43 protein-coding genes are annotated in these 41,670 nt (G+C 42.6%); 12 read left to right on the plus strand and 31 right to left on the minus strand.

What is annotated here, in order from left to right:
- Positions 1-95: 95 nt before the first annotated feature.
- The 6 genes from msrQ to DFP77_RS16900 all read right to left on the minus strand — a co-directional run bounded on the left by msrQ (position 96) and on the right by DFP77_RS16900 (position 6,184).
- A complete protein-coding gene (gene msrQ / locus DFP77_RS16875) occupies positions 96-701 on the minus strand; it encodes a protein-methionine-sulfoxide reductase heme-binding subunit MsrQ (RefSeq protein WP_258861202.1) in 606 nt (201 codons plus the stop codon).
- A gap of 1 nt (position 702) precedes the next feature.
- On the minus strand, positions 703-1,695 hold the full coding sequence (gene msrP / locus DFP77_RS16880; protein ID WP_114413396.1) for a protein-methionine-sulfoxide reductase catalytic subunit MsrP: 993 nt from the start codon (positions 1,693-1,695) through the stop codon (positions 703-705).
- Positions 1,696-1,791: 96 nt separating this feature from the next.
- Positions 1,792-2,562 carry a CDP-diacylglycerol--serine O-phosphatidyltransferase gene (gene pssA / locus DFP77_RS16885; protein WP_114413397.1) on the minus strand — a complete coding sequence of 257 codons (771 nt, stop codon included), beginning with the start codon at positions 2,560-2,562 and terminating at the stop codon, positions 1,792-1,794.
- 29 nt (positions 2,563-2,591) lie between these two features.
- Positions 2,592-3,875 (minus strand): glutamate-1-semialdehyde 2,1-aminomutase, encoded by a 1,284-nt coding sequence (gene hemL / locus DFP77_RS16890; RefSeq protein ID WP_114413398.1) that lies wholly within the window; start codon positions 3,873-3,875, stop codon positions 2,592-2,594.
- A gap of 93 nt (positions 3,876-3,968) precedes the next feature.
- A complete protein-coding gene (locus DFP77_RS16895) occupies positions 3,969-5,585 on the minus strand; it encodes a chloride channel protein (protein WP_239544318.1) in 1,617 nt (538 codons plus the stop codon).
- A gap of 170 nt (positions 5,586-5,755) precedes the next feature.
- The gene (locus DFP77_RS16900) at positions 5,756-6,184 is read right to left on the minus strand and encodes an Lrp/AsnC family transcriptional regulator (protein WP_114413400.1); all 429 of its coding nucleotides are present in this window, start codon (positions 6,182-6,184) and stop codon (positions 5,756-5,758) included.
- Between the two features lie 159 nt (positions 6,185-6,343).
- Here DFP77_RS16900 and yjeH point away from each other — a divergent pair, with 159 nt between their 5' ends.
- Positions 6,344-7,621, plus strand: a complete 1,278-nt coding sequence (gene yjeH, locus DFP77_RS16905) for an L-methionine/branched-chain amino acid transporter (protein ID WP_114413401.1) — start codon at positions 6,344-6,346, stop codon at positions 7,619-7,621.
- 65 nt (positions 7,622-7,686) lie between these two features.
- Entirely contained in the window at positions 7,687-8,199 is a 513-nt protein-coding gene (luxS, locus tag DFP77_RS16910) for an S-ribosylhomocysteine lyase (protein ID WP_114413402.1), read from the plus strand.
- A 69-nt stretch (positions 8,200-8,268) separates the two neighbouring features.
- On the opposite strand, the gene DFP77_RS16915 is transcribed toward luxS, so the two are convergent.
- Entirely contained in the window at positions 8,269-8,904 is a 636-nt protein-coding gene (locus DFP77_RS16915; protein WP_114413403.1) for a LysE family translocator, read from the minus strand.
- 299 nt (positions 8,905-9,203) lie between these two features.
- Here DFP77_RS16915 and DFP77_RS16920 point away from each other — a divergent pair, with 299 nt between their 5' ends.
- Positions 9,204-10,079: a DMT family transporter gene (locus DFP77_RS16920; protein WP_114413404.1), complete on the plus strand. Its 876-nt coding sequence runs from the start codon at positions 9,204-9,206 to the stop codon at positions 10,077-10,079.
- Here DFP77_RS16920 and DFP77_RS16925 read toward each other — a convergent pair.
- The 3 genes from DFP77_RS16925 to DFP77_RS16935 all read right to left on the minus strand — a co-directional run bounded on the left by DFP77_RS16925 (position 10,076) and on the right by DFP77_RS16935 (position 12,810).
- Positions 10,076-10,522 carry an Lrp/AsnC family transcriptional regulator gene (locus DFP77_RS16925; RefSeq protein WP_114413405.1) on the minus strand — a complete coding sequence of 149 codons (447 nt, stop codon included), beginning with the start codon at positions 10,520-10,522 and terminating at the stop codon, positions 10,076-10,078. The genes DFP77_RS16920 and DFP77_RS16925 overlap by 4 nt on opposite strands.
- Before the next feature lie 82 nt (positions 10,523-10,604).
- Positions 10,605-11,096: an acetolactate synthase small subunit gene (gene ilvN, locus DFP77_RS16930; protein ID WP_110577225.1), complete on the minus strand. Its 492-nt coding sequence runs from the start codon at positions 11,094-11,096 to the stop codon at positions 10,605-10,607.
- A gap of 1 nt (position 11,097) precedes the next feature.
- Complete coding sequence (locus tag DFP77_RS16935) at positions 11,098-12,810, minus strand: acetolactate synthase 3 large subunit (protein ID WP_114413406.1); 1,713 nt, start codon at positions 12,808-12,810, stop codon at positions 11,098-11,100.
- A 437-nt stretch (positions 12,811-13,247) separates the two neighbouring features.
- Here DFP77_RS16935 and DFP77_RS16940 point away from each other — a divergent pair, with 437 nt between their 5' ends.
- Both DFP77_RS16940 and queG read left to right on the plus strand, forming a co-directional pair.
- Entirely contained in the window at positions 13,248-13,508 is a 261-nt protein-coding gene (locus DFP77_RS16940) for a hypothetical protein (protein WP_114413407.1), read from the plus strand.
- 60 nt (positions 13,509-13,568) lie between these two features.
- The gene (queG, locus tag DFP77_RS16945; protein ID WP_114413408.1) at positions 13,569-14,642 is read left to right on the plus strand and encodes a tRNA epoxyqueuosine(34) reductase QueG; all 1,074 of its coding nucleotides are present in this window, start codon (positions 13,569-13,571) and stop codon (positions 14,640-14,642) included.
- 3 nt (positions 14,643-14,645) lie between these two features.
- On the opposite strand, the gene DFP77_RS16950 is transcribed toward queG, so the two are convergent.
- Positions 14,646-15,503 (minus strand): acyl-CoA thioesterase, encoded by an 858-nt coding sequence (locus DFP77_RS16950; protein WP_114413409.1) that lies wholly within the window; start codon positions 15,501-15,503, stop codon positions 14,646-14,648.
- A gap of 183 nt (positions 15,504-15,686) precedes the next feature.
- Between DFP77_RS16950 and moaA the strand changes: the two genes are divergently transcribed.
- The 4 genes from moaA to DFP77_RS16970 all read left to right on the plus strand — a co-directional run bounded on the left by moaA (position 15,687) and on the right by DFP77_RS16970 (position 18,979).
- Complete coding sequence (gene moaA / locus DFP77_RS16955; protein WP_114413410.1) at positions 15,687-16,712, plus strand: GTP 3',8-cyclase MoaA; 1,026 nt, start codon at positions 15,687-15,689, stop codon at positions 16,710-16,712.
- 12 nt (positions 16,713-16,724) lie between these two features.
- The gene (moaB, locus tag DFP77_RS16960; RefSeq protein ID WP_114413411.1) at positions 16,725-17,264 is read left to right on the plus strand and encodes a molybdenum cofactor biosynthesis protein B; all 540 of its coding nucleotides are present in this window, start codon (positions 16,725-16,727) and stop codon (positions 17,262-17,264) included.
- Between the two features lie 5 nt (positions 17,265-17,269).
- Positions 17,270-18,463 carry a molybdopterin molybdotransferase MoeA gene (locus DFP77_RS16965; protein WP_114413412.1) on the plus strand — a complete coding sequence of 398 codons (1,194 nt, stop codon included), beginning with the start codon at positions 17,270-17,272 and terminating at the stop codon, positions 18,461-18,463.
- A gap of 90 nt (positions 18,464-18,553) precedes the next feature.
- Positions 18,554-18,979, plus strand: a complete 426-nt coding sequence (locus DFP77_RS16970) for a HepT-like ribonuclease domain-containing protein (RefSeq protein WP_114413413.1) — start codon at positions 18,554-18,556, stop codon at positions 18,977-18,979.
- Positions 18,980-18,998: 19 nt separating this feature from the next.
- Here the strand turns inward: DFP77_RS16970 and DFP77_RS16975 are convergent, their stop codons facing one another.
- Together DFP77_RS16975 and serB are read right to left on the minus strand one after the other, a co-directional pair.
- Positions 18,999-19,964, minus strand: a complete 966-nt coding sequence (locus DFP77_RS16975; protein ID WP_114413414.1) for a LysR family transcriptional regulator — start codon at positions 19,962-19,964, stop codon at positions 18,999-19,001.
- Positions 19,965-20,053: 89 nt separating this feature from the next.
- On the minus strand, positions 20,054-20,965 hold the full coding sequence (gene serB / locus DFP77_RS16980; RefSeq protein ID WP_114413415.1) for a phosphoserine phosphatase SerB: 912 nt from the start codon (positions 20,963-20,965) through the stop codon (positions 20,054-20,056).
- Positions 20,966-21,109: 144 nt separating this feature from the next.
- Between serB and DFP77_RS16985 the strand changes: the two genes are divergently transcribed.
- Complete coding sequence (locus tag DFP77_RS16985; RefSeq protein WP_114413416.1) at positions 21,110-22,546, plus strand: AhpA/YtjB family protein; 1,437 nt, start codon at positions 21,110-21,112, stop codon at positions 22,544-22,546.
- A 95-nt stretch (positions 22,547-22,641) separates the two neighbouring features.
- Here the strand turns inward: DFP77_RS16985 and rpoS are convergent, their stop codons facing one another.
- From rpoS to DFP77_RS17050, 13 genes are all read right to left on the minus strand, one after another.
- A complete protein-coding gene (gene rpoS, locus DFP77_RS16990) occupies positions 22,642-23,643 on the minus strand; it encodes an RNA polymerase sigma factor RpoS (RefSeq protein WP_114413417.1) in 1,002 nt (333 codons plus the stop codon).
- Between the two features lie 31 nt (positions 23,644-23,674).
- Positions 23,675-24,418: a peptidoglycan DD-metalloendopeptidase family protein gene (locus DFP77_RS16995; RefSeq protein ID WP_239544320.1), complete on the minus strand. Its 744-nt coding sequence runs from the start codon at positions 24,416-24,418 to the stop codon at positions 23,675-23,677.
- Between the two features lie 124 nt (positions 24,419-24,542).
- Positions 24,543-25,478, minus strand: coding sequence for a DUF368 domain-containing protein (locus DFP77_RS17000; RefSeq protein WP_114413419.1), 936 nt, complete (start codon positions 25,476-25,478; stop codon positions 24,543-24,545).
- Positions 25,471-26,136, minus strand: coding sequence for a protein-L-isoaspartate(D-aspartate) O-methyltransferase (locus tag DFP77_RS17005; protein ID WP_114413420.1), 666 nt, complete (start codon positions 26,134-26,136; stop codon positions 25,471-25,473). Before DFP77_RS17005 ends, DFP77_RS17000 begins: the two co-directional genes overlap by 8 nt.
- Positions 26,133-26,879: a 5'/3'-nucleotidase SurE gene (surE, locus tag DFP77_RS17010; RefSeq protein ID WP_114413421.1), complete on the minus strand. Its 747-nt coding sequence runs from the start codon at positions 26,877-26,879 to the stop codon at positions 26,133-26,135. The genes DFP77_RS17005 and surE overlap by 4 nt, the downstream gene beginning before the upstream one ends.
- Complete coding sequence (gene truD, locus DFP77_RS17015) at positions 26,857-27,951, minus strand: tRNA pseudouridine(13) synthase TruD (protein ID WP_114413422.1); 1,095 nt, start codon at positions 27,949-27,951, stop codon at positions 26,857-26,859. The genes surE and truD overlap by 23 nt, the downstream gene beginning before the upstream one ends.
- Positions 27,948-28,439: a 2-C-methyl-D-erythritol 2,4-cyclodiphosphate synthase gene (ispF, locus tag DFP77_RS17020; protein ID WP_114413423.1), complete on the minus strand. Its 492-nt coding sequence runs from the start codon at positions 28,437-28,439 to the stop codon at positions 27,948-27,950. Before ispF ends, truD begins: the two co-directional genes overlap by 4 nt.
- A gap of 31 nt (positions 28,440-28,470) precedes the next feature.
- Complete coding sequence (gene ispD / locus DFP77_RS17025) at positions 28,471-29,178, minus strand: 2-C-methyl-D-erythritol 4-phosphate cytidylyltransferase (RefSeq protein ID WP_114413424.1); 708 nt, start codon at positions 29,176-29,178, stop codon at positions 28,471-28,473.
- Positions 29,175-29,453, minus strand: a complete 279-nt coding sequence (locus tag DFP77_RS17030; RefSeq protein WP_012069014.1) for a septum formation initiator family protein — start codon at positions 29,451-29,453, stop codon at positions 29,175-29,177. Before DFP77_RS17030 ends, ispD begins: the two co-directional genes overlap by 4 nt.
- A gap of 107 nt (positions 29,454-29,560) precedes the next feature.
- Entirely contained in the window at positions 29,561-30,862 is a 1,302-nt protein-coding gene (gene eno, locus DFP77_RS17035) for a phosphopyruvate hydratase (protein ID WP_114413425.1), read from the minus strand.
- A gap of 51 nt (positions 30,863-30,913) precedes the next feature.
- Positions 30,914-32,548 (minus strand): CTP synthase, encoded by a 1,635-nt coding sequence (gene pyrG, locus DFP77_RS17040; protein WP_114413426.1) that lies wholly within the window; start codon positions 32,546-32,548, stop codon positions 30,914-30,916.
- A gap of 177 nt (positions 32,549-32,725) precedes the next feature.
- Positions 32,726-33,682, minus strand: a complete 957-nt coding sequence (locus DFP77_RS17045; RefSeq protein ID WP_114413427.1) for a PDR/VanB family oxidoreductase — start codon at positions 33,680-33,682, stop codon at positions 32,726-32,728.
- 73 nt (positions 33,683-33,755) lie between these two features.
- Positions 33,756-34,862 (minus strand): aromatic ring-hydroxylating dioxygenase subunit alpha, encoded by a 1,107-nt coding sequence (locus DFP77_RS17050; RefSeq protein ID WP_114413428.1) that lies wholly within the window; start codon positions 34,860-34,862, stop codon positions 33,756-33,758.
- A gap of 223 nt (positions 34,863-35,085) precedes the next feature.
- Between DFP77_RS17050 and DFP77_RS17055 the strand changes: the two genes are divergently transcribed.
- Entirely contained in the window at positions 35,086-35,811 is a 726-nt protein-coding gene (locus DFP77_RS17055; RefSeq protein ID WP_114413429.1) for a GntR family transcriptional regulator, read from the plus strand.
- Between the two features lie 30 nt (positions 35,812-35,841).
- On the opposite strand, the gene DFP77_RS17060 is transcribed toward DFP77_RS17055, so the two are convergent.
- Entirely contained in the window at positions 35,842-36,138 is a 297-nt protein-coding gene (locus tag DFP77_RS17060; protein ID WP_114413430.1) for a DUF6482 family protein, read from the minus strand.
- Positions 36,139-36,264: 126 nt separating this feature from the next.
- Between DFP77_RS17060 and DFP77_RS17065 the strand changes: the two genes are divergently transcribed.
- Positions 36,265-36,942: a nucleoside/nucleotide kinase family protein gene (locus tag DFP77_RS17065; protein ID WP_239544323.1), complete on the plus strand. Its 678-nt coding sequence runs from the start codon at positions 36,265-36,267 to the stop codon at positions 36,940-36,942.
- Between the two features lie 11 nt (positions 36,943-36,953).
- On the opposite strand, the gene DFP77_RS17070 is transcribed toward DFP77_RS17065, so the two are convergent.
- The 4 genes from DFP77_RS17070 to tilS all read right to left on the minus strand — a co-directional run bounded on the left by DFP77_RS17070 (position 36,954) and on the right by tilS (position 41,541).
- Positions 36,954-38,990, minus strand: a complete 2,037-nt coding sequence (locus tag DFP77_RS17070; protein WP_258861203.1) for an FUSC family protein — start codon at positions 38,988-38,990, stop codon at positions 36,954-36,956.
- Between the two features lie 19 nt (positions 38,991-39,009).
- Complete coding sequence (locus DFP77_RS17075) at positions 39,010-39,870, minus strand: efflux RND transporter periplasmic adaptor subunit (protein WP_114413433.1); 861 nt, start codon at positions 39,868-39,870, stop codon at positions 39,010-39,012.
- Between the two features lie 4 nt (positions 39,871-39,874).
- A complete protein-coding gene (locus DFP77_RS17080) occupies positions 39,875-40,078 on the minus strand; it encodes a DUF1656 domain-containing protein (RefSeq protein WP_114413434.1) in 204 nt (67 codons plus the stop codon).
- Positions 40,079-40,230: 152 nt separating this feature from the next.
- On the minus strand, positions 40,231-41,541 hold the full coding sequence (gene tilS, locus DFP77_RS17085) for a tRNA lysidine(34) synthetase TilS (RefSeq protein WP_114413435.1): 1,311 nt from the start codon (positions 41,539-41,541) through the stop codon (positions 40,231-40,233).
- Between the last annotated feature and the right edge of the window lie 129 nt (positions 41,542-41,670).

The raw sequence follows: 41,670 nt of genomic DNA on the forward strand, positions 1-41,670 counted from the left end.
CTTACCAAGGTAAGTTGCAAACCGTTGCTTGCGTTGTTCTCCGTGTCAGTGGGGGCGTATAATACATTCTGAATTTTTTAGCGCAAGCTCTTTTTTCACTTTTTATTAAAAAGTTTTTTATAGGTGGGCAATGTTGGAATTTTCACTATCAGTAAAGGAACTAGAAATACGGAAAAATAGACAGCTAATGAGATATCATCTTTAACCTGCCACCATAGATGAGCAACAACACCGATAGCTGCAAGGTACATTAAACGGTGCAAAGGCTTCCACTTTTTACCCAAAGCACGCACCATTCGTTTGGTGCTAGTAATAGCTAAAGCTGCCATAATAGACAAAGCAGCCACTCCAACATAAATATATGGCTTTTCAACTAAATCTGAACTTATCCAAGTCCAGCTCAATCCTGCAAATAAAACCAAATAAATAACAAAGTGAAGCAAACTGTAAAAGAATGCTGTTAGCCCAATAAATCGACGATAACGATTAATCGCTTTTAACGGCTTAAACCTACCTACCAATGTCATTGCAATTACTGCAACAACAAAGACAGATGCCCAAATACCACTAAGCCTCATTAATAGTTTACCAGGATCGGGAAAGTACTGCCCCATCAACAATGAGGTAAACATCCATGCAAATGGTAAAGTGAATAAAATCAAGATGTATGGTTTTTCCCTTCTATCCCAAAACGCTGCCATGCTAATAAAACCTTTTCAAATCCATACCCGCATACAAAGACCCAACCTCTTCTTCATAGCCATTAAACATCTTTGTTTCAATGACATTAGGAAAAAGAACACCGCCAGGTAAGCGTCGCTCTTGCTTTTGCGACCAGCGAGGATGATCCACATTAGGATTCACATTGGCATAAAAACCATATTCATTAGGAGCTAGCATACTCCATGTTGTTTTAGGCATTTCCTCAACAAAACGAATTTTCACAATGGACTTAATACTTTTAAAACCATATTTCCAAGGCAGAACAAACCTAACTGGCGCACCATTTTGATTCGGTAATATGCTCCCATACATTCCCACTGCAAGTAACGCCAAAGGATTCATTGCTTCATCAATACGCAAACCTTCTCGATATGGCCAATCCAACCCACCACCACGCTGCCCCGGCATTTGCTTAGGGTCATATAAGGTTTCGAAGTAAACATATTTGGCTTTGGACGTTGGCTCAAACCGCTTGAGAACAGTGGCGAGAGAGACTCCAACCCAAGGAATAACCATTGACCAAGCCTCGACACAGCGAAGACGGTAAATTCGCTCTTCTAGCATTGATTCCTTAATAATATCCTCTAGATCAAATACTCCCGTTTTCCCAGCCTCACCTTCTACCGTAATTGTCCATGGCGTAGTTTGAAGCTGGGAAGACTTTTCCTTAGGATCGCTTTTACCATACCCAAATTCATAAAAATTGTTGTAGGAAGTGGCAACATCATAAGGAGAAATTTTATCGCCCTTACCGAAGGAGGTTTCAGCTATATTTGCAAAATTGGGCTTCAGGGAGATAGGTGGGGATAGAGGGTTACCATCCTGTAAAGCTGCAGATACTTGGCCGATAGCGCCAGCACCCAAAACAATCCCACCGGTTGTTTTCATAAATTGACGACGGTTCAAATAGACAGATTTATCTGTCACTTCTGATTCGGAACAGTCTGACGCTTTTTTATTGAAAATTAACATAGCACGTCCTCTTCTATCGTTAGAGTTATTGACAAGGAGCTATGAAACTAGTTCAAAAAAGCATTCATTAAAAAGAAGAATGCTTTTTTACACCATCTAGCGAAATCGCTTAAATACGACCCCAAGCGGCCCCCACAATCCATAAAGGCAAAACACGCCCATCAATACCAAAGCAGGCTGAAGAGCGACCAGTACCAAAATCAACACAGCAATAAGAAGTACGACAAAAGGAACTCGACCTTTTAAATTGAGATCTTTGAAGCTGCGGTATTTCACATTACTGACCATCAACAAACCAGTTATAGGAACGATCAATGCCATCAACGTAGCCATACTTTCGCCTGAAAAACCTTTGTCATTAGCGGCCCAAATAACACCAGCAACCAAAGCCGCTGCAGCAGGACTAGGTAGACCGGTAAAATATCGCTTCTCTTCCACTCCAAGCATAGTGTTAAAGCGAGCTAAGCGCAGCGCGGCACCAACTGCGTAAATAAAGGCGGCAATCCAACCAATTTTACCAAGTGGCGCTAAAGACCAAGTAAATACAACAAGCGCAGGGGCGATACCAAATGAGACCATATCAGCCAAAGAGTCATACTCAGCCCCAAACGCACTTTGAGTATGTGTCAAACGAGCAACACGACCATCCAACCCATCAAATACCATAGAAATAAAAATGGCGACTGCGGCATAAGTAAAGTTTTCGTTCATTGCCGCAATAATGGAGTAAAAGCCTGAAAACAGCGCCGCTGTAGTAAACAGGTTAGGTAGTAAGTAAACCCCTTTATGCGGCTGCTTTTTTTCATCACCTAAATCCACGTCTTCGATTTCATCAACGGGTGCTTTTTTCACATCTTCTATAGACATGCTAGAAACCCTCCTTCTTTAAGAACTATTTATACTAGCTTAGCAAAAGAACGCTTAGCTGCTTCGATTGTATAATCGATGTCTTCTTCAGTATGAGCTTGAGAGATAAACCCAGCTTCGAACGCTGCAGGGGCAAAATAAACCCCTTCTTCTAACATATAATGGAAAAACGCTTTAAACTTACCTAAATCGCAATTCTGCACATCCGCAAATGTCTTAACTGCTTCGGCTTCGGTAAAGAAGAAGCCAAACATCCCACCTACACTCACAACACAAAAAGGCACTCCAGCAGCGTCTGCCGCTTTTTTCAACCCAGTTACTAAGCGCTCAGCTTTGTAGCCTAATGCCAGATGGAAGCCTTTTTCACTGATTTTGTTCAATACAGCCAAGCCTGCAACCATAGCAACAGGATTACCAGACAAAGTGCCCGCTTGATAGACAGGTCCTAATGGAGAAATACACTCCATAATCGCACGCTTGCCACCAAAAGCACCAACTGGCATACCCGCACCAATAACCTTACCCAAAGTCGTCAAGTCAGGAACAATGCCAAAATGGTCCTGAGCACCACCAAGAGCAACACGAAACCCAGTCATAACCTCATCAAAAATCAGCACAGCGCCAGATTCATCACACACTTTGCGCAAGGTCTCAAGAAAACCCTCAACAGGTAAAATACAGTTCATATTGCCGGCAACAGGTTCAACAATAATACAAGCGATTTGATCCCCAATTTCAGCAAAGCAGCGAGTTACCTCTTCGATATCATTGTATTGCAATGTGATTGTATGTTTCGCCAAATCAGCAGGCACACCAGGAGAGTTAGGTACTCCAAGAGTTAACGCACCAGAACCTGCCTTCACCAGCAATGAATCTGAATGTCCATGATAACAGCCCTCAAACTTAACGATTTTATCGCGTCCGGTGTAGCCACGGGCCAAACGAATTGCACTCATAGTTGCTTCAGTACCCGAGTTAACCATACGAACCATATCCATTGACGGAACAAGTTCACACACTTTTTCCGCCATGGTGATCTCAACTTCTGTTGGAGCACCAAAACTCAAACCGAAGTCCAATTGTTGTCTAACAGCATCTAAAACATCTGGGTGAGAATGACCTAAAATCATCGGCCCCCATGATCCAACATAATCTATGTAAGATTTTTTATCTTCATCATAAACATAAGCCCCTTCTCCACGCTCAAAGAAAATAGGCGTTCCTCCTACACCATTGAAAGCTCGAACTGGAGAATTTACACCTCCAGGAATACGGTGTTGGGCGCGTGCGTATAGATCTTCAGAACGACTCATATTTTCAAATCCCATAGCTAATAAAATACAAAAGGCAAACAAGCTTTAAAATAGTAAGCGGTAGCCCATAAAAAAATAAATAAAAAAGTACAACTAGTCACTTTTCAGTAAAAATTGATCGAGACGGTGGCGAGAAACCAAGCTATAAGAGGAACTTGATGTCGATACCAACACTTCTGCTAATCCTGTTTCTTGAAACCAAGTCAACATAGACTCTAACGATGAAGGCTCATCAATAACTGGCACAAGTACAGAGTCTAACGCCAAAGATAAATTCATCTTCACCTTATCTTCATCCGAAACCAGCCATAATTGCGGACCTTGATCTAACATTATCAATGCATCTAATACCGCTTTTCGTCTAAGCAACCGTAGCTCATCACCATGCTCGAAAGCGATATAGTCTACCATACTTGACGCTAAATCCTTCACCCGCTCAATAGAAACAACCTCTGGAAACATCAACACATCTTCAGCAACGGGCTTAACCGTATGGTGTCGAAGATAGCGTTGGAAAGGCGATATTGTCGAAGACATTCCCATGAAGCTCAATCTCTCCACAAAAACGGATTCTTGATGAAAAAACACTCGTACCAGCAAGCAAGCCAACACGATAACAAACAAAGCAGGAACAATAGCCGCAGACGAATGTGTCATTTCTATAATGGCAACCAAGGCTGTTAACGGCGCTTGAAAACAAGCAGCCATCATAGCCGCCATACCTAAGAGAGCAAACAAAGCGACATCCGTTACATTGCTATCAAACACCAAAGCAACTTGAACGCCAGCCAACCCCCCAATAATAAAAGTTGGCCCAATCATGCCACCAGGAATCCCCAAACCAATAGTAAGTGCAGTCAGCACTGTTTTAACCACAATTAACAGAATTAGTGAGTAAAGAACCAAATCGCCCGATAACAAACGAGAAAGAGAAAGGTAACCACTGCCTAATGATTCAGGCAGATAGATCGCCGCCAATACCGTGGCAATAGCGACCAACAAAAAACGCCACCAAATAGACACACTACTAAAACGCCAAAGAGCCTTTTGGGTACGCAGAAATAACGCAGACAACAACACAATAACAACGACCAAAATAGAACAAGCAACAAACAAATCCGTTGAAAGCAGCACTGAAGAGATACTTTCAATACTAAAAATATCCAGCGGCCCAATAGCATAATGGCTCACTATGGTAGCAATTACAGAAGATAGCAAAACAGGCAAAACATAACGCTGTCGGTATTCCAGAAATATAACCTCAAAAGCAAACAAAACACCTGCTAAAGGGGTTTGGAATATTGCGGAAATAGCTCCAGCAACGCCACAAGCCAATAGCGTTTCCACACCGTACTGAGGCAACTTGGCCTTTTCTGCCAAATAGCCTCCGAGCGTTGCCCCAAGATGCACAGCCGGACCCTCTTTACCAATAGAAAGACCGCCAATCAAGCCAATTGCTGCAGAGAAAAACTGCACAACCGCATTCCAAACAGGCAAGTTTCCATGATGATAATTTAAACGCTCAATAACATAAGGGACACCGACTTTTTGTAACCTGCGAGGCACAAAGGTAAATACCAGCGCTAAAACAACACAAGCAGAAAGAGAAAGCCCAATGCGCCATTCAACCGATAGCAACTCAAACGAATCAAAATCAGAACCAATTAAATACCGAACGGGCAGATAGATCACAGCGTAAAAAAATGCCATCAAAAGACCACTTAACAACCCGCAAAAAGCACCAAGAGCCGACAAAACTAATAAGTCATCATAAGACTTAGCTTTAGCAGACCAGTTCTTCCTTAAATTTAATCGTTTCAGAATGCCTCTCCATTATTCGAATACGTTCAATCAATACCCTATTAACCGATGCGCACTACTTACCAGCGATCTAAGCGATTCGCCAAACACATATGCGTGACCACTTTATCCAAATTTGGCCAATGGTCCATTTCACTACGAATAGCATGTAACCGAGCCATTGAGTTTGCCTGAACTAAAATCAAAAGATCTAAATCCCCACTAATAGAATGAGCAAGCTTCACTTCTGGTATGGCTTCAATTAATGGCTGCACAAGCTCGCACGACAAAGGCCTAAAAGTTAGAGCTAGATACGCTGTAACGCCATCCTCTTTTGATACCGATGTATGGGCGTGATACCCCGTAATTGTTCGATTATCTTCCATGCGACGAATGCGTTCAGTCACAGCCGAACGTGATAAATTCACCTGGCGACTAATATCGGAAACAGACAATCGAGCATCATCTACCAGTAAAGCTAATATTCTTTGATCATAATGATCGGCCACTCAAGCCCCCCTTTCACAACATAGTCATTCAACTTGACGGTCATTCAGGCAAAATGCGCCTTAATGGGGTCAACTTGTATAGCGTATCGATTATGTAAGTATTTTATCCTTAGCAGCAATAAATAACAGCCACAGAATTTCACAAGTACAGGCAAAAAAATGACTCAATACCAAAAAACTCTTGGCCCTCTTCAGGGCATTGCAATGACGGTGACAACTTTTATAGGAACCGGCTTAATGATCTTACCTGCTATGTCTGTCGCGCAGGCGGGGTCCTTTGCTTTTTATGCTTGGTTAATTACAGCCGCCATGATTATTCCCATTGCTTTTATTTTCGCTTTGCTTGGCTCTAGATACCCTTCCGCTGGGGGCGCATCACACTATATTGGTCGAGCATTTGGCTCGCGTTATGAAAAAGCCGTAGGCTGGTTGTTTTTAAGCATCTTATTGGTTGGGCCTGCTGTCGCGATAAAAGTCGCTGCGGCCTATTTAATTATTATATTTAACGCTCCTGATGACTGGATTCTTGCCTTTAGCCTACTCACTCTGGCAGGCATGCTTCTCTTTGCCATCGTTGGCATGCAGACTTCGGCTAGATTTCAAACGGGTGTAGTGATCGTTATGATTGGCACAATTATATGGCTTTGTTTTATTGGCGACATTGCTGATAGCCGCCAAGTAATAGAGACGCCGATAACAAGTTCAGAATGGCAGCAAACACTGTACGCCACAGGTGTTATATTTTGGTGTTTTTTAGGCATTGAAGTCATGGCGCACATGGGTGCTGAATTTAAAAACCCAACCAGAGATTTCCCAATCGCCTTATTGGGAGGAATCGCCATTGTTATTCTTGCTTATTTAAGCTTGGTACTGCTGATCGCTTGGCACCATACTTATGGAGACGAAGTGACCAATAGCCAGTCCTTAGCACTTTTGGTGAGTAAACTTATGGGCGAAACCAGTAGCCGGTTCTTTGCCGTTGGCGCCTACGTAATCGCATTCGCTAACGTGGCCATTTATATTTTAGGCTTCTCGCGCATGGTGCAATCCATGGCACAGCAAGGTGCACTGCCTAAAACCTTTATTCAGTTTAATAAAAACGGCGCGCCAGAAAGAGCAGTTTTATTGGTTGGCTTTATTACGTTATTCTCCATTATGTTTTCTGAACTATCTGGATGGAGAATGTCATGGTTCATTGAGATGACAAACGGTAGCTTTTTGCTCATTTACACTCTCACCTGCATTGCCGCATTCAAACTGGTTAATCGAGTAACTCAACTGCTGGCCATTGTTGCATTAATAAGCTGTAGCTTCATGGTGTTTTTCATTGGCCAAAGTATGTTATTCGCTGTTATTGCTTTTTGCTTGGCTCTCAGCTACGAATATTTGAAGTCCCCAAAAAGCCCAATCAAAGATTCAAAACTTCATGTACAATAGTGGCAATTAATATCATCATTTATACAGCAACGATGATTTCGTTGAGTTAAGCAGGAGAGTTTTTTATGCCATTATTAGACAGTTTTCGTGTCGATCACACTCGTATGGACGCGCCAGCAGTTCGCGTTGCTAAATCTATGTCCACACCTAAGGGTGATGACATCACAGTATTTGACTTGCGCTTCTGCGTACCAAATGAAGAAATCCTTTCAGAGAAAGGTATTCACACACTAGAGCATTTATTCGCAGGCTTCATGCGTGAACACCTAAACAGCGACAGCGTAGAGATTATTGACATCTCACCAATGGGTTGCCGTACCGGTTTCTATATGAGCTTAATCGGCACACCTTCAGAAGAAACAGTTGCTGCTTCGTGGAAAGCGGCAATGGAAGACGTATTGCATGTAAAAGCCAAAGCCGATATCCCAGAGCTTAACGAATATCAGTGCGGCACTTATGAAATGCATTCTCTAGAAGAAGCCCAAGAAATTGCAAAAATGATCCTAAGCCGCGACGTAAAAGTGAATAGCAATGAAGAGCTATATCTAAGCGAAGAGTTCTTAAAAGAACACAGCTAAGCACTTTACTAAGTACAAAATAAAAAAAGGTGGCCTAAATGCCACCTTTTTTATTGAACTCAAAAAATCTTAGGAACGTGTCGCCGTTGCTAAAAAGGCACTCGCCGCAACAAACACACTCCCCATGCCACGATTGAGGTTTTTCATGCCATTATGACTGCGAATCAAACGTCGGATTTGCTTGCCACTCATGGCGTAAACATAAGCCGCAATAAATTCGGTACAACAAAATGTTAGTCCCATCCAAAAAAATTGCATAGGAACAGGCTGACTAAGATCTAGCAGCTGAGGAAAAATAGCCGTAAATAGTAATACCGCTTTAGGGTTACCAATCGCCACTAAAAACTCTTGGCGCATTCTCGCAAAATGTCCGCGTTTTGCCTTAGTTCCGACTTCACTTTCATGCTCTTCAAGAACGACGGCGGCACTTCGCCACGTTTTAATGCCGACATAAAATAAATAAGCAACACCAAACCACTTGATGACACCAAACCAGAAAGCAGAAGATACAATGATTGCCCCCAACCCTAGCGCAGAAACCAACATCAAAAGGCTAAACGCAAAGTTTCGACCAACCACAGCAATAACAGCTTTTGTGGCTCCGACCTGAATACCATTATGCATTGCTGTAAAATTATTTGGACCAGGTCCTAAAGAAAGCAACATTAATAACGGCGCGGTTGCCAACCAAACACTGAATGTCATAACAATGGAATCTCTTAATAAAGTTGTGAAAGAGTCTAATTAGACCTTGAAATTGGGCGCCACTGTACAATTAAAAAACACTCATGTCAGCCTATTTTTTAACCTTTTCAGCCACCCAAAAGTGAATATTTTAAGATGCTTGGAAATCAAATAGTTAGTTCTCTACATTAGTAAAGAAAAATCTTACTTTTACTTTTTTATCCAAAGCCAAGCACGTAAAGAACCTTTTATTCCAACTGTGGAAAAACAGTTCTGCTACGTAAAATAGCTATTCCACTACCAATAATCAGGGATTATCTATGTCGATTGCACACATTTTTTTATGGGCTACTGCCGCTATCTGGGGTTTTGCCTTTGTCGCCCAAAGTGTTGGCATGGAAAGCCTCGGGCCACACAGCTTTAATGCTATGCGATTTCTATTGGCCACTTTATCGCTTTTACCTTTATTGTTTATTTTTAAACCAAAAAAAACCGAGAATACTCGAAAGCTTTGGCTAGGGGGGCTAGCGGCAGGAAGCTGTTTGTTCTTGGGCTTTACGTGCCAACAAATAGGTTTGCAATACACTACAGCAGGTAACGCAGGCTTTATTACTAGTATGTACATTGTGTTTGTGCCGATATTAGGACTTATGCTTGGCCATAAAACAGAAAAACATACTTGGGTCGGGGTAGGATTGGCATTAATTGGCCTTTACAGCCTGACTGTTGGGCCAAACCTATCCATCAATAAAGGCGATGCGATAGAGCTTTTAGGCACTTTTTTTTGGACTGGTCATGTATTGCTGATAGGTTATTTATCTCGATATGTATCTGCTTTACCGCTTTCGATTGTGCAGTTTTCCGTAGCAACAATATTAGCCACTATAACGGCTTTTACATTAGAAACACCCACGCTTGAAGGCATAAAAATGGCTTGGTGGCCTTTGGTTTATGCAGGTGTCGCTTCATCTGGTATTGCCTTCACATTACAAACGCTAGGACAAAAAAATGTTTCGCCGAGTATAAGCGCCCTTATTCTATCGTCTGAAGCGGTATTTGCCGTATTAGGAGGTTGGATATTTATGGAGGAAATTCTTTCAACCCGCGCTTTGATTGGTTGTGGTTTTATCCTGACAGGGATGATTATTAGTCAGTGGCCAAGAAAAGCCATCACAGCAGAAGTTGCGGTAAGCTAATCCTCTTGAGCGATATTTAATGGCATGATGCGTTTGACTGGTGTGGTCATTATCATCATGGTGTTGGTATCGCTCAAATCAATTAACCGCTCTAATAATGCATCGAGTTTAGACATAGACTTCACCCCTACTTTGAGTACAAAAGCATAAGGCCCTGTGACATTATAGCATTCAATCACTTCCTCTAAATCCATAACAAGTGCTTTAAACTCACGCTCTTTGGTTCGATAAACCTGACACTCAACCAAAGCAGTAATAGGGATTCCTACTTTTTCTAAATTGACTTGGACGCTGTAGCCAGTAATCACACCAGATTCTTCAAGTTTTCTAACGCGTTCTGCGACCGCAGGTGCAGTCAGATGAACTAGCTTTCCAAGCTCTGCGTAGGTTAAACGACCATTTCCTTCCAACAGTTTAAGTAGCTTCCAATTCGTCTTATCCATTTCCTCTCCAATGTGTCGCTCTATCAAACGGCCATAAAAAAGCCGCGAATAATCGCGGCTTTTAAGTCTAACTACAAGGTGATTACAAAGACAGTGTCTTTTCACCACGAGCAATACCAGAAACACCAGTTCGAACTACTTCAAGCAAATGAGCACCGCCCAAGGCTTGCAAGAATCCATCTAGCTTATCCGACTCGCCCACGATTTGAACCGTGTAAATAGAAGGTGTCATATCTACAATGTTTCCACGGAAGATATCAACAGTACGTTTCACTTCAGCGCGCTGAGCACCAGTGGCACGAACCTTAACCAGCATTAACTCACGCTCAATGTGCTGACCTTCGGTCAAGTCCACCAGCTTCACCACATCAATCAACTTATTCAGTTGCTTAGTGATTTGCTCCACGACTTGATCAGAACCAAACGTCGTCAAGGTGAGACGAGACAAAGTTGGATCATCCGTTGCCGCTACGTTCAATGATTCGATGTTAAAGTTACGCTGTGAGAACAAACCAACTACTCGCGACAAAGCACCCGGCTCGTTTTCCATCAATACAGAAATAATATGTCGCATATTAGGTACGCTCCGTCTTGCTCAAGAACATATCGCGCATCGCGCCACGAGGCACTTGCATTGGATACACATGCTCTTCTGGATCCACGTAACAGTTAATGAAGACCAATTGATCTGTCATCGCAAACGCTTCTTCCATCTTGGCATCGAGTTCATCTTTCGTTCGAATTTCAACGTATTTGTGGCGATAAGCATCCATCAACACTTTAAAGTCTGGCAATGAATCCATGTAAGAATTTGAGTAACGACCTTCATAGTTCATGTCTTGCCACTGACGAACCATGCCCAAGTAGCCATTATTCAAACACAAGATTTTCACTGGCAAACCGTACTGCAAACAGGTAGAAAGCTCTTGAATATTCATTTGAATACTGCCTTCACCCGTTACACATACCACAGTCTCTTCAGGGAAACTCATCTTCACACCCATCGCAGCAGGAAGACCAAATCCCATCGTTCCCAAACCACCAGAGTTCACCCAACGGTTAGGTTTATCGAATTTATAGTACTGCGCAGCAAACATTTGATGCTGACCTACGTCAGAGGCAACAAAAGCATCGCCTTTAGTGGCACGCCAGCAAGCTTCGACTGCAGCTTGAGGCTTAATCTTTTCGCTACTAGTATCGTAACGACCGCCGTGTACTAAACGCCATTCATTAATTTGCTTCCACCAGCCAACAAGCGCTTCAGTATTGGAACTTTGACCTTCAACCAAAGACAACATCTCTTCCAAAACCTGATTAACAGGACCAACAATTGGCACATCAGCTCGGATAGTTTTGGAGATAGCAGCAGGGTCGATATCAATATGAATAATTTTCGCACCAGGGCAGAATTTATCTGGGTCATTCGTTACACGGTCATCAAAGCGAGCGCCAACAGCTAGGATCACATCGCTGTGATGCATTGTCATATTCGCTTCGTAAGAACCGTGCATACCCAACATACCAACAGACTGCTTATCTGTTCCTGGGTATCCGCCCAAGCCCATCAGCGTGTTAGTAACAGGAACATTCAAGGATTTCGCCAGTTTTACTAGCAAATCAGATGCACCGCCCATGATGACGCCACCACCGGCATAGATGATTGGACGCTTGGCAGCAAGAAGGAGCTCAACGGCTTTTTTAATTTGACCGCTGTGACCTTTAGTCGGTGGCGTATAGGAGCGAATAGAAACAGACTCTGGGTATTTGTATTCGTACTTGTCACCTGGCATGGTCATGTCTTTTGGCACATCAATCACAACAGGGCCTGGACGACCAGTGCTAGCAATGTGATAAGCCTTTTTCATGATCATAGGAATTTCAGAAGGATGCTTGACTGTGAAGCTGTGCTTTACAATCGGGCGAGAGACGCCAATCATATCGGTTTCTTGGAACGCATCTTCACCGATCAAGTAACTCATGACCTGACCACAGATAATGACCATAGGAATAGAGTCCATATAAGCCGTCGCAATACCTGTTACAGTATTGGTCGCTCCTGGACCTGAAGTCACGAGAACCGTCCCCGCCTTTCCTGTGGCGCGCGCATAGCCATCAGCCATGTGCGTAGCAGCTTGTTCATGCCTAACCAGAATATGCTTTACGTCAGATTGACGATGCAAGGCATCGTAAATATGAAGTGCGGCTCCACCTGGATAACCATAGATATATTCAACTCCCTCATCTTTGAGGAAGCGGGCGATCATTTCACCACCGGATAATAACTCCACCTTGTTACCCTCTATAGTATTTATCTGTCTTTTAATTTTAGTGCAGCTATTGTAACCGCATAAGACAAACAGATTAAAGTTGATAGAACGAAGTTTCTAAACTAACTGAGGTAACTTTTATAAATAAGGAACATTTATCTAAAAGTAAGAAACACTCAAACGCAAGAAATCGCAGTTTTTACACTGCCCGCGTCTTTTCGCGAGGAGAAGCATAGGATAACAATATTGCGTCATTCTACACTTGTGCTTATCAGAACGAATCTGACCGAGATGAGCTAGTGGCCCATGAAAAGGAGTCATCGACAGGGTGTCGTCGAATTATATAGCTTTTTATTTTGTCTTTGCGCCTCAGATTTGTCAACACAAAGCGTATAAAAACTTGCTCTAAACTACGCTTCATGGTGTCATAGCGGCATAAATTGATTAGGAGTTTTACCATGGCTAATGAGCTTAACCAACAACGAGTTATTGATGAGTTTTCACGCTGTTTTCGTAAAATGCTTATGGATCCAGAGCTCGCTGGAGAATTAGTCCGTATTGCCAAAGAAAATATCAACCAGCCAAATGCTTACCAGCGCATTGCAGAAGAAGTGTCGAACCAAACCACCATTAAAATCCAAGAAGAGCACACAGAAGCGGATAAAAAATTCATCAAACTATTGATGGATGTCGTTAAAGGCGACTCTCAGCTTTACTAATTTTTTTGTTTTTCACGCTAGGCTGCTTTCTAGCCTAGCGCTCCATGTTTCGGTACCCATTTGCTTCCTTCGTTTTTATCCAGCCCAAAAGAATTAAACCAGCTTGCTGATGATATTAAATCATGGGCGACTGAATTTGGCTTTGCCGACGCTCGTATTGTCGAACCGGATTTAGCCCAACACAAAGACGACTTTAATAAATGGCTTGATAATGGCTATCACGCCGGTATGGATTACCTTGCCAACCATGGCGACATACGCTTTTATCCAGAGCAACTACACCCTGGGACGCGTCGTGTTATCTCCCTTCGGATGCATTATCTCCCTCAATCCGTCGAAACCGTTAAAAGACTGCAAACTAAAGACAAAGCCTATATTGCACGCTATGCATTGGGGCGTGATTACCATAAGTTAATTCGCAAACGCCTTACTCAACTGGCTAAAAAAATAGAGCAACAAGTTGGCGATCATGGCTACAGAGCTTTTGTCGATAGTGCACCTATCCTAGAAAGACAAATTGCGGAACAAGCCGGTATGGGCTGGATTGGCAAAAACACCTTATTACTAACGCCAAAAGCGGGCAGCTGGTTTTTGCTCGGTGAGATATTTACTAATCTGCCACTTCCTGTCGATAAGCCAACCGAGGCCAGACATTGCGGTAGCTGCACGGCCTGCCTAACTCAGTGTCCAACTGATGCCTTTGTCGAACCTTGGGTACTCGATGCAGGAAAATGCATTTCTTATCTAACCATTGAACATAAAGGCTCCATTCCAGAAGAGCTGCGCGGCAAAATGGGCAATCGTATTTTTGGCTGCGATGATTGTCAGCTGGTTTGCCCTTGGACCAAGTTCGCCAAATACACCGAAGAAGATGATTTCCAACCAAGACACAATCTGGATTCAGCGGATCTGGTTGAATTATTTGAGTGGGATGAAACTACCTTTTTAAAAAACACCGAAGGGTCGCCTATTCGTCGCACAGGATTTGAAAATTGGCGCCGAAACATCGCTGTTGCACTGGGCAATGCCCCCACCAGCCCAGACACTATTCAAACACTCAAAAATGCACTCCCTCACTCTTCTGAATTAGTGAAAGAGCACATTATATGGGCACTAAAACAGCACAACCTTTGAAACCTAGTGCGAGTAGCGTAATAAACCTTCTTGGGCAGTCGATGCAACAAGCTCCCCTTTCTGATTAAAAATTTGTCCTCGAACAAATCCCCTCGCTGAACTCGCTGAAGGCGAATCCGCCACATACAGCAACCACTCGTCCAACCTAAATGGGCGATGAAACCAAATAGCATGATCTAAGCTAGCCACAGTCAAATAAGGACTGCCTATCGAAATGCCATGAGGCATCAAGGCAGTTTCAATAAAACCATAATCTGTTGTGTAAGCCAGCATAGATTGATGGATTAACGCATCATCAGGCAAAGCTGACACACTACGAATCCACATATGGCGTTTAGCAATCCCTGGACGAGGACGAAATGGGTTTTGATTTTCGACTATTCGATACTCAATGGGGCGATCTGCCGTGAATAAATCCCGTACTTTAGACGGAATTTCATCGGCATGAGCACGATAGAGAGACAGCTCAGATTTAAAAGAATCTGGTCCAGGCACATTAGGCATCGCCTCCTGATGATCCAACCCATCTTCCGTGATATGAAAAGACACTGTCATCGCCAAAATACTTTTACCAAACTGCGAAGCTATCACCCGTCTGACACTAAAGCTTCCACCATCGCGCACGACCTCAACATCATATTCAATGGGATGAGCAGAATCCCCAGGACGTAAAAAGTAACAATGCAAAGAGTGAGGGAATCGACCTTCAACAGTTTGCGTTGCTGCACTCAACCCCTGACCAATAACTTGACCACCAAATAGCTTAGGAAAACCAATATCCTGACTGCGTCCAACAAATTTAGTCTCTGAAATTCGCTCTAACTTTAGCAATCCAATTAAATGATTAACAACTTGACTCACCTTCTCCTCCTACTTTCTACCTCGCGCAATGACTTCTATTATGGCGCGTTTTTATTCAATGGCTGAACCCAAAATATTTATATATTAAGAATAACGTCAGAAATTATACCTAAAGCGTCTCAGCACTTTGCTAAATAGGCATTTTTTTGCTTCTATGGGCGTATAACTATTGGGGTAATTCTCTTGGCAACGTCCACTTTAATCGATCCATTTGGTCGGAAAATAGACTACTTACGCATATCCGTCACTGACAGATGTGACTTTCGCTGTACCTATTGTATGGATGAAGATGTTACATTTTTAGCTAGAGACCATATTTTGTCTTTAGAAGAAATTGTTCACGTAGCAAAAACCTTCATATCCATGGGAACGAAACGCATCCGTATTACAGGCGGAGAGCCTTTAGTACGTAAAAATATTCTTTGGGCCATCGAACAAATAGCAAATACCACTGGGTTAGAAGAACTGACGATTACGACTAATGGTTCACAGCTTTATAAAATGGCTCAACGCCTACTTGATGCTGGCGTATCACGCATCAACATTAGTCTCGATACACTCAAAGCGGACCGCTTTCATAAACTAACTCGCAGAGACAAATTCCAGCAGGTTATTGATGGAATAGATATTGCCAGTAAACTTCCCTTCAAGCGCTTAAAAATTAATAGCGTGATGCTGAAAAACCATAATGATGATGAGCTGTTTGATCTTGCTCAATTTGCCCTAGACCGAAAAATGGACATCAGCTTTATTGAAGAAATGCCTCTTGGCATTATTACTGACCATAACCGTGCTACCACTTATTTATCCAGTGACGATGTCATAGAGACGCTTGGTAGCCGATACGAACTTACACCCAGCCTAACTACGACCAGCGGCCCAACACGTTATTATCAAGTTGCAGGCTACGAGCATAAGATCGGGGTTATTTCACCACATAGCCATAACTTCTGTGACGCCTGTAACCGAGTCAGATTGACGGCAGAAGGCCGCTTATTACTATGTCTAGGTAACGAGCACTCAAAAGATTTGAAAAACGTCCTTCGTAGCTCTTCTTACTGCTCGACGGCACTCAACTCAAAAGAGCATAATGCAACAGCATTAGAAAACGCTATCATTGAGGCTCTCGCCCTCAAACCACATAAACATCATTTCAACCTCGATGAAGCCCCACAAATTCTTCGCTTCATGAGCGCGACAGGAGGCTAAATAAGGACCCCCATGGCTAAAACACCTGCACCTTTCCGTCCATTAAATATCAGCGTTTTAACCGTTTCAGATACTCGCTCAATTGCCGAAGACACATCTGGTGATGCACTTATTGAGTTACTGACAAAAGCTGGCCACAAACTCAATGAGAGAACACTCGTCAAAGACGATGTTTATCAAATGCGCGCTGTTGTTTCTAATTGGATTGCTGACTCTGAAACTCATGTTATTTTAATCACAGGCGGCACCGGATTCTATTCTCGCGACAGCACACCAGAAGCAATGACCCCCTTATTCGATAAAACGATAGAAGGTTTTGGTGAACTGTTTAGGCAGATTTCCTATACAGAAATTGGCACATCAACCATTCAATCACGTGCTATTGCAGGATTAGCCAATCAGACCCTAGTCTTTTGTTTACCAGGCTCTACTGGTGCTTGTAAAACCGCATGGAATGGCATTTTAGAAGAACAACTTAATGCCTCTCACAGACCATGTAATTTTGTCAGCATGCTGATTGGACCTTACGCTGAAAACCAACATGGGGCATAACAAATATGTCCACTTTACTTGCCTTTGAAGATGCTCTAGAAGAGATTACACGCAGTGCCAGTGTCCTTGTAGAGCAGCAAACAATCCCACTTATAAACGCTGTTGGACGGACTCTAGCAAACAACGTGGTTGCCAGAATTTCTGTCCCACCTTATGATAACAGTGCAATGGATGGCTACGCACTTGCCTGCCAAGATTGGCAAGATGGCAAACGTTTTACCGTTAGTCAGCGTGTTGCCGCTGGCCAGCACCCTCAGCCTTTAATGCCAGGTACCTGTGCTCGTATTTTCACTGGCGCAAATATTCCTTCCGGTGCAGATACCGTTGTTATGCAGGAAAACACCGAGCTAGAAGGTGACAAAGTCATCTTTACTAAACAACCGACGTCTTCCGACAATATTCGACCGTTAGGGCAGGATATGCAGATCGGTCAAACGGTTGTTAAGGTAGGTGAGAAAATTACGCCAATACACATTGGCCTTTTGTCTAGCCTTGGTATCACAGAGGTCATCGTCTACAAACAGTTGAATGTCGGCATCCTCACAACAGGTGATGAGCTGATTCCTACTGGTGAGAAACTAAAAGAAGGCCAAATATATAATTCAAATGGCCCAATGTTAAGCGCGCTTGTAGCTCAAGCTGGTCATAACGTGAGCCATTGTTTACATACAGCTGATACACCCGAAGACACAAAAACAGCCTTAAAAACCTTGATGCAATCCTGTGATGTTATTCTTTCGTCTGGCGGTGTTTCTGTTGGCGAAGAAGACCATGTAAAAGACGCCTTGGAAAAACTGGGCAAAGTGCATTTATGGAAAATAGCCATTAAGCCTGGCAAACCACTTGTTCACGCCACGCTTCAAGGCATTCCTTTTCTTGGCTTACCCGGAAACCCAAGCTCAACGTTAGTAACCTATCATTGGTTCGCTCGTCTTTTGCTGTCAATTTGTGCGGGTCAAGTTGCGGAACTTCCCAAGTCTTATCCTGTAGATGCGGGCTTTAACCGCAATAAAGTAATACAACGAGATGAGTTTTTACGAGTATCAATTGGTAAAGATGGGCTAGCTTACGCCCATCCACAACAAAGCTCTGGTGCCCTACTTGCAGCTTGTGAAAGCCAAGGGTATTTGCATGTAAAAGCAAACACTCAAATTGAATATGGTCACTCCTATTCTTTTTATCCTTTCTCTAGCTTCTAATTTTTCCCCTTTTCACTTATCTCACCTAAACTACTAAATAGCATGCAGAAAACCTGCGTGCTATTTCCTCATAGAAAAGGCGAAATCAAAATGAGAGATGCAGAATGGGAAAGCTCCCTTTATGACCATCAGCATGAGATGATAAAGCGTCTTGATGCCTATAGAAAGCGGCCATCTGGAGCAGGGTACAACAAAGATGAAACCATGGTGATCGAGCATTCATTTCAATTACTGGTTGCCTCTATGCTTGATCTTGCTCGATATGTGTTAGAACACCATTACAACGCGGAAGTAGTTTCACGTAGAGAAGTTTTAAATGCATTAGTTGCTCATAATGATGTGACGTATGAACAAGCTGAACAGATACGTACTCTAATAGCATTAAGAGACAAGATTTTACATGATTATTTAGACGAGAATTTTGCCGATTTAGAAGAAGCAATGACATTAAGACGGTATGGATTGGTTGAAATACTAACCAAAGAATGGATAACGCGCTTATCAAGCACGCCCTGATAAACGGTCAAAGATAAAGCTAAATAGATGAATCTAGAAACGCTTGTCTCAATAAGCCACGAAACCAAACGTGGGCAGCATCTCTTTGAAAGCGTTCATGCCAAATCATCGAATAATCGAACTCGCGCGTTCCAAATGGCAGCTCATACACAGCAATTTCAGATACTGTTGACGCCATGTCTTCAGCAAATAGCTTGGGGACTGTAAGTAGTAAATCACTGTCCATCACAACTCGAGCGGCTGGCACGAAATTCGGTAGATGGACAGAAACATGCCTCTTATGTCCCATTTTTTCGAGCTCTCTATCAACGGCAAAATACTCTCGACGCCCCAGCACCACTTGCACATGATCAGCTTTTAAATAACTATCTAACGTCAATTCCAGCTGAATATTCGGGTGATCTTTACGCGCTAAACAAACTAGACGATCACTCTTTAAACGCATGGCACGTATGCTTGGTGGCGGTTCTTTTGATAATACAGCGACAGCAATATCAATATTGGTTTGATCTAGCTCTAATACTCTATCTTCATCCCAAGACTTTACATCAAGAATCGCATCAGGGGCTTGCTGCCGAAAAAGGTCTAATATCTTAGGTAGAACAGTCAAGGTTCCAAAATCTGTTGTTGATAACACGAAGCGACGCTTACTTGTTTGAGGATCAAACTCACTAGGCTGAATAATGTTCTCAAGCCCTTTCAGCATATCGGATAATAGTGGCGCTAAATTCTGTGTTTTAGCGGTTGCAGACAGGCCGTGGGAGGTTCGGGTAAACAAGGGATCATCAAATAGGTCTCTCAATCGAGACAGTGAGCGACTGACAGCTGGTTGAGATACATTTAGGCGTGTTGCTGCTTTGGTAACATTCAGCTCCTCAATAAGGACCTGTAAAACGTACAGCAAATTTAAATCCACATCGGATAATCGAATCTCTGACAAAACAGCACCCCAACTAAGCTTGTTATAATTATAACCAAGAATCATAACAAGCTTTTAGAAAGGGCAATAGTACTCTCTCTAAGAAGACCTAAAAATAGAGGTATCGTGCTTTACCACATAACCCAAAGTAATAGTTATTTAGTCACATCTCGAATTTCAGCGGATGACATACCGAGTAAATACAAAATACCGTCTAGACCAAGGTTATTCATCGGACAAGGGGCCTTTTCTCTTACCAAAGGTTTTGCATGCAAAGCAACACCCAAAGCAGCATGATTAAGCATCAACAAATCATTCGCACCATCACCACACGCTATTGTTTGACTCCAATCCGACTTTTTCGCTTCAACAATATTTGTTAATAATAGTTTTTTACGTTCACCATCAACAATATCGCCTAGATGGCGACCTGTTAATGCGCCATCTTGAATTTCGAGAACATTAGCATGCACTTCAGACATCCCGTAATCCGCCTGGACACGATCAGCAAAATACGTAAAGCCACCTGATAAGATAGCGGTATGCCAACCATAATGATGCAGCACAGCCATTAAGGTGGAAATGCCATCCATATGCTGGATACGTTGATACACACTGTCCATAACATCACTGCTAAGGCCCTTTAATAAGGCTAAGCGCTGAACAAAGCTTTCAACGAAGTCTATTTCTCCACGCATAGCGCTCGCTGTGATCACTGAAATCTGCTCTCCAATCCCAGCATCAACTGCTAGCTCGTCCATTACCTCTGCCTTAATCAGCGTTGAATCCATATCAAAGACAGCAACACCTGCATTGTGGATATCCACCATAGTCGACTGATAAATATGGTCTATTCCAGTCTCATTAGATAACGCTAGCAACTCTGTGCGAATAACGGCACTATTCGCCGCCTCACTAGCCAACATAACTTGTGCAACCGCAATGGGATCACCTGCTTCAGTAAGCAAACGAATTGCCCCTTGCAGACTGCGCGCGTCTAACCAAGCGTTAAATTTATCAAGATATTCAGGGCTCAAAGCCCCCATAAGAGTAATACTGGCAGACATAAACGCTCCTAATTTAATAAGACGCCTACTATAGCAAATCGTTTTCTTTTCGCTAAGCACCTGTTCTACTTTAAAGAATTCAGAAAATAGCCGTTATGATGTGTATACTTTAGTCATTGTTCTACGTGTTACCAAAGGAAATGAATGGACATCCAGCCTAAAACCCATGCAATTCGTGCATTTATACGAGAGAAGCTCAGCGCATCAGTTGTCACCATTGCCACTTTTATTTCATTAATGATTCTTACCGTCTGTATTTTTTGGTATACGATGACCCATGCCCTGGGAAACTATTTATCACAACAAACAGAAGTATTAGGTAGCAGTTTAGCAACCCAAGCAGCTTTTAATGCTACACAGTCGATATTGAACAACGATTTATTAAGCCTTAATGTTTTGTTGAATCGACTAGTGGTTGACGACAATATATTAAGTGCTCGAGTCTATAACAAAAAAGACGAACTACTTGCAGAAGCCGACAGCGGTCATTCTGGAATGCAGTCTGAACAAGACTTTCGTCCTAACGACAAACGTCGAGTGTACAGTTCAAGCATCAAGTTTAGGGATGAAATTGTTGGTCATGTTCTTATTACTCTAGATAAAACCCCCGCCCAAGCGACACTCCAGCATTTGAATAACCTTTTAATCGGTGTTGCTATTTTTACTTGTACCATAGCGTTATTAGTGATCATACTCGTCACCAAATGGCTACTCACTCCGGTGAATGAAGCAACATCAGCGCTTATTGCTTACAGTAAAGGAAAAAGCCCTGCTGACATACCAGTACCTCCTTATAAAGAAGCACGAGCGCTACTGAAGGCTGTTACGATAGTACAGGCAATAAAACCTCAAGAGGCGATCATAGAGAAAGCAAGCGAAGCGAAAGAAGAAAAAATAGCCGAGTTAGCAAAGCCTCAATTCGAAATGAATTTCGAAGCTATTTTTGAAGAATCTAGAAACCGTAGTTGCGTGTTGTATTTCGACATTCTTAACCTAAAAGAATGGCATGAGACCATGACGCCATTGCAAGTCGCTAACCTGTTAACTCCTGTTTATAGAGCTATGTTCCAAGCAAGTGAAATGTACTTAGGTCAAGTTCATCAGTATAAAAATGATTCGGCGATCATTCTTTTCAGCGCGCGTCATTGTGAGGATAATCTCTATATTAATGCTGTCTGTACTGCCCAGCTCTTTCTGGGCTTAATGGATAAATTACTTGAAAACGATTTGTACACAAACATCCCCAAACTCAACTTTCATTTAGGCCTGCATCAAGGTAACCCCTACATAACCAATATGGTAAAAGAGAATCACTTTGAACCAGATGATATAGAAGCGCTCTTAAGCAACATTCATCAACTCAGTCGTTCAGAAAGCATGAACACCTTGGTTATTAGCGATGACATTTTCACCTTATCTCACATTCAAAACCGTGTTTTTACTGGGCTACCAGAGATAATAGAGGATGACGGCAACGAAATTTTAGCGTATGAAGTAAAAGGACTTTCTGACAAGTATAAACAACAAATTCAACAGTATGTTGAAGAGATCACCAACCCAGAACAACACCAAGACACCTAATAACCTAGTATTGCTTTGATAAAAAAGAACCCCCAATGTTGGTTGTCCAACTATTGGGGGCCACTTCATATCTGTTTTTTTAACCGAGTACGCAATCAATCATCGAGGCGGATAACATCGTCTAAAGCCAGCCCTTCCTTATCCATGATCAATCGCAGCTTGCGCAATGCCTCTACTTGAATCTGGCGAACTCGCTCACGAGTCAGACCTATCTCAGCACCAACATGCTCAAGTGTACTAGCCTCGTGACCTCGTAGCCCAAAGCGACGAGTAATCACCTCACACTGCTTCTCACTCAGTTCATTTAGCCACAATTCAATACTGTGGATAACATCACCATCTTGGCGATCAGCTTCAGGCCCTTGGTGAAGAGTGTCCGCTAAAATTTCAACCAAGCTTTTATCGTTATTCTCACCACCGAAAGTTGCATCTATCGAGCTTACCTTCTCATTAAGCCCAAGCATTTTCTGCACGTCTTCAACAGGACAGTCGAGCATTTCTGCAATTTCTTCGGCTCTTGGTTCATGATCTAGTTTCTGTGTTAGCTCACGAGCTGCCCGCAAATATACATTGAGCTCTTTAACAACGTGGATAGGCAAACGAATAGTTCGAGTTTGATTCATAATCGCACGCTCAATGGTTTGTCGTATCCACCAAGTTGCATAAGTGGAAAAACGGAAACCTCGCTCAGGATCAAACTTCTCGACGGCACGAATTAAACCTAGGTTACCTTCTTCAATAAGATCCAATAAAGATAAGCCTCTATTTAGGTAACGTCGTGATATTTTCACAACCAAACGCAAATTACTTTCTATCATGCGTTTACGTGCTTTTTCGTCACCCTTAAGAGAAAGGCGAGCGAAGTATACTTCCTCCTCTGCACTAAGCAGTGGTGAAAAACCGATTTCACTCAGATACAACTGAGTAACATCTAAATTGCGACTAGTATCAGCATCCGCATATCGAGCATTTACTGCCGATTCAAATTCTTCGTCTACTAGATCCTCATTCTCGTCATACTCACTCACAGACTCGAAATCAAAATCCTCCGTATTCGAAACTTTTGTTGCTTCTTTTTCCATATTTGCCAACTTCATGCCCCCTCCTTAAAACGCCAATTCGCTTAATTTATTTGGGTAAAACATCTAGCGGATCGATCGGCTGACCATCACGACGTACTTCAAAGTGAAGAAGTGGTCTATCCTCTCCCTTACCACCAATAACAGCAAGAGAGTCGCCAGCACGAACATTTTGTTTTTCTTTTACCAAGATCCTTTCGTTATAAGCATAAGCACTAAGGTACACATCATTGTGTTTCACTATCACAAGATTTCCATATCCAATTAGACCACTGCCTGCATATACAACCGTTCCATCAGCTGCGGCTGTTATCAAAGCTCCTTCTGCTGCTTTTATATCTATACCTTTACTACTAACGCCGCTATTTGAAAAGCCCCTAGTGACCTGACCGTCTACTGGCCAGAACCAATCACTGGTGATTTTACTGTCTTTAGTGTCGCTCTTTGGTGACGTTACAGCTGTTTTAGTCGTTGTCGGCGTCACTGTTTTGACTGGTGTACTTTTCGCGCTCTGCACTATTAAAGGAGTTGAAGACGATGATGATTTCGGACTTACTGATGCGACAGATCCTCCACTATTTACCAGACGAATTTTTTGCTTTGGATAAATTGTATAAGGCGCATCAATACGATTAGCTTTCGCTAAATCTCGATAGTCTAATCCGTAGCGAAAGGCAATAGAGAACAAGGTTTCACCACTTTGAACACGATGAATACCGGAAGATGGAATAGAAGAAACACTGGCATTATTCGATGCATATGTGCGGTTATTTTTCGCCGAATAATGGAGCACTTCATAAGAGCAACCAGATAAAAAAAGACAAAAAAAACCTAGCCAACCCATCAAGCGGGTTAGCGATAAAATATTCTGTCTATTCGCTACACTACAAAAAATAGCTCATCACCTTAACTGCCACTTACAACCCATTATTTACATTTGTGTCTTTTCGTAAAAAAATGTAAGAAATGAGAACCACACTCAAAAACCCCATAAAAACAAAGACTACGGGAAGCAAAAAATCCATTGGCCAATAAAAATTGATACCATTCCAAGGCAAAATCAAATGCTCTTGTATAGGGTATTTCTTATCCCCAATTAGCGCCCACTCATCTGTCACTTTCCACGGCCACACCTTTACTAGCGCACCTAGCATAACACCTGTTAAAACAGAGAGAGTCATGGACCTTACATGATTAAGTAAATAACGCAGAATTTTAGAAAAGCTCAACAGCCCTATCAGTGCTCCCGCTGCAAAAGTGGCAATCACGGCAAGATCGACACTCTTAACTGCAGACAGAATAAATCCATACATCCCCATCATCAGCAACAGAAAACTCCCGGAAATCCCAGGCAAAATCATTGCACAAATGGCAATCATCCCAGAGAAAAACACCATAATAAGGGATGTGTTCAGTTGAGTGGGAACCAGTAATGACAAACTAGAACCTATCGCAATCCCAACAATAAGGCCCGCAAAATGCCTATGGGTAAAGCCTTCTATTTGACTAATTAAAAAATAAGCAGACGCTAAAATAAGGCCAAAAAAGAAGCTCCATAGATAGCTGGGGTATTCTAATAAAAGATGTGTAATTAAACCCGCCAGCAAGAAAATACTGGTCACAATTCCAGCCCCCAATGATAATAAGAAAGCACCATCAAAATGCTGCCACAAAGCTTTGACGTTGCCTTTAAATAACATACATAAGCTATCTTTATTAACGCCACTCAAGGCATTAATAAGGCGTTCATAAACTCCTAAAATGAACGCAATCGTACCACCAGAAACACCCGGGACAATATCAGCCGCGCCCATCAATACGCCACTCAAGTACACTTTCAGCCATTTAGGCATATTCCATTCCTTCCAATAAAGGGACAAAATATGCAGACTCAGTCCCTAAGCATTTCCAACGATCACCTTCTTTTCGCCAACAACCAATCTGTGGGCTAGGATGATCAATTGGCATAATAAGAATCCCTTGCTGCTTTAAGCAATTTGTTAAAGCCAACGGAATTTTGCTCGCCATCGCGGTAATAATAACAGCATCCATCTCTACTTTATTTGGCCAACCAGCCTGACCATCACCAAACAAATATTCAACATTATTCACCCCCATTGATGACAAGCGCTGTTTCGCCAGTAGATAAAGCGACTCTTGACGTTCGACAGTGTGAACTTTATTAAAAAAATGCGACAAGATACGAGTTTGATAACCAGAACCAGTTCCCACTTCCAACACACGCCCAAGTCGAGAATGAGACAGCAGCCATTCTGTCATTCTAGCAACCGTCAGCGGCTGACTAATCGTCTGATTTCGACCAATTGGAAGTGGGGTTGCCGAATACGCAAGATGGGAAAAGGCGGGCTCAACAAAATCATGACGAGGAACAGACCCCATTAAAGCTAATAGCTCTTCATGACTAATCCCATGCTCTCTAAGCTGATGAATCATCCTAGAGGACCGAGACTCAGAGTGTGTTATTAACCAATTAAGATCGTGAAGACTCATAGGGTTATTGTATCAGTCCATCTTTCAAGTGGTGACTGGGCTTCATAGCAGGTCATATCGGTGTGAATTGGCGTAATGGAAACATAACCATTTTCAATCGCACAAAAATCTGTCCCTTCAGACATATCATGAGGCTCAGACAAAGCGCCAATCCAGTAGCTCGGTAAACCACGCGGGTGCTGTGCAGAAATTGGGGCTTGAGCTTTATGACGATAGCCTAAACGCGTAACCTGAATACCTTTTAACTCGCCGTATGGAACATCTGGAACATTGATATTCAGTAAAATACCCGCTGATAAAGTAAGCGTCGGAGCATCTTTTAGTAGTTGAATAACAACCTTTGCAGCCGTCTCAAAATGCTGACTCCCAACCAAAGAAATAGCCAATGCCGGACGGCCTAGGTGACGCGCTTCCATCGCCGCAGCAACGGTACCAGAATAAATAACATCGTCACCCAAGTTGGCGCCATGATTGATGCCAGATACGACCAAATCAACCTCACCATCAACCATCCCAGACAGCGCCAAATTGACACAATCTGTCGGTGTACCATCGACACGAAAAAAATGTGGCCGAACTTCAGTAGGTTGCAGTGGGCGAGTTAACGTCAAAGAATTGCTCGCACCGCTACGATTTCGATCAGGGGCGACCACTAAAACATCGTATTCTTGCTGTAAATGTTGTGCTAACGTTTGTATGCCAACTGCATCAAGACCATCATCATTGGCGATCAATATTCTCATGATATTTCTCAGCTGACTTATCCGTAAAATCAATCATCTCGCGAAGTAAACTGGTCGCAAAACACCCTTTTGGTAAAGAAAACTCCACAATCAGTTGCGTATTCTCTTCGCTTTCTCTTAGCAATTCCCACGCCATGTTCATAGGAACAAGACGAGCTAACCGACTATCTCTAGAAAGATCAAAAGCAATGAGTGAATCAACTAAGTCCATACTCTCTGACAAAGAGCTTTTAATTGCTGCCTCTCTCTGTGCGCCTGTACCCGCTTCCCAACCTGCACTAATCATAGGTAAAACAGGGCTTATACTGCCGCGCTGCACACTTAAATGCATCAAAGCACCAACTTCCTTCACGCGGAATTGCTCATCTTTGTGCTGAAACTGAGCGATATCACCATCACACAAACGCATCCACATACCATTTTCAACTTGGTCACTTAAGGCTTCATTGAAACACCAAGATCGAATAGCAGATAACCAGAAAGACTCTGTCTTAGAAAGCTTGCGGCGACTTTGCCGCCCTTTTAAGACAAAGTCTTTCCCATAGTGCAAATTATTACCGTTTATACCAAAGCGCTGCGGACCATAATAATTAGGCACACCACTTAGTTTTATCAGATTCAAGCGGGCTTCAAGTTCATCCAGATCACCATGAATACCGCGCATTCGAATCACAAAACGATTCGCTAAATGCGTTCCGGTACGAAGCTTTTTGGAATGACGTAACTGTGCAACCACTCGAACACTTTCAGGCTCCCTGAACGCTTCTTGAATCGTCGACAAGTCTGGTTCTTGATTCAAAACATGCAAACAGAACCACTGGCGCGTACAAGCATGGCGATCTTTTACGCCACTGTAAGTCACTTTATTAGGTGCAATACCAGCAAGTTGAGCCAAACGTTTAGCAAGAAAATCGGTATTTACTCCTTCCTTTTCAATAAATACGAAGCAAAATTCCCCTTTACCATCAGGTTCAAAACCTAATTGCTCTTCAACATAAAAATCCTGTACATGGGTTTTCAAATCCCCAGTAACCGTCGGCTTAGACCAAGCGTATCGCCATTCGGTATTCATATTTGATCCTGTTTAAAAATGAGAGCAACCGCTTCAACTGCGATTCCCTCTTTACGCCCTGTAAACCCCAACTTTTCCGTTGTTGTCGCTTTCACATTAACCGTGCCGATATCAACCGCTAAATCCTCGGCAATATTCGCTCGCATTGCATCAATATAAGGACGCATTTTTGGCGCTTCAGCAATAATAGTGACATCAACATTAGCCACACCAAAACCCAGTGCCTGTATTTCTTGGTAAGCACGTTTTAATAAGATTCGACTATCAGCTCCAGCGAATGCGTCGTCGGTATCAGGGAAATGCTTGCCTATATCACCCAGTGCTGCAGCGCCCAACAAAGCGTCTGTTAAAGCATGTAGAGCTACATCGCCATCAGAGTGAGCTATCAGCCCTTGAGAATAAGGAATTGATACACCGCCCAGAACAATGTGATCACCTTCACCAAATTTATGTACATCAAAACCATGGCCGATACGAAATGGCATCATGATAGTTACTCCTGTGCGATACAATGCACTGTTAGTGTAATTTTGAAAGGTAAGAGTACAGCGCTTCTGCGATCAGCAAATCTTCAGGTAAGGTTATTTTAATGTTGCTACTCTCACCAATAACTAGGTCCGGATGCCAACCAATAAATTCCATCGCAGAGCATTCATCCGTTATAGAAACGCCTTCTAATTGCGCTCTTTCTAATGAATCCAAAAGGGCTGAAAGAGGAAATTTTTGTGGTGTCTGAGCCAACCAGATAGCACTCCGGTCCAGCGTTGCATCCACTAATGGCTGCTCTGCTAACTGAAGTTTTACCGTATCTTTAGCAGGCATCGCTAAAATAGCACCGTGTTCAGATTGGTGGTTCATAATTCGATTAAGCGCGTCTTGGCTCAATAAAGGTCTCGCCGCATCATGAACCAACACTACTTGATGTTCATTTACATCAGGCATACCTAAAAGATAGCGTAATCCTTTTTGCACTGTGTCGCTGCGCTCTTCACCACCAACAAAGGCTTTTACCAGCTCATGATTATACCACTTAGAATGCTGCCAATAAGCGTCTTCTTGGCCAACACCAACCAACACACCAGCGATTAATGGATGCGAAATAAACAAGGCTATGGTTCGGTCTAGAATGGTTTCCCCAGCAAGTGATAAATATTGCTTGGGAAAACTTGCTTGCATACGCTGACCAACACCAGCAGCAGGGATAATAACCCAGAAAGCCTGTGTCATTTTTTATTTACCATACGATAAAATACTTCACCATCTTTTATATATTGCAACTCACTACGAACGTGTTCTTCTACCGCCTCTTCTCCAAGGCGAAGATCATGTACTTGCGCTCTAAGTGCTTGATTTCGATGTTTTAAGCGTAAATTTATTCGTTCCTGATAAGCAATTTGCTTTGCCAGCTCTTCTTGGCGCTTAACGCCCTGTTCACCAAAGTACAAATGATAAGATTGATAACCCACGGCACAGACGAAGAAGAAAATTAACAAACGCGCCATAACACCCTCAGAAGCCTAAAAATACATTCCTTATTATCAAAGGAATTGAATCAAAAAAAAATAAAAAAGGGAGAACCAAGTTCTCCCTTTTTTAAGTCAAGACGATATTAAGCTTGACCTTTAATCTCAGAAAGACCTTTGTACGGAGCTTTACCACCTAATTGCTCTTCAATACGTAGCAATTGGTTGTATTTAGCAACACGGTCAGAACGACATAGGGAACCCGTCTTAATTTGGCCAGCTGCTGTACCTACTGCAAGGTCTGCAATAGTCGCGTCTTCTGTCTCACCAGAACGGTGAGAAATAACAACAGTAAAACCAGCATCTTTTGCCATCTTAATAGCAGCTAACGTCTCAGTTAAAGAACCGATTTGGTTAAACTTGATTAAGATTGAGTTCGCAATGCCGTTATCAATACCGCGTTTCAAAATCTTAGTGTTGGTAACAAAAAGATCATCACCCACTAATTGGATTTTATCGCCCATTAATTTAGTTTGATGTGCGAAGCCATCCCAGTCTGACTCGTCAAGACCGTCTTCGATAGAAACAATCGGATACTGCTTAGTAAGGTCTTGTAAGAAGACGTTGAACTCTTCAGACGTAAATTTCTTACCTTCACCTTTAAGGTTGTAGATGTTTGCTTCTTTGTCGTAAAACTCAGAGGCAGCACAATCCATCGCCAAAGTGATGTCTTTACCTAGCTCGTAACCTGCTGCTGCAACGGCTTCTTTAATAACAGCCAATGCTTCAGCATTGGATGACAAATCAGGGGCAAAACCACCTTCATCACCAACTGCTGTACTTAAACCACGATCGCTCAATACTTTTTTCAGCGCATGAAAGATTTCAGCACCGTAACGTAATGCTTCGCGAAAATTTGGCGCACCAACTGGTTGAATCATGAATTCTTGAATATCAACGTTGTTGTCTGCATGCTCACCACCATTAATGATGTTCATCATAGGCACAGGCATTGAGTAAACGCCTGGTGTGCCGTTGATGTCAGCAATGTGAGCGTATAATGGGATTTTCTTAGAAATTGCTGCCGCTTTCGCCGCTGCCAAAGAAACCGCCAAAATAGCGTTAGCGCCAAAAGTAGATTTGTTTTCTGTGCCATCTAGATCAATCATAATCTGATCTAATTCTGCTTGAGCAAGGGCATCTTTGCCGATCAAAGCGTCACGGATAGGACCGTTAACCGCTGCAACCGCTTTCAATACACCTTTGCCTAGATAACGACTTTTGTCGCCATCACGTAATTCTAATGCTTCACGAGAACCGGTAGAGGCACCAGACGGTGCACACGCTGAACCTACGGAGCCGTCTGCCAAAATAACATCAGCTTCAACAGTAGGATTACCACGAGAATCTAATACTTCTCTGGCCTTAATATCAACGATTTGACTCATAACAAACCTCTTAAAATAAATGAAAAATCACAAACTACCTGTTTGCTCAAATTATTTTTCTTTTCCTGCGTATTTAAGTGCCGCATGTACAAAGGCACTAAACAGGCCGTGTCCATATCTAGGTGTAGAAGTGAACTCCGGATGGAACTGACAAGCAACAAACCAAGGGTGATCGGCAATCTCTACCATCTCAACCAAAGAATTGTCTTCTGAACGACCTGAAATCGTCAGACCTGCTTTCATCAGATCTTCAACATAAAAGTTATTTACTTCATAACGATGACGATGACGCTCTTTTATGACCGCTTCACCATAAGCTCCAAAGGCTTTTGTGCCTTCCGTAAGGTTACAGTTTTGTGCGCCAAGACGCATCGTTCCACCTAGATCGGATTCCTCTGACCGGATTTCTTTGGAACCCTCTGCATTGGTCCATTCTGTAATCAGACCAACAACTGGGTTCTCTGCTTTTAAATTAAACTCGGTGCTGTGTGCACCGGCTAAATTTGCCACATTGCGAGCAAATTCGATAACCGCTACTTGCATACCCAAACAAATACCTAAGTAAGGCACTTTGTTTTCACGAGCATACTGAGCTGTTAATATCTTACCTTCAACACCACGTTCGCCGAAACCACCAGGAACAAGAATAGCGTCCATTCCTTTTAATTGATCAGTACCTTTTTCTTCGATACTTTCAGAGTCAATGTAATGCAGTTTCACTTTAGTACGAGCGTGAATGCCCGCATGGTCCATCGCTTCAATCAAAGACTTGTAGGCGTCCAACAACTCCATGTATTTACCAACCATGGCGATATTGATTTGCTTTTCAGGGTTCAATTTCGCTTGAGTCACTTTATTCCAGATTTCAAGGTCTGGCATGTTACAATCTAAGTTGAAGTGTTCAACAATCAAGCTATCTAAGCCTTGGTCGTTCAACATCTGAGGGATACGGTAAATAGTATCGGCATCAGGAAGGGAAATAACCGCGCGTTCTTCAACGCTGGTAAACAAGGCGATCTTCTTACGCTCTGGCGCTTCGATAGACACTTCAGAACGACAAATAAGAATGTCTGGCTGAATACCGATAGAACGAAGTTCTTTCACAGAGTGTTGGGTAGGCTTGGTTTTGGTTTCACCGGCAGTACGAATGTAAGGGACAAGAGTCAAATGCATGAACAAAGCACGACGTGCACCCAATTCAACTTTAAGCTGACGTACCGCTTCTAAGAAAGGTTGTGATTCGATATCACCAACCGTACCACCGATTTCAACCAAAGCAACATCTGCGCCTTCAGCACCAGAAATAACGCGGCGTTTAATTTCATCGGTAATATGAGGAATAACTTGAACGGTTCCACCAAGGTATTCACCACGACGTTCTTTTTTAAGAACATGTTGATAAACACGGCCACTGGTGAAGTTATTGCGTTTGCCCATTTTAGTGGAAATAAAACGCTCGTAGTGGCCTAGATCTAGATCCGTTTCGGCACCGTCTTCTGTAACGTAAACTTCGCCGTGCTGGAAAGGACTCATGGTGCCAGGATCCACGTTGATGTATGGATCTAGCTTTAGCATGGTGACTTTTAGACCACGAGATTCAAGGATAGCGGCCAAAGATGCTGCTGCCAAACCTTTACCAAGAGATGAAACTACACCGCCTGTAACGAAAATATATCGTGTCGCCATGAGTGTTTAACCCGCCTTACAAATATAAAAAAATGAGATTTGAAGGCACATGACAATGTACCTTCAGGACGGGGGAAAATAATAACATCGGAAGCCCCTTCACTCAATGTAAAACACAGTTGTTTTACATTGAGTGAAGGATTCACTACAAGAAAAATCAAGACAGTGAAAGCAGAGCTATAAATCCAGCTCCAAGACAGGCGTTTTAGAGCGGGAACAACAAGGCATCACAAGCTTACCTTGGGCATGTTCTTTATCCGTCAAAAAGACATCTCGATGATCTGGGGTTCCGTCTATAACTCCTGTTTGGCAAGTGCCACAAACACCCGATTCACAAGAGACGGCAAGGAAAACACCATTAGTATCTAATACTTCAAAAATACTCTGGTCAGCTTCAACATCAAAAACCTCACCTGTACTATGAATTTTCACTTTAAACGCGGTATTTTCACTTACATTTTCATCGAGCGCTGGTGCTGCAAAAAACTCTCTATGCAAACGATCTTCAGGCCAACCTAACATTTTTGCCTGCTGCAAGACGCCATTAATAAAATCCGCTGGACCACAAATATACAGTTCCGAGTCATTCGAATGACATGACAACACATTCACTACATCCATGCGGCTAGACCCCGCCACCTGGCTATAATGGAAATGCATTTTATCTGCAAAAGAGGATGCCTCTAACGCAGAAGAAAAGGCGGCCGTCTCAGGAGATCTTGCACAATAGTGAAATTCAAAAGGCAGTCCCATTTTTTGCAAATGCTGCGCCATTGGCAGCATTGGCGTTACTCCAATACCACCAGCTACTAAAACGCTATGACGCTTTGTTTCCACCAAAGGAAAATGGTTTTTCGGTTCACTTATTGAGATAGAATCACCTATGCTCAAATTATGAACTTCAGCGGATCCACCTCTTGATTGTGGGTCTTTTAAAACCGCAATTTCATAGTACTGCGCGTCTTCTTGAAGACGACACAATGAATATTGGCGGGTTAAACCACTTGGCAACTTAATATCAATATGCGCCCCTGCTTCAAAAGCAGGTAGCGCCGAACCATCTACAGAGCCCAGCACAAGTCGAACAATTCCTCGCGCTTCTGTGACCATATTTCTTACAATGACCGGAATCATTTGGCACTCCTAATCTATTATTCTTATTAACCAGAGAGCCAAAGAAGCAGCGCTCTGGTAAGCACCTACTTAATTAAAATGACACTGTCTGCAAAGGTGCAGTAGTTTGTGTGTTTGAAGTATTGCCCTGCTCTTTTCCAAGCTGCTCATTCGCAATCACACGATCTATAATTCGTCGTGATTGAACACCACCGGCATCAATGTCTAGCTTCAATAAGTCATAGTCTGGAAATGCTAATAAGTTTTGTTGTTGACGCTCAAGCACCTCTAAATCTTCTGCGAAAATTTTGCCTTGCCCTTCACGAATAGTATCGGTTAGCGCTTTATCTTCCGGTTTAAAATTACGCGCCATTCCCCAAAAATACCAAATAGACGTTTCTGTTTCTGGAGTAATAAAATCCACTACAGTACTGCTAGCCTTTTTGTCTGCTGGCGCTTCAAAGCCGCCATTACCAGCATGAGCAACACCAACATCAATCATCACATGAGAAGGCGGACTGAAACGACAAATTTGCCAGCGATCTACTAAAACGTCATCGGCCAAACCATTACCACGCAAAGCAGCTTGCCAAAATGGTGGTGCCATGATGTTTTCCATATAACGACTGGTAATGACTTTATCACCTTCTACTGTCGTAGAAACTGGTGATTCATCAATTTCCTTCTGACCAATACTACTAGCATGAACGTAGGTTTCATGGGTCAAATCCATCAAGTTATCCACCATAAGGCGATAATCACAATTGATATGATACAAGCCTCCACCATAAGCCCATTCAGGATTTACAGCCCATTCTAGATGAGGGATCAATGATTTATCAGCTTGAGATTGGTCACCTGGCCACACCCAAATGAAACCATAACGCTCTTCAACTGCGAAGGATTTCATACATGGAAAGCCTTTTACTCGCTGCAAAGGCATTTCTTTGGTTTTGCCATCCGCGCCCATTTTTAAGCCATGGTAACCACAAACCAAAAGACCGTCTTCCACATAACCTAAAGACAGAGCGGCACCACGATGTGGGCAAAAATCCAATACCGCAGCAATTTCATTTTCGAGGGAACGGTATAAAGCGATGCTTTCACCACAGATCTTACGACCAAGAGGTTTACTGCCCATAACCTCTTCAGACATAGCTGCGACATACCACGCATTTTTTGGATAAGTTTGCTTACTCATTGGAATTCTCCTGCTTTTATTTTTATTTATTGGATCCAATATAGATGAAAAAAAACATAAAACAATATAGATATATATTAATTGGATCCAATATGCGTAAAATGAATAACACCAAAAAAACTAAATTATTGATAAATAAACACTTCTTTATTGGATCCAATTATTCCTTTTTTGTCTTCGTATGCGTTATGATAATTTTTCATAAAAAGTAGGGGCCAGAGCTATGAACAAACCTGGACAACAAGTAATTAGTCGATTACGACAAATGATTTTATCTGGCGATTTGGCCTCAGGACAACGCCTTGCAGAGATCCCCACCGCTGAGCAACTTGGTGTTTCACGAACTCCGGTACGCATTGCCTTCAGGACTTTAGAACAAGAAGGTCTACTAACGAAACTGTCCGGACGGGGGTATATTGTCCGCCAAGTGACACAAGCAGAAATCAGCGGTTCTATCGAAGTACGCGGCGTGCTCGAAGGGTTAGCCGCAAGACAAGCCGCTGAAAATTCGCTATCCAACGAACAAAAACATGAACTATTAACACTATTAAGACAAGGTGATGACTTATTCGTAAAAGGCAGCATAGACGAACAAGATCTCGCCCTTTATCACGACATAAATCAGCGCTTTCATCAGATTATTATTGAAGCCAGCTTGAACCCTGCCATCGCTGAAGCATTAAGCCGCAATGAACACCTTCCCTTTGCTTCCGTTAGCGCTTTAGCATTTGATCAAAATAACTTAGCTCAAGAATATCGACGCTTTAACTTTGCCCATATGCAACACCACGCCGTCTTTGATGCCATCACTAACGGCCAAGGGAGTCGTGCTGAAGCCATCATGCGGGAACATGCAAACGCTACTCACGGCTACGCAAAAACATTCTCCAAAATGGAAGAAAGCGGTGAGAAGATGCAAGTTCTAAACAATGTGAATTCAGCTCTCTAAATTCTCTAAGAAACTCCCCCATCAAATGAGCTAAGCTAGATCGGTATTCCCTATTGGTACCTCTAATATATTCCCAACACCAATCGGCTGCCCTATCATTTCGTCATAAGCACTGCGATGACAAAGCACCGTAGCGCCAACGGACTTGCCTTTAAACAACGCCTGTAGGTCTAATTTGTTATGGCTGGTTATAAAACGTCCATTGTCCGTTTCGATGTATTGCTCGTCTCCATCAATCACCACTGATAGCTGGTAAAGGTTAGACTCCAAAGAATGCAGTTTGACCTTATCAACATGAAGAATTTTTTTAAGCTCTTTCAGCAACATAACAGTCTTCCTTTATGGCTTTACTTAAGTACGTACCTCATTGCATTATCAGTTCACATAAAGTGGAGAATCACCTTAACAAGCTCGCGCTAACTACCAGTAAAAAAACAAAAAACAGGAGAAATCATGGCTATTGATATTTACGACAGCTATGCAAATTCAACCGATGTCCAAACTGCTCTAAACAAAATTAAATCCTATACTAAGCAGCCAAATCGCTGCTTGATAGGTTTAACTGGTGGGCCAGGCTCCGGAAAGAGCACTCTAGCGAACTATTTACTCGATCACTTTACCAAGCAACAAGACACTCAAGTGGTTTGTCTCTCAATGGACGGTTTCCATTTATCAAAAGAGCAGCTTCATCGCCTGCCCAATGCCGAAGATGCTTTTGCTAGGCGCGGTGCGCCTTGGACATTTGATAGCGTGGCCTTTGTCGAACGGGTGAAGAAAATTAAACAAAGTTACCAGCAAGAAGATATATTGTGGCCAAGCTTTGACCATGCCCTTGGCGACCCAATTGCAAACGACGCATCGATCAAAAAAGAAACAAAAGTCATATTAATAGAAGGGTTATATCTGTTACACCAACAAGATGGCTGGCAAGAGTCACAAGCCTTATTCAACGAACATTGGTTTTTAGACATTCCTGTTGACGTGGCAATCGAGCGCTTGGCAAATCGCCATATGCAGGCTTGGGGGTTTAGCCATACACAAGCAATGAACAGGATAAATCAAAGCGATGGCTTAAACGCTGAACTAGTTGCAACATACAAAGATCAGGCAGATTGGCTATTAAAAATATAGCCACTTTTTATCTACACTTTCTGCATTGCAATGGCTTCTGCACTGCGCTCAAAAGTCAGGTTAATGCGCAAAAACATACCTTGAATCGCTTCAACCTGGCTGGAATTGCCTTCCAAAGCAAGTAGCTCGTAATATAAAGACTGACTGGCTTTTTCAAAGCTATCATCACACCGCCCCTTACTTGCTAATAAAAATGCTTCTGCCAAGGCTGTCTGCCACCTTTCTAATGATTGCAGTTGCTTACCAGCCAAGTTTTCACAAATGGAACGCAGGCGAACAGACACATGTCCGAGATTCAAAGCAGTTAATGCTAAATCTGTAATAGCACGTGACTTAGAACCTTGATCGTAATTTGTTAAGCGCAATAACCTATCAGCCATCCGACGGTTATACCAAGCAGCAGGAGCAGCATGTTGGTTGACTTTCAATAAATCTTGGTAAGTCGTTTTAAATATCCTGTGAACCAACAACTGAACACTTGGCCCTGTAATTAAGTGGAATACCCAAAACAAAATACTTACGCCAGCAAAAATAGCCATGGCAGAGCTTATTGTGAAATCAATAGAAAAAGCCCGACTCATATCTCGACTAGGACTCACAAGAATAGAAAAAGGAATACAAAACCCTAAACCATATGGCAAAGTCTGACGATCAAAGAGAAGCAACAAACCGATAAAATAAGGTACAGCTAGTACAAGTAACAAAATTTCTAATTGGCCAGAACTCTGAGCCAATAAGTTTAACGCAAATAAAACCGCTACCAGTACCGCCACGACGACACCAATTAGCAGCCGTTTCAAAACCACTTTTAGAATCATCAAGGGCAATCGAGCCAACATGATAGAAAAAATGACTGGTAAAATCATAATCATAAGCGCAGCTGAAGAACCCGTACTAACCCAAATACAAGCACCCATTAAAAATACAACCATAGTACGAATACCAATGATGAGTCCCGCTAGTGGGTCACGATAAGTCAGCATACTAGGTGCATTCAGCAAGGTGCTATCGCGCTCTTCCAGTGCACGAAAAGCTCGCAACAAAACAGTCAATTCCGATGTAATCTCTGCACCGACATTCAGCAAATGAGATTCGAAAGGCACCTCTGAGTCATTATTCAAACGATAGTCAGCAAGGTCACTGCGTAATGTTTTGACTTGTTCTAAGCAATAATCAAAATCTTCTGATTCTGCAATCCGTCCAAATGCGTCTCTCAATCGATCGAGCAGTTTAGTTAAAGTAGGAGTCATCAGCTCTGTATGGCGACGCTGTAAGCGACCAAATATTTGTACCAAGGCCAACAAAGACAAAACTTTTTGAGCCAATTGATTAGCCGCTCGTGTATGCCCTGGTCCTTTTGGACCTTCATAACTCACCGCGCTAGAGTCTTCGCTAACCATACCTAACGTCGCCATAATGCCATCAATCTGTTTATGGCGATTTTCATGAGTTCCTGACTTATCCAATTCCGTCACTAGATACTGTAAAGTCTGATTAATAACCGATCTTGCTTGTCGTTGCAGGCTGTCTTTTACCTTTACAGGCCAGAACATATGACTGACTACGCCAGCGCAAATAGAGCCAATAATGATTTCGCTAACTCTCGCTTGAGCAATATCAAACACCGCTTGGCTGTCAGCAGTGGATGGGCTAGCCATCACCATTAATACAATAATCTCCGACGTTACTGCTGCCATGGCGAACGCATAGACAAAGTTAGCTTGTCGAACCATAGCAGATAAAGCGGAATTCACCCCCAACCACAACGCCAGAACACCTAAAGCCAAATAAGGGTAAGGCATTAAATACGCTAACAACACAATACCAAATAGGCCGCCAATAATCGTCCCGATAATTTGGCACATAGCCTTTTCAATCACCAAACCGCTTTCAGGGCGCATTTGCAAAAAAACAGCGGAAACCAATGCCCAGTATGGACGATCAAGATTTAGAGATAAGGCAAGAGTGAGCGCCATCGCCATTGCGATAATGCCTTTCAGCGCAAAAATAACTGCCTGTTTTTCTGGTAAAAACAGATTGCGAAGCACTATCCCCAAAGCGATCTCCTTACTGTTTAGCCAGATGAATAGTGGCCGTCATGCCAGCGCTAAGTTGAGTTCCTTCTGGTAATGAATCAAGCTTAATATCAACAGGAATACGCTGCGACAAGCGCACCCAGTTAAAGGTTTGTTGAACCTGCGGCAAAAGCTGACCATTACTTTGGGTATTGGTGTTCGCTATGGCTTTACCAATACTCACTACATGACCTGTCAATGGCTTACCACCACTCAGCAAGGTGATTTTGGCTGGCTGATTTAAATGAACAAGCGGTATTTTGGTTTCCTCAAAGTAGCCAGTCACATAAAACGAATTAGATTGAACAATCGCAAAAACAGGAGAACCCTGCCCAACATAATTTCCTTTACGCAAATTCAGATTAATAATATGACCAGATACTGGAGCATAAACATTAGTACGATCCAAATTAAGCTGCGCGGTTTCTTGTTGCGCAACGGCCAAATCGTAATTAGCTTTGGCAATTTCAGTACTAATGCGTGACGACTCTAGATCTTCTGCGCTAATAGCTTCTTGTTTTCGCAAAGCTGTGCGCCGTTCATTTTTATGCTTCTCTAGCTGCCAAGTGTATCTAGCATTTTCTGTGCTGGCTTTACTTTGATTAAGCGCAGCTTGGTAGCGCTGTCGGTCTACACTAAAAAGTAATTCGCCTTCTTTGACCATTTGATCATCGGTGATTTTCAGGTCTGTCACCCAACCAGAAACATCAGGTGCAACTGTCACGATTTCAGCGCGAATACGCCCATCTCGAGTCCATGGTGAATGCATATAATCATTCCACACCCACCGACCGGCAAACAGCGCAGCCAAAATAACCAATAAAGTAATAAAAATTCGTAGATATTTTTTCATTGATTTATCTTCCACCTAGGACATAAACAGTCAGAGCCAAATAGCACACAAACAAAGACACTTCGAACCAAGCAACTTTCCAAATACGGTCGTACCAGTCTAAACGATGAAGAACAAAGCGCGTGAGTGCCGCTAACAAGAAAGCGATAGGAAAGTAAACAACCAGAGGGCTAAACTCCAACCCACCAAGAGCAGCAATTTGAAGCATTAAGAAATCCTGTCACGTTAATATATTAGGCAATGTACCGACGTTATCGGAAGCCCGTTCATTGATTAAGCATAGAATTATATCTAGATAACACCAAAAAATTGTGCACCTAACAGCCAAATAAAAGCACAACTATTTCGGCAAGCACTTTTCTAGACACCTTTAGGAAAAGGTAAATTTTGATTTAGAAGCCAACACACTTTGAGGTGCGTATAATCTGGGTGCTGCCATAGATCGCCAATCGCAACCAATGTATCACCCTCATACAAATAAGGAAGATGCTCTCGCCACCAACTAGGAATAGCGTGATCATTAAACCATTTTTTTAATTTACGAGTTGTGCCATTAGGCATTAGTAAGCTTTCACCTTGTGGTCGTGCTTTCAATACACATGACTCGCTTCCGGTAACGCAAACGCAGTCAAAAGCGCGCTTAAAGCTTTCCCCTGGACACAATGCAGCCAGTTTAACGTCTTTATCCAGAGGCAATAGATATACTGTATTCTGATGACGCATTATACGACCACGAGAAAACTCAAATTCTGGTTGCTTGTCCTCTGCACTAGAAAACATAGCGGCAACACTTTCCAGCTGAGATTGCGACAATGAAACATCATTATCCTGTAAAAAATGTCGCCACCAAAACAACCTTTCTTCAAATGGCTTATCTGCAATACATGACAAATCCAGACCGCCAAACTCGTTACACCAACTGACTAACTGCTGATGAGCAAACTGAGAAAGCATCTCGTAATCCGTGGCAATTCGCTCAGCACTCGAGACGATGCTAGATTCCATTTTTGGAAAACGCTCTTTTAAAATCGGCACAACACTTTGACGAAGAAAGTTACGTGTAAAGCGCTCATCGTCATTCGATTCATCATTAATGTGAGTCAATTGATGCTGATATGCATAGGTTTCAATATCCTTTTTCGACACCTTTAAAAAGGGTCGAATTAAACAAGCCCCGCTATTTCCTATTAATCTTTCTTGCGGAATGCCCGCTAACCCCTTTCCACCAGTTCCACGCAACAAACGGAACAATAGAGTTTCAACCTGATCGCCAGCATGATGAGCAAGCAAAATAACGTCTTGCTTACCCATTACTTTATGAAAGGCTTGGTAACGAGCATTGCGAGCTGCATCTTCTAGGGATGCTTGAGCCTCCAACTGCACCCGCTCAGCAACAAAAGACACATCAAGGTTGGTGCAAATCATCTCACAATGCTTTAGCCAATTATCGGCATTAGCACTTAAACCATGATGAACATGAAGCACGACAAGTTGCCGTTTTTGCTCCACTGAGATTTGATTGACCAAGGCATGAAGCAAAACATGAGAATCGACACCACCACTAAAGCCAACCCACACTTTTGCCTGCTTAGAGAATACAGCGGCAATCCACTCAGCATTAAACCTGAGAGGAGATAGAGAAGTCAGCGGTTTAGAGATTGATCGTTTCATTATAAAGCCCGAAAGCAAAGCACCTTAAACGCAATGTGTCGTCCTAAAATAGGTTGACAGTTTTTAGGCCAGCTCCTGTAGCTGGCCTTTCTCTTTTCGCACTTGATTCGGTGTTTTCATCTTGAGGCT

This window comes from Marinomonas foliarum (genome assembly GCF_003337275.1).
GTDB lineage: Bacteria > Pseudomonadota > Gammaproteobacteria > Pseudomonadales > Marinomonadaceae > Marinomonas > Marinomonas foliarum.

Excerpts from the sequence above, each read along its gene's own strand:
- msrQ (WP_258861202.1), bottom strand. The coding sequence starts at position 701 with ATGGCAGCGTTTTGGGATAGAAGGGAAAAACCATACATCTTGATTTTA.
- msrP (WP_114413396.1), bottom strand. The coding sequence starts at position 1,695 with ATGTTAATTTTCAATAAAAAAGCGTCAGACTGTTCCGAATCAGAAGTG.
- pssA (WP_114413397.1), bottom strand. The coding sequence starts at position 2,562 with ATGTCTATAGAAGATGTGAAAAAAGCACCCGTTGATGAAATCGAAGAC.
- hemL (WP_114413398.1), bottom strand. The coding sequence starts at position 3,875 with ATGAGTCGTTCTGAAGATCTATACGCACGCGCCCAACACCGTATTCCT.
- DFP77_RS16895 (WP_239544318.1), bottom strand. The coding sequence starts at position 5,585 with ATGGCATTTTTTTACGCTGTGATCTATCTGCCCGTTCGGTATTTAATT.
- yjeH (WP_114413401.1), top strand. The coding sequence starts at position 6,344 with ATGACTCAATACCAAAAAACTCTTGGCCCTCTTCAGGGCATTGCAATG.
- luxS (WP_114413402.1), top strand. The coding sequence starts at position 7,687 with ATGCCATTATTAGACAGTTTTCGTGTCGATCACACTCGTATGGACGCG.
- DFP77_RS16915 (WP_114413403.1), bottom strand. The coding sequence starts at position 8,904 with ATGACATTCAGTGTTTGGTTGGCAACCGCGCCGTTATTAATGTTGCTT.
- DFP77_RS16920 (WP_114413404.1), top strand. The coding sequence starts at position 9,204 with ATGTCGATTGCACACATTTTTTTATGGGCTACTGCCGCTATCTGGGGT.
- DFP77_RS16925 (WP_114413405.1), bottom strand. The coding sequence starts at position 10,522 with ATGGATAAGACGAATTGGAAGCTACTTAAACTGTTGGAAGGAAATGGT.
- ilvN (WP_110577225.1), bottom strand. The coding sequence starts at position 11,096 with ATGCGACATATTATTTCTGTATTGATGGAAAACGAGCCGGGTGCTTTG.
- DFP77_RS16940 (WP_114413407.1), top strand. The coding sequence starts at position 13,248 with ATGGCTAATGAGCTTAACCAACAACGAGTTATTGATGAGTTTTCACGC.
- moaB (WP_114413411.1), top strand. The coding sequence starts at position 16,725 with ATGGCTAAAACACCTGCACCTTTCCGTCCATTAAATATCAGCGTTTTA.
- DFP77_RS16965 (WP_114413412.1), top strand. The coding sequence starts at position 17,270 with ATGTCCACTTTACTTGCCTTTGAAGATGCTCTAGAAGAGATTACACGC.
- DFP77_RS16970 (WP_114413413.1), top strand. The coding sequence starts at position 18,554 with ATGAGAGATGCAGAATGGGAAAGCTCCCTTTATGACCATCAGCATGAG.
- DFP77_RS16975 (WP_114413414.1), bottom strand. The coding sequence starts at position 19,964 with ATGATTCTTGGTTATAATTATAACAAGCTTAGTTGGGGTGCTGTTTTG.
- serB (WP_114413415.1), bottom strand. The coding sequence starts at position 20,965 with ATGTCTGCCAGTATTACTCTTATGGGGGCTTTGAGCCCTGAATATCTT.
- DFP77_RS16985 (WP_114413416.1), top strand. The coding sequence starts at position 21,110 with ATGGACATCCAGCCTAAAACCCATGCAATTCGTGCATTTATACGAGAG.
- rpoS (WP_114413417.1), bottom strand. The coding sequence starts at position 23,643 with ATGAAGTTGGCAAATATGGAAAAAGAAGCAACAAAAGTTTCGAATACG.
- DFP77_RS17000 (WP_114413419.1), bottom strand. The coding sequence starts at position 25,478 with ATGCCTAAATGGCTGAAAGTGTACTTGAGTGGCGTATTGATGGGCGCG.
- DFP77_RS17005 (WP_114413420.1), bottom strand. The coding sequence starts at position 26,136 with ATGAGTCTTCACGATCTTAATTGGTTAATAACACACTCTGAGTCTCGG.
- surE (WP_114413421.1), bottom strand. The coding sequence starts at position 26,879 with ATGAGAATATTGATCGCCAATGATGATGGTCTTGATGCAGTTGGCATA.
- truD (WP_114413422.1), bottom strand. The coding sequence starts at position 27,951 with ATGAATACCGAATGGCGATACGCTTGGTCTAAGCCGACGGTTACTGGG.
- ispF (WP_114413423.1), bottom strand. The coding sequence starts at position 28,439 with ATGATGCCATTTCGTATCGGCCATGGTTTTGATGTACATAAATTTGGT.
- ispD (WP_114413424.1), bottom strand. The coding sequence starts at position 29,178 with ATGACACAGGCTTTCTGGGTTATTATCCCTGCTGCTGGTGTTGGTCAG.
- DFP77_RS17030 (WP_012069014.1), bottom strand. The coding sequence starts at position 29,453 with ATGGCGCGTTTGTTAATTTTCTTCTTCGTCTGTGCCGTGGGTTATCAA.
- eno (WP_114413425.1), bottom strand. The coding sequence starts at position 30,862 with ATGAGTCAAATCGTTGATATTAAGGCCAGAGAAGTATTAGATTCTCGT.
- pyrG (WP_114413426.1), bottom strand. The coding sequence starts at position 32,548 with ATGGCGACACGATATATTTTCGTTACAGGCGGTGTAGTTTCATCTCTT.
- DFP77_RS17045 (WP_114413427.1), bottom strand. The coding sequence starts at position 33,682 with ATGATTCCGGTCATTGTAAGAAATATGGTCACAGAAGCGCGAGGAATT.
- DFP77_RS17050 (WP_114413428.1), bottom strand. The coding sequence starts at position 34,862 with ATGAGTAAGCAAACTTATCCAAAAAATGCGTGGTATGTCGCAGCTATG.
- DFP77_RS17055 (WP_114413429.1), top strand. The coding sequence starts at position 35,086 with ATGAACAAACCTGGACAACAAGTAATTAGTCGATTACGACAAATGATT.
- DFP77_RS17060 (WP_114413430.1), bottom strand. The coding sequence starts at position 36,138 with ATGTTGCTGAAAGAGCTTAAAAAAATTCTTCATGTTGATAAGGTCAAA.
- DFP77_RS17065 (WP_239544323.1), top strand. The coding sequence starts at position 36,265 with ATGGCTATTGATATTTACGACAGCTATGCAAATTCAACCGATGTCCAA.
- DFP77_RS17075 (WP_114413433.1), bottom strand. The coding sequence starts at position 39,870 with ATGAAAAAATATCTACGAATTTTTATTACTTTATTGGTTATTTTGGCT.
- DFP77_RS17080 (WP_114413434.1), bottom strand. The coding sequence starts at position 40,078 with ATGCTTCAAATTGCTGCTCTTGGTGGGTTGGAGTTTAGCCCTCTGGTT.
- tilS (WP_114413435.1), bottom strand. The coding sequence starts at position 41,541 with ATGAAACGATCAATCTCTAAACCGCTGACTTCTCTATCTCCTCTCAGG.